Source organism: Methylophaga sp. UBA678, from assembly GCF_002299105.1.
In the GTDB taxonomy this organism is placed as follows: Bacteria; Pseudomonadota; Gammaproteobacteria; order Nitrosococcales; family Methylophagaceae; genus Methylophaga; species Methylophaga marina.
In genome coordinates, this window is record NZ_DBNG01000009.1 from 292,403 (window position 1) to 340,548 (window position 48,146).

At 44.4% G+C, this 48,146-nt stretch carries 45 protein-coding genes and 1 pseudogene; 20 read left to right on the forward strand and 26 right to left on the reverse strand.

Translation table 11 applies throughout. The features are described from left to right. Positions 1–60: 60 nt before the first annotated feature. From B3014_RS06030 to B3014_RS06045, 4 genes are read right to left on the reverse strand one after another with little or no spacing between them, the layout of a single operon-like run. On the reverse strand, positions 61–1,170 hold the full coding sequence (locus B3014_RS06030; RefSeq protein WP_289243567.1) for a hypothetical protein: 1,110 nt from the start codon (positions 1,168–1,170) through the stop codon (positions 61–63). Continuing rightward, on the reverse strand, positions 1,142–2,818 hold the full coding sequence (locus tag B3014_RS06035) for a GMC oxidoreductase (protein ID WP_289243566.1): 1,677 nt from the start codon (positions 2,816–2,818) through the stop codon (positions 1,142–1,144). Before B3014_RS06035 ends, B3014_RS06030 begins: the two co-directional genes overlap by 29 nt. Then, entirely contained in the window at positions 2,811–3,344 is a 534-nt protein-coding gene (locus B3014_RS06040) for a gluconate 2-dehydrogenase subunit 3 family protein (protein WP_289243565.1), read from the reverse strand. The genes B3014_RS06035 and B3014_RS06040 overlap by 8 nt, the downstream gene beginning before the upstream one ends. A gap of 33 nt (positions 3,345–3,377) precedes the next feature. Continuing rightward, positions 3,378–5,039 (reverse strand): autotransporter outer membrane beta-barrel domain-containing protein, encoded by a 1,662-nt coding sequence (locus B3014_RS06045; RefSeq protein ID WP_289243564.1) that lies wholly within the window; start codon positions 5,037–5,039, stop codon positions 3,378–3,380. A 168-nt stretch (positions 5,040–5,207) separates the two neighbouring features. Between B3014_RS06045 and B3014_RS06050 the strand changes: the two genes are divergently transcribed. Beyond that, on the forward strand, positions 5,208–6,278 hold the full coding sequence (locus B3014_RS06050) for an SEL1-like repeat protein (RefSeq protein WP_289243563.1): 1,071 nt from the start codon (positions 5,208–5,210) through the stop codon (positions 6,276–6,278). 11 nt (positions 6,279–6,289) lie between these two features. Here B3014_RS06050 and B3014_RS06055 read toward each other — a convergent pair whose 3' ends face one another. Genes B3014_RS06055 through def form a run of 14 tightly spaced genes read right to left on the reverse strand, consistent with a single transcriptional unit; the run spans position 6,290 to position 19,107 of the window. Beyond that, positions 6,290–7,081: an HAD family hydrolase gene (locus tag B3014_RS06055; protein WP_289243562.1), complete on the reverse strand. Its 792-nt coding sequence runs from the start codon at positions 7,079–7,081 to the stop codon at positions 6,290–6,292. After that, positions 7,029–7,220 (reverse strand): DUF3012 domain-containing protein, encoded by a 192-nt coding sequence (locus B3014_RS06060; protein ID WP_289243561.1) that lies wholly within the window; start codon positions 7,218–7,220, stop codon positions 7,029–7,031. The genes B3014_RS06055 and B3014_RS06060 overlap by 53 nt, the downstream gene beginning before the upstream one ends. A 16-nt stretch (positions 7,221–7,236) precedes the next feature. Further along, the gene (locus B3014_RS06065; RefSeq protein ID WP_289243560.1) at positions 7,237–8,514 is read right to left on the reverse strand and encodes a dihydroorotase; all 1,278 of its coding nucleotides are present in this window, start codon (positions 8,512–8,514) and stop codon (positions 7,237–7,239) included. Continuing rightward, positions 8,511–9,485, reverse strand: coding sequence for an aspartate carbamoyltransferase catalytic subunit (locus B3014_RS06070; RefSeq protein ID WP_289243559.1), 975 nt, complete (start codon positions 9,483–9,485; stop codon positions 8,511–8,513). Before B3014_RS06070 ends, B3014_RS06065 begins: the two co-directional genes overlap by 4 nt. Further along, positions 9,482–10,006, reverse strand: coding sequence for a bifunctional pyr operon transcriptional regulator/uracil phosphoribosyltransferase PyrR (gene pyrR, locus B3014_RS06075; protein WP_289243770.1), 525 nt, complete (start codon positions 10,004–10,006; stop codon positions 9,482–9,484). The genes B3014_RS06070 and pyrR overlap by 4 nt, the downstream gene beginning before the upstream one ends. Beyond that, complete coding sequence (gene ruvX / locus B3014_RS06080) at positions 10,003–10,422, reverse strand: Holliday junction resolvase RuvX (RefSeq protein ID WP_349675869.1); 420 nt, start codon at positions 10,420–10,422, stop codon at positions 10,003–10,005. Before ruvX ends, pyrR begins: the two co-directional genes overlap by 4 nt. After that, a complete protein-coding gene (locus B3014_RS06085; RefSeq protein WP_289243558.1) occupies positions 10,419–10,979 on the reverse strand; it encodes a YqgE/AlgH family protein in 561 nt (186 codons plus the stop codon). The genes ruvX and B3014_RS06085 overlap by 4 nt, the downstream gene beginning before the upstream one ends. Positions 10,980–10,986: 7 nt before the next feature. Continuing rightward, positions 10,987–12,369, reverse strand: a complete 1,383-nt coding sequence (gene trkA, locus B3014_RS06090; protein ID WP_286306000.1) for a Trk system potassium transporter TrkA — start codon at positions 12,367–12,369, stop codon at positions 10,987–10,989. 9 nt (positions 12,370–12,378) lie between these two features. Next, a complete protein-coding gene (locus B3014_RS06095; RefSeq protein WP_289243557.1) occupies positions 12,379–13,653 on the reverse strand; it encodes a sigma-54-dependent transcriptional regulator in 1,275 nt (424 codons plus the stop codon). After that, on the reverse strand, positions 13,650–15,815 hold the full coding sequence (locus B3014_RS06100) for a sensor histidine kinase (RefSeq protein ID WP_286306002.1): 2,166 nt from the start codon (positions 15,813–15,815) through the stop codon (positions 13,650–13,652). The genes B3014_RS06095 and B3014_RS06100 overlap by 4 nt, the downstream gene beginning before the upstream one ends. Continuing rightward, the gene (locus tag B3014_RS06105; RefSeq protein WP_286306003.1) at positions 15,806–16,381 is read right to left on the reverse strand and encodes a DUF4390 domain-containing protein; all 576 of its coding nucleotides are present in this window, start codon (positions 16,379–16,381) and stop codon (positions 15,806–15,808) included. Before B3014_RS06105 ends, B3014_RS06100 begins: the two co-directional genes overlap by 10 nt. Next, the gene (gene rsmB / locus B3014_RS06110; RefSeq protein WP_289243556.1) at positions 16,359–17,672 is read right to left on the reverse strand and encodes a 16S rRNA (cytosine(967)-C(5))-methyltransferase RsmB; all 1,314 of its coding nucleotides are present in this window, start codon (positions 17,670–17,672) and stop codon (positions 16,359–16,361) included. The genes B3014_RS06105 and rsmB overlap by 23 nt, the downstream gene beginning before the upstream one ends. After that, complete coding sequence (gene fmt, locus B3014_RS06115; protein WP_289243555.1) at positions 17,665–18,594, reverse strand: methionyl-tRNA formyltransferase; 930 nt, start codon at positions 18,592–18,594, stop codon at positions 17,665–17,667. The genes rsmB and fmt overlap by 8 nt, the downstream gene beginning before the upstream one ends. A 9-nt stretch (positions 18,595–18,603) precedes the next feature. Further along, positions 18,604–19,107, reverse strand: coding sequence for a peptide deformylase (gene def, locus B3014_RS06120; RefSeq protein ID WP_289243554.1), 504 nt, complete (start codon positions 19,105–19,107; stop codon positions 18,604–18,606). A gap of 395 nt (positions 19,108–19,502) precedes the next feature. On the opposite strand from def, the gene B3014_RS06125 reads away from it, so the two are divergent. The 4 genes from B3014_RS06125 (at position 19,503) to topA (ending at position 24,517) form a co-directional block, all read left to right on the forward strand. Beyond that, positions 19,503–20,534, forward strand: coding sequence for a LysM peptidoglycan-binding domain-containing protein (locus B3014_RS06125; protein ID WP_289243553.1), 1,032 nt, complete (start codon positions 19,503–19,505; stop codon positions 20,532–20,534). A gap of 18 nt (positions 20,535–20,552) precedes the next feature. Next, entirely contained in the window at positions 20,553–21,656 is a 1,104-nt protein-coding gene (gene dprA, locus B3014_RS06130) for a DNA-processing protein DprA (protein WP_289243552.1), read from the forward strand. Between the two features lie 24 nt (positions 21,657–21,680). Next, positions 21,681–22,148: a DUF494 family protein gene (locus tag B3014_RS06135; RefSeq protein WP_286306009.1), complete on the forward strand. Its 468-nt coding sequence runs from the start codon at positions 21,681–21,683 to the stop codon at positions 22,146–22,148. An 86-nt stretch (positions 22,149–22,234) separates the two neighbouring features. After that, positions 22,235–24,517 (forward strand): type I DNA topoisomerase, encoded by a 2,283-nt coding sequence (gene topA / locus B3014_RS06140; RefSeq protein WP_289243551.1) that lies wholly within the window; start codon positions 22,235–22,237, stop codon positions 24,515–24,517. A gap of 24 nt (positions 24,518–24,541) precedes the next feature. Here topA and B3014_RS06145 read toward each other — a convergent pair whose 3' ends face one another. The 4 genes from B3014_RS06145 to purE form a co-directional block, all read right to left on the reverse strand. After that, positions 24,542–25,057: a hypothetical protein gene (locus tag B3014_RS06145; RefSeq protein ID WP_289243550.1), complete on the reverse strand. Its 516-nt coding sequence runs from the start codon at positions 25,055–25,057 to the stop codon at positions 24,542–24,544. Positions 25,058–25,067: 10 nt separating this feature from the next. Then, a complete protein-coding gene (locus tag B3014_RS06150; protein ID WP_289243549.1) occupies positions 25,068–25,379 on the reverse strand; it encodes a SelT/SelW/SelH family protein in 312 nt (103 codons plus the stop codon). A 1-nt stretch (position 25,380) separates the two neighbouring features. Then, complete coding sequence (locus B3014_RS06155) at positions 25,381–26,520, reverse strand: 5-(carboxyamino)imidazole ribonucleotide synthase (RefSeq protein ID WP_289243769.1); 1,140 nt, start codon at positions 26,518–26,520, stop codon at positions 25,381–25,383. A gap of 104 nt (positions 26,521–26,624) precedes the next feature. Further along, positions 26,625–27,116: a 5-(carboxyamino)imidazole ribonucleotide mutase gene (gene purE / locus B3014_RS06160; protein ID WP_286306013.1), complete on the reverse strand. Its 492-nt coding sequence runs from the start codon at positions 27,114–27,116 to the stop codon at positions 26,625–26,627. Positions 27,117–27,344: 228 nt separating this feature from the next. On the opposite strand from purE, the gene gltB reads away from it, so the two are divergent. From gltB to hemE, 3 genes are all read left to right on the forward strand, one after another. Beyond that, the gene (gltB, locus tag B3014_RS06165) at positions 27,345–31,829 is read left to right on the forward strand and encodes a glutamate synthase large subunit (protein WP_289243548.1); all 4,485 of its coding nucleotides are present in this window, start codon (positions 27,345–27,347) and stop codon (positions 31,827–31,829) included. A 23-nt stretch (positions 31,830–31,852) separates the two neighbouring features. After that, complete coding sequence (locus B3014_RS06170; protein ID WP_286306015.1) at positions 31,853–33,256, forward strand: FAD-dependent oxidoreductase; 1,404 nt, start codon at positions 31,853–31,855, stop codon at positions 33,254–33,256. Positions 33,257–33,376: 120 nt separating this feature from the next. Then, the gene (gene hemE / locus B3014_RS06175; protein ID WP_289243768.1) at positions 33,377–34,441 is read left to right on the forward strand and encodes a uroporphyrinogen decarboxylase; all 1,065 of its coding nucleotides are present in this window, start codon (positions 33,377–33,379) and stop codon (positions 34,439–34,441) included. Positions 34,442–34,520: 79 nt separating this feature from the next. Here hemE and B3014_RS06180 read toward each other — a convergent pair whose 3' ends face one another. The 3 genes from B3014_RS06180 to B3014_RS06190 all read right to left on the reverse strand — a co-directional run bounded on the left by B3014_RS06180 (position 34,521) and on the right by B3014_RS06190 (position 36,910). Further along, complete coding sequence (locus B3014_RS06180; protein ID WP_286306016.1) at positions 34,521–35,759, reverse strand: ammonium transporter; 1,239 nt, start codon at positions 35,757–35,759, stop codon at positions 34,521–34,523. 18 nt (positions 35,760–35,777) lie between these two features. Next, positions 35,778–36,116, reverse strand: coding sequence for a P-II family nitrogen regulator (locus B3014_RS06185; protein ID WP_007144177.1), 339 nt, complete (start codon positions 36,114–36,116; stop codon positions 35,778–35,780). Between the two features lie 62 nt (positions 36,117–36,178). Continuing rightward, positions 36,179–36,910, reverse strand: a complete 732-nt coding sequence (locus B3014_RS06190; RefSeq protein ID WP_289243547.1) for a TorF family putative porin — start codon at positions 36,908–36,910, stop codon at positions 36,179–36,181. A 294-nt stretch (positions 36,911–37,204) separates the two neighbouring features. On the opposite strand from B3014_RS06190, the gene lgt reads away from it, so the two are divergent. Then, entirely contained in the window at positions 37,205–37,990 is a 786-nt protein-coding gene (gene lgt, locus B3014_RS06195; protein ID WP_289243546.1) for a prolipoprotein diacylglyceryl transferase, read from the forward strand. Here the strand turns inward: lgt and B3014_RS06200 are convergent. Further along, positions 37,974–38,327: a diacylglycerol kinase gene (locus B3014_RS06200; protein WP_289243545.1), complete on the reverse strand. Its 354-nt coding sequence runs from the start codon at positions 38,325–38,327 to the stop codon at positions 37,974–37,976. The genes lgt and B3014_RS06200 overlap by 17 nt on opposite strands. Positions 38,328–38,429: 102 nt before the next feature. On the opposite strand from B3014_RS06200, the gene mnmG reads away from it, so the two are divergent. The 11 genes and pseudogenes from mnmG to B3014_RS06255 all read left to right on the forward strand — a co-directional run. Next, positions 38,430–40,313: a tRNA uridine-5-carboxymethylaminomethyl(34) synthesis enzyme MnmG gene (gene mnmG / locus B3014_RS06205; RefSeq protein ID WP_289243544.1), complete on the forward strand. Its 1,884-nt coding sequence runs from the start codon at positions 38,430–38,432 to the stop codon at positions 40,311–40,313. Next, complete coding sequence (gene rsmG / locus B3014_RS06210) at positions 40,313–40,942, forward strand: 16S rRNA (guanine(527)-N(7))-methyltransferase RsmG (protein ID WP_286306021.1); 630 nt, start codon at positions 40,313–40,315, stop codon at positions 40,940–40,942. Before mnmG ends, rsmG begins: the two co-directional genes overlap by 1 nt. Positions 40,943–40,950: 8 nt before the next feature. Next, positions 40,951–41,727 carry a ParA family protein gene (locus B3014_RS06215; protein WP_289243543.1) on the forward strand — a complete coding sequence of 259 codons (777 nt, stop codon included), beginning with the start codon at positions 40,951–40,953 and terminating at the stop codon, positions 41,725–41,727. A gap of 16 nt (positions 41,728–41,743) precedes the next feature. Continuing rightward, positions 41,744–42,604 carry a ParB/RepB/Spo0J family partition protein gene (locus B3014_RS06220; protein ID WP_286306022.1) on the forward strand — a complete coding sequence of 287 codons (861 nt, stop codon included), beginning with the start codon at positions 41,744–41,746 and terminating at the stop codon, positions 42,602–42,604. Between the two features lie 309 nt (positions 42,605–42,913). Then, complete coding sequence (locus tag B3014_RS06225) at positions 42,914–44,776, forward strand: methyl-accepting chemotaxis protein (protein WP_289243542.1); 1,863 nt, start codon at positions 42,914–42,916, stop codon at positions 44,774–44,776. Positions 44,777–44,987: 211 nt separating this feature from the next. Further along, a complete protein-coding gene (locus B3014_RS06230; protein ID WP_289243541.1) occupies positions 44,988–45,362 on the forward strand; it encodes an ATP synthase subunit I in 375 nt (124 codons plus the stop codon). Positions 45,363–45,369: 7 nt separating this feature from the next. Continuing rightward, a complete protein-coding gene (atpB, locus tag B3014_RS06235) occupies positions 45,370–46,272 on the forward strand; it encodes a F0F1 ATP synthase subunit A (RefSeq protein ID WP_286306025.1) in 903 nt (300 codons plus the stop codon). 58 nt (positions 46,273–46,330) lie between these two features. Continuing rightward, entirely contained in the window at positions 46,331–46,564 is a 234-nt protein-coding gene (atpE, locus tag B3014_RS06240; RefSeq protein WP_007144166.1) for a F0F1 ATP synthase subunit C, read from the forward strand. A gap of 41 nt (positions 46,565–46,605) precedes the next feature. Beyond that, positions 46,606–47,076: a F0F1 ATP synthase subunit B gene (locus B3014_RS06245; RefSeq protein WP_286306026.1), complete on the forward strand. Its 471-nt coding sequence runs from the start codon at positions 46,606–46,608 to the stop codon at positions 47,074–47,076. A 12-nt stretch (positions 47,077–47,088) separates the two neighbouring features. Further along, complete coding sequence (locus B3014_RS06250; protein WP_289243540.1) at positions 47,089–47,622, forward strand: F0F1 ATP synthase subunit delta; 534 nt, start codon at positions 47,089–47,091, stop codon at positions 47,620–47,622. Between the two features lie 26 nt (positions 47,623–47,648). Then, positions 47,649–48,146 (forward strand): annotated as a pseudogene (locus tag B3014_RS06255) (F0F1 ATP synthase subunit alpha); the annotation flags it as partial.

A 48,146-nucleotide genomic window follows, 5' to 3' on the forward strand; every position in this document is an offset into this window, starting at 1 on the left:
GGTCGCGGGTTCGAGTCCCGTCCGCTCCGCCATTATTCCTTATCTAAATTCCTCTGAAAATTATTTCACAAATTTCGTTTCTAAATGAGCAAAAAGCTCACGACGAACTTCTGCATTGCTAATTCGCCAGATACAGCTGTCAACAAAATAATGATGAATATTTATCAGGCTTGAAACCAGTACAGCAAATGTAAACTGTTGGTTTTCGATAGAAATAAATTCCGGAAAGTAAAAAAAGGCGATCCCTACGCAGATCAGTAACAGGTAATACCTTATGGCCCAGCCTTTTAAGGCGACTTGTTTGATATCCACTAAGTTTGCTTGTCGACGATTTAACTCAACACGAATTGGGAAAGGTAGATACTGTAAGGCGTGTGATACCTGAACCAGTAAATATGCCTCCGGCATAAAAAATAATACGAAGTACCAAAGGTAAATAGATAACCACGAAGCAATAATGCGTTTATCAGGTATCCGCTTTGTTCGTAAATAAATGCCGTACCACACAGCTGAAGAAGCTAGAAAAGAAAGACACGCTGCGATATTTGCCAAGCTAAGCAATGTACCAATATGGGCATGTAAAACACCAGCAAACCACTCTGCAGGCAAATCCTGAGCACCCCAGATAACATGCCATACGAGTAATGTCCGTAACCCTAGACGAAGTGTAAACCGTTCACTTTTTTTCAGCATCAGCTGACTTAATTTGCTGTAAGTGGCAATCATTCCCCATGCCTGTCCCGTGTAATGCCAGGCAAGATAAAAAGCAGCGACCAACCAACAAAAATAAGTTACATCCTGATTAACAGTAAATATCGATAGGGGCCCCTCTATTGACTCGCCGGTGACTAAACCAACGATTAGAACCAGTATAAGCAGGGCTGGAACATAGATAGTGGCGGCTTTGTAACGTTTTATATTGTTTTTAGGGGTATAAACAAGACGATAAGCACCCATAAAATGAGGCCAGTTAATAAATATCTGTAGTACGATGGCAGTGCCTAATATGTTGGTAATGTTAGCTGTAGACTGTGGGATACCTGTAAAAAAGATATAGACCAACAATAAAAGCATAACAAGAATGGAAGCGCCGCCCGTCATCCAAAAATCGATGTTTTCAGACAGGATATAGCCGGGATGATTAGGACGAGGTGTTTTTTTGTGTTTCATGGAGTTTCTTCATGGCTCTTAAGGTGATGGCCTGGATAGTCAAACCTGGGGACTCTCCACCGCCAGAGCTTGGAAACACACTGCCATCAACGATATACATATTCTTCCAGCGGTGACTTTGGCACCATTGATTGACGACCGAGTGCTCTGGATTATTACCCATACGACAGGTACCAAACACATGTGAGCTGCTAAAAATATCGTAAGAGCTAAATTCTTCAAAGATAGTGTTCGCGCCAGCCTGATTTAGGATATCCCGGCACATATTAGCCATAAACCGTATACGTTTGGTGGTCAGCTCATCGACATAGCTGTGAATTCTTGCGGCAGGTTGATTATGTCTCGTTTTGATAACCGGGTCGAGGTCAATAAAGCTTCCCGGATGAGTATGGCTCTCTGCTATCCCACTCAAAGATAACACTTGCCCAAATTGCTTCCGCATTTGTTGCTTGTGTTCTATTCCCCATCCAGGAATAACACGCTGTGCATAACTTATTGGTCCGATAAGATCGGACTCTGCTACAGAAGGTGAGAACCGACAACCACCAAACACACCTGGAATACTGTCAGGTTGATTAAAATTCCAGCAAATACTGTCAACAGCCAAGCCGCGGTGACTGCCTAACGGGGCATCTAATGTGGCGTTGGATGTCCAAAGAATTGTTTCCATGAAGTTTTTTCCCACCTGCCCTGACTCATTGGCAAGTCCTGTAGAGGAGGTAGTGTCAGAAGCGAGTAATAATCGCGGTGTTTCCACGGCTCCAGCGGCAAGGATAAGGTAGGGTGTTGCAATAAAGTGTTCCATTCCCTCACTATCCGTATAGTGAATGCCTTTTATACTGTCTTTTGGACCCGTCTCTATATGAGTAACGTAACAGCCAGTTTTTAGATAGCAGCGTTCTGTTTTTCTGGCCATTCGTAAATAGGTGACATCTATACTGCCTTTATCAGTTAGGGGACAACCTTTAAGACAACAGTTACAGTAGTTGCAATGAGGTCGATCATGATGAGGAGAGCTTAATATCGCCACACTATTTTCTGTCAAAGTGAGGTTTCTTTCAGCAAATGCTTTCTTCAAAAGCTGGCTACTATAACTTGGATGATGGGCTTTTTGTGGGTAAGGATGAGAACGAGGGCGTAAGTTATCCACTGTCGGTCCTGCAACGCCGACTAATTGCTCCGCCTGAATATAAAACGGTTCGAGCTCTTCATACGAAAATGGCCAGTCAGCTGATAATCCATAGTCAGAAAACATTTTCATTGAGCGGGGATTAAGCCGGTGTGCTTCGCCACTAAAATGTAATGAGCTACCGCCAACACCTTGAACATGTTGGTAGCCAAAAGGGATGCGGTGGTCGGTTTTATTTAATCTGCCCTGAATATGATTCCATGAACGCAGATCATCATTCGCTTCAGAGAGTTGTTGCATATCAGCATAGCCATAGTTTCCCTGGCTATGCTTTTTTTGTGGAAATGGTGACTCCCACTGATTAGTTGCGGCTAAATAATCCTTTTCAGGATGAAAGTATGGGCCAGCTTCAATAACAAGCACGTTCCAGCCGTGATGACTTAAATACCAGGCGGCTGTGCCACCCCCAGCACCTGAACCTACGATCACAGCATCATATGACGATTTAGCGTTATTCATAATTTACAGGCTTAAAGTGGTTTTTATAGCCGGTTGGCTGTGGTGGCGAAACATTTAAGCCTGTCCAGCTTGCCGGCTTTGCATAATAAAACCGAAATATATCCTGTCTTATATGAGAAAAAAATTGTGCCTGAATACTCATCGCATCACTGTTGGCCGCTTTGTGGATAATACCGTTCTGTTGATCAATACTTAGCTGAAGAAAATGTTGCTGATGAATAAGACCTGCTTGTTTATCTAACCACTCACATCCAAGCTGGATAAGCTCAGGATAGTTTTTAATATCTTTAGCATAAAGTAACAGTGTTTCATGTAGTTTGAGCTGTGATGCTGATGGCGTTATATCTGCTGGAATTAATGCGTCAATAAATGCGATTAATGTTCGTGTCTGCTGAAAAGACAGTAAATTAGCCAATGCTCTAGGCAGATAGAAGTAGGGTAATAAAATGCCAATACCTATCCCGCTCTTTATGATATCTCTGCGTTTCATAGTCAGATAAATATACGCTATAAATAAAAAAGGCACCTTGAAGGTGCCTTTTTTATAACGATTTTGTGATTAGAAAGTCCAGTCAGCATAGAGTTGACCATTATAAGCCCGGTAGCCGGAAGAGGCTTCAGCACCAAGCTCAACACCCAGTGACAAGGTGTCCGTTTTAGCCCAATTGACTCGACCACTGACACTACCAGTATTACGATCTACTTTTTGGCCAACACTTTCAAACTGACCGCCGCCGCCCAAGAATGATGATGTTGTGGTGATGCCATCTTCTTTAAACTCATGGCGCCAACTTACTTGTAGTGTAGGCGTTAGGATACTACCGTCGGATAACTCAAACTCTTTACTGACTTTTGTACCCACAAGTGAACGGAAGCGGTTAGACTCGTTACTATTGATATGCATGGAGAGGTAGTCCGCACCAGTCTCTGTATATCCACGTTGTCTTGTGTGGTAACCCTCTACGCCGATAAAAGGTGTAATAGTGATTTGCTCAAGATAGAGTGGCATGCCTGTTACCAGTCTTGCTGCAAACATATCACCATCAAAGTCACCTTTGGCTACACCGATGACATGTGTATTTCGTTTGGTCTCATAATTCTGATATGCATAGGTCAACATACCTTCCACGTAAAAACGCTCAAAAGACTGATTGAAGTAGGCGGTTAATTGATAGGTATCAATATCGGCACCATCGCCATCACGATAATCATTCATATTAACGTCGGTTCTGGCGTAAGCAAAGGCTGCCCCTAATGTGAGGTCTGAGCTGGTGGTAAAGTCCATACCACCCATGACTCCGTGATAACGCGAGTCCGCACCAGCAAAGCCATCTTCACTATCCTGCTTAGATTTACCGCCCAGTGCTTTTACCCAAGCATGGCGCTCAAGTATGACATCAAGAACGCCACCAGACGATAACCCTGATGCATGATTTACATTTTGCACATCTGCAGCACCTATCCTGAGCGAGTCAAGGCGTACTTGGACAGTATCAAAACTCCCGGAAACCGTATTATTAACAGATTGGCCTAATGCCTGACTTTGTTCAGGGGAGATACTTTTTAATACTTCTTGTTGCTTTTCTGGAGTTTGGCCAGCCAGCAGCGTAATGAAGTCATCAAGTTTTCCCCCAACATTACCGCCAATTTGATCTAAGTGTTGCCCAACCCCGGTTTTCTGGTTTGATCCGGCATTCGATTGAAAAGTGGAAGAGGAAACCACTTGTGATTGGTCTATCGGGCCAGAACCAGACCCGTTATAGGTAGATCCATTGACGTATATTCTATAGCCTTCAAAAGTAAATTGTCCTGAAGTTGATTCTATCGTAAATTTTGTTGTGCCTGTTGGAGTTATATTTGCTGCAGCGAGTGTTGGATCTGTCGCTGATAATTTGTTAGAGGTTTGTGATGAACCAGTAAAATCAGTAGTTAGGGTATCATATTTGAATGTTTGGACCCATGAGCCAATCGTGACCTTGATGCTGTCACCAGCTGACCATAGTAGGCTATTATCTGAACCACCACTTTGATAAAAATCGATAGTAACCAGACCATTAGTGCCGGCGCCCTCGTAAGATAATTGAGTAACTTCGATACCTTGACCTGACTTCAAGTTAATTGGTGTATTACTCGAACCTTGTGTAAACAAATGTCCAGCATTGGCAGAAAACGAAACTAGAAAAAAACAAAGAAATGCAAAACGCAAAAGAAGATTGACCATGAACGTGCCTCATTAACAAATCTCGCCCAATAAAGCTTGGTGAGATTTGCATATTATATTTCTGTTTTTGTAAAAATACACATGATTAATGTGTGTTATTTTACATTTTTTTTAACGTTGCTTAATTCAGCTTGTTAGAGTCTAGTTATCGACTCAAAGGAATAAAAATTGAAACAAATATTTTTGTTTTTTTTAAAAGCTTGTCTTGTTGTTTCCACTGTTTTTGTTACGGCTCATGCTGATAAGTTTTCCGATGGGATGCAGGCCGCACAACAGGGGAATTATCAAGCTGCTCAGCAAAGCTGGTTAGCAGCTGCTAAGCAGGGAAATGTTGAAGCTCAATATAATCTTGGTGCATTAATGCTTTCAGGAAAGCTGGGGCATCCAGACTACGATTCGGCAATGAGCTGGTTAGATATAGCTGCACAAAAAGGCCATGATGAGGCCGCCTATGCTCTGGGTATGCTTTACTACACTGGCAATGAACCTGATGTTGAAAGAGATCAGAAAAAAGCTTTTGAACTTTTTAGAAAATCAGCAGAAAGAGGGAGTGCTGCGGCTCAATTTAACGTCGGTGCCATGTTGATGAATGGTCAGGGAGTGAGCAAAGATCTCATTAGTGCGGCAGATTGGTTTGAAAAGGCAGCCGAGCAAGGAAATAGTCAGGCGCAATTCAATTTAGGTCTGCTTTATTTAAGCGGCTCAGGGGTAAAGCAGGATCCTAAACAGGCTTACTTATGGTTTAAACGTTCTGCTGAGCTGGGATATCCAAACGCACAATATCGTGTAGCGAAAATGCTATTTGATGGCGATGGTGTGGCTTTAGATCATGAGCAGGCAAAGAGCTGGTTTCTAAAAGCTCAAGAAAACAAGAGTGTAGAAGCCGCATTTATGTTGGGTTTTATGAGTTATCTTGGATTGGGGGGGAGCCAAGATTATGTAATGGCTAGACATTGGTTTGATGTTTCTGCGAAAGGCTGGGATCGAAATGCACAATTCTATTTAGGTTTGATGAGTTTTAACGGTGATGGCGAAGAAAAGAATCTTATCGAAGCCTATAAATGGTTTGATTTAGCGGCCTCAAGTGGACATGAAGATGCCCACTACTACCGCTCAGCAGTGGCGGCAATGTTAACTGAAGAGCAAAAGAAACAAGCGAGTCAATTAGCTCAGAAGTGGTTTGACGAAAACCACGATACGCCACATAAGCATTACAACAAAGTTCCTCACCAACATTAAGAAACGGTTTATCACAGTTTGGGTATGTCTGATAACTGAATAACAGAGATTCTGTCTATATTGCTGGCGCTGTCTTTGTCTGTTGTGGTGTTGTAACCCCAGCCGGCCAGATAAAGCTGAATATCGTCCAGACGATCATCGGTAATCACATTAATCAGCGTGGGTAACCTATCTTCAATAAACAGGATCTTCAGGCTGGGGTTTTCCCCATGAAGATCATTTAGAATCTGTTGTTTGCTCATATTTCTATCCAGACCATAAACCTGTTCAATGGGCAGAGCAATCTGATTAGCCTTGAGTATATGATCAACAAAACGTTCTTGTTTGGTGGTGATAATCACCAAACTATCCGTTGGGATGCGACGAAGCTTTTCTGCAATGCCATCGAATAATGGATTCATGGCGATCCAGCTATCAAAGTCATCTCGAATCCACTCATCTCGGGTAGAACCAAAAATCTCTTTAAGTTCATCTACGAACATATCATCACGAATCATCAGCGCTTCCATTTGATGATGAAAAGCTGACATGAGCGTGTCAGGAGACATGCCTTCGTAAAGCAGCCGCATGATAAGCACAGCCTCATACCCTGTTTCCATCACAGGACGAACCTGACGAAACTTTTCTATCAAATCCTCAGGTATAGCCTTGGGCATATCTGTCCACAGCTTTAAGGCGACTTTCCAGCCAGCCATACCTGTTTCAATCGCGCTGTCGCAGATGACACCATCAAAATCGAGTGCGTAGAGTTTATTTGTCATTGCTTGGGAATATGCAGAAACGAGTAAAATCGGCTGCTTCATTCGCAGTCCAGTCGCCTTTAGCTTTGTCTTTCATCATTTGGCACCAGTCTTCACTACCCACTTCAGGGCTACAAGCCGTGATGAGTAAAAATGAACCCAGCAGCGCTGCAGAACATAATAGGGTTTTTATTAATTGCATGTCGTTTCCTTAAAACTTAATCTCGTTCATGAACTAAGCGGCCATGGAATAATGTATGGCTGACCTGATGGTTAAACAACCAGCCTTCAAAGGGACTGTTTTTGCCAGCACTGACGAAGTTCAGTGGTCGGCACTCATATTCCGAATCAGGATCTATCAGACAAATATCAGCCACTGCGCCCACTTTGATCTGGCCTGAGTCGATGCCCAGAATATCTGCCGGGTTACAGGTTAAAGCGGCCAGCGCGGTGTGCAAATTGACCTCGTCATCTTCTACCAGTTTCATTGTTAATGGTAATAAGGTTTCAAGACCAGAAATACCGGGTTTGGTTTCAGCAAAAGGACCGAGTTTATCGTCGATATCAAGTGGCTGATGATGTGATGAGATTGCTGAAATAACGCCATCGCGAACACCTTGTTGTAACTGCTCGCGATCACGGATACTACGAAAAGGCGGTAAGACATGGCTTAACGCATCATAGTTACCTAAATCATGCTCAGATAAATGTAGGTGATGGGCACTGACATCCGCGGTCACCGGTAAGCCACGATTTTGTGCTTCCCGAATCAATTTGACCGCTTTACCCGTCGATAAATTATGGAAGTGAGCGCGTACTCCGGTTTGTTCAATCAGGATGAGATCACGACTTAGGGCAACCGTTTCAGCACTTTCGGCAATGCCGCCTAATCCAAGCCTGGAACTGACTGCGCCTTCATGTACACATCCCTGACTTTGCAGCCAAGGATCTGAAGCCGTAATAAAGACGGTCATATCTAAGGTGGCGGCATAAGCCATGGCTCTTTGTAAGATGACGCTATTTTTTATCGGTGAGAGGCCATTACTGATGCCAACACAACCAGCCGCTTTTAGTCTGGCCATTTCGGCAAGTAATTCATTCCCCAGGTTTTGCGTCATTGCACCCATTGTCAGAACCATGCTGCGGCCAGACTTTTTCGCCCGATCCTCAATGAGTTCGACTACGGTCGGGTTATCAATAACAGGTGCGGTATCAGGTGGTACACAGATAGTCGTCACGCCACCAGCGGCGGCGGCCTTGGTCTCTGTCAGGATTGTCGCTGTATGTTCCTGACCTGGCTCACGCACTCGGACACTCAGATCAACCAGGCCGGGGCTAACGATTAAACCTTTTGCATCAATTGTTTTATCAGCTTCAAAACCTTCTGGTTGTTCACCAATAGCAACAATCTTTCCGTGACTTATGTAGAGATCTTGTCGCGCATCAAACTGACTGGCTGGATCAATGACACGCCCATTTTTTATACGAATTTTCATGCTGGCAGCTCATTTTGTTCTGATTGTGCACCCATCGCCATAGACATAACGGCCATCCTGACAGCAATACCGTGAGTCACTTGTTCTAGTATGACCGATTGCGGCCCATCAGCTACGGAGGAAGCAATTTCAACACCGCGATTGATAGGCCCAGGGTGCATCACAATGGCATCAGGTTTAGCAAGTTTGAGCTTATCGTCAGTTAGCCCAAAACAATGGAAATACTCTCTGGCACTGGGAATGAGTGCCCCTTGCATGCGCTCAAGCTGTAGACGCAACATGATGATAACGTCAACGCCTTCTAAACCGGCCTCCATGTCATGATAGACATGGACACCCAAGGTCTGGCAATCAGCAGGCAGTAAGGTTTTGGGTCCAATTACCCGAATCTCGCCAACACCTAATGTCGCTAACGCTTGAATTTGTGAGCGAGCCACCCTTGAATGCAATATGTCCCCAACGATAGCTACCCGCAGATCTGGGAAGCTTTTTTTGTGGCGACGAATGGTAAACATATCAAGCATGGCTTGTGTGGGATGGGCATGACAACCATCACCTGCATTGATGACGCTGACATGCGGTGACACATGCTGTGCAATAAATTCAGCCGCGCCACTTTGGTTGTGTCTGACCACAAACATATCAGTGTGCATCGACTCAAGGTTATGCAGCGTATCCAGCAAACTCTCACCTTTCGACGTTGCAGAGGTGCTGATATTGAAGTTCATGACATCCGCTGACAGGCGTTTGGCGGCGAGCTCAAAGGTTGAGCGAGTACGAGTACTGTTTTCAAAGAACAGGTTAACAATGGTTTTACCACGCAGAATAGGGACTTTCTTTACCTGACGATTGGTAATGCCTGAAAACTGCTCTGCACGATCCATAATTTCCGTCAGTAATGGCTTTTTCAGCCCTTCAATCGTGAGAAAATGGCGAAGTTGACCGCTTTCCGTCAATTGGTTGTTATTCATTCGGCCTTGCCTTTATTTCGATACTCCAACTGTAATCCTGCGGTGTTGGTCAGCTTAATATGTTGACCTTTGGCGACTTCTACCGTTTTGCCGATAATATCGGCTTGTATGGGGAGTTCACGTCCATTTCGATCAACTAATACCACCAACGTGACACTGGCTGGACGCCCATAGTCAAAAATTTCATTCAGCGCTGCGCGAGTTGTTCGTCCACTATGCAGTACATCATCCACCAAAATCAGATGACGCCCATCGACACTGAAAGGTAAATCAGACGGGGTCACTTGAGGATGCATACCTATGCGGGTGAAATCATCCCGGTAATAAGCAATATTAAGTGTGCCTAGTGGGGCATCAAAAAAATCATCACCCAAAATATCCTGTAAGGCTTTGGCTACCCAAACCCCTCCAGTATGGATACCGACGAGTAAGGGTTGCTTATCAGCGAGTTTCTCGCGAATATCTGCAGCCATATCATTGAGCAGATTCTGAACTTGAGTGTGAGTCAGTGCGATGGTCATTGTTGGTTCAGCCATGATTGAAGTATGAGTTGTGCAGATAACTGATCGACGTCACTGCGTTGACGAGAGTCCATTTTACTGCGGATTCCCATTTGGTCTAGTGCTTCGTATGTTGTCAGTCGTTCATCTTGCCATTCCACAGGGATATTAAAGCGACCATTGAGACGATTTCCAAACCGTTTGGCTGCTGCAGTCATTTCCTGTTCAGTGCCGTCCATATTCAGTGGAAGGCCGACGATAAGCAAATCGGGTTGCCATTCTTTTAGCAGTTTTTCAATGTGTGACCAGTCTGGAATACCATCACGAGCTTTAATCGCGGTCAATGGATTCGCAGTGGCGGTTAATTCCTGTCCCACAGCAATGCCGATGTTCTTCATGCCAAAATCAAAGCCCAGCAGGGTTCTGGCCACACTCATGAGTGACCTGCGATGTTAGACATCAGATTCATATCAACACCAATCGATTTGGCTGCCGCATGCCAGCGTTGATCTGCGGGCGTATCAAATAATAAGGTATGGCTGGCAGGAACGGTGAGCCAGCTGTTTTCCATTATTTCTTCTTCTAACTGACCCTCTGACCAGCCGGAATAGCCTAAGGTCACCAACGCATTGCTAGGTCCCTCATCGGTGCCAAGGGCTTCAAGAATATCAGTAGAGGTCGTTAAGATAATATCGTTAGTCAGCTGCAAACTTGATTTCCAGGGAGATTGGGCTTGATCGTGAATGACCATGCCTTGACCTTTTTGTACAGGTCCACCAAATAACACGGGCGTATTTTTAATGCTTTCAGAAGGATTTTCAATATGTAGATGAGAGAGGAGCTCTTCTAACATGACACGAGTAGGTCGGTTGATAATCAGACCCATCGCGCCATTTTTATCATGTTCGCAAATGTAAATGACCGAACGGTAAAAAAACGAGTCGGCCAAGTTAGGCATGGCGATCAGAAAATGATTTTGTAATGAAGACTCCATAGCACTCCTAAAAGAAGGTAAAGCCAACCTGGAATAAACGTTCGACCTCTTTTATGTAGCGTTTATTCACTAAAAATAAAATAACGTGGTCTTCGGATTCAATCAGGGTGTCGTCTTTAGCAATAATCACTTCTTCACCCCGAACAATCGCTCCGATGGTGGTACCCGGTGGTAAGTCGATTTCATCAATGCGTCGACCAACCACAACAGAAGAACTGCTATCACCATGCGCAATGGCTTCCAGTGCTTCGGCAGCACCGCGACGCAATGAGTGAACAGCGACAATATCACCACGCCGAATGTGGGCCAGAAGACTGCCGATAGTGGCCTGCTGTGGGGATAAAGCAATGTCTATGCTGCCGCTTTCTACCAAATCAACATAAGCCGCGCGATTAATCAGCGATAAAACCTTACTGGCGCCGAGTCGTTTTGCCAGCATAGCGGAAAGAATATTTGCCTCATCGTCATTGGTTAACGCACAGAATAAGTCGACTTTATCGATTTCTTCTTCCAGCAATAGTTCTTCGTTAGCAACATCACCTAACAGCACAATACTGTTACTCAGCTCTTCAGAGAGAAACTCTGCACGATCCGGGTTGGCCTCGATCAATTTGATTTGATAATCATTTTCTAAGGCCTTAGCCAGACGAGCGCCGATGTTACCGCCACCCGCCAGCATAATTCGTTTATAAGGTTTTTCCAGACGACGCAATTCACCCATGACTGCACGAATATCTTTAGTTGCAGCAATAAAAAAGACTTCATCGTCTGCCTGAATCGTTGTATCGCCTGTCGGTGTGATGGGGTGACCATCACGGAAGATAGCAGCAACCCGGGTTTCAGTTTTGGGAATATGTTTGCGTAAGTCTCGTAGAGGGTGTCCAACTAAAAGGCCACCGTGAAATGCTTTTACGGCCACAAGCTGTACTTTGCCTTCAGCAAAATCCAAGACCTGCAACGCATTCGGGTGGCTGATAAGCCGCTGAATATATTCCGTCACAATTTGTTCCGGGCTGATCAGCATGTCTATGGCAATGGCTTGTGGGTTTTCTTTATCAAATAACTGCGGCGTGGAGAGGTAACCGGTGGAGCGAATCCTAGCAATCTTTGTTGGCGTATTGTAGAGCGTGTGACAAATCTGACAGGCCACCATATTGGTCTCATCACTATTAGTCACCGCCAGAATCAAGTCTGCATCTTCAGCGCCAGCACGAGCCAGAACATCGGGGTGTGAGGCTTGCCCTTGTATGGTACGGATATCGTAATGGTCCTGCAGCTTGAGCAAGTTGGTGCTGTCTGTGTCGACAAGCGTCACATCATCATCTTCTCGCGCTAGCGTTGCCGCAACAGAGGCGCCGACTTGTCCGGCTCCGAGGATCAGAATCTTCATGGTCGGTTCCTAAATCTGTTTGGTATCAATACCGAGGGAGCGAAGCTTTCGATAAAGATGGGTTCTTTCCATACCCGCCAATTTGGCGGCTTTACCAACATTACCATCGGTTTCCTGTAATTTTTGCAGCAAGTAAATACGTTCAAACTGTTCTCTGGCCTCGCGAAGTGGCAAGTCAAAATTGATAGTTTCATCGCCGTTTTCAATGGCTTCTGCTTCCGAGGCAAGTGCCGTGTCGACATCGGCGACATCAATATCTTCACCATTGCCGAGAACGAGTAAGCGTTGAATCACATTTTTGAGTTCAAGAACGTTCCCTGACCAGTCGTGATTTCTGAGGCGGTTTTGCGCTGCCACGGTAAAACGTCGATATGGCAGGCCAGAGCGTGTTGTCTGTGTATCCACAAAATGGTGTACCAACTCAGGGATATCTTCAATATGATCACGTAAAGGTGGAACTACCAATGTGATGCTGTTGAGCTGATACAGGAGACTTTCCAGAAAATCACCATTATCAACCGCTTTCTGCAAGGAATATTGTGTTGCACAGATGAGTTGACAGTGTTCAAGTTTATTACTTTCAAGAAGGTGTAATAACAGTGCCTGTGCTTCATCACTCAGTAACGCTAAATCATTGATAAACAGACAGTTGTTTTTGGCCAGCGTGACAGCCTTGAGACTATCTAAAGGAAAACTTTCAGGGCTGACTTCAATAAACTTACCCCCTGCGTATTGTCCCAGGCTGTGTAGGTAATGAGAGAAACAATGTTTACCTGTGCCTGGTTCGCCCACCAGAAGAATAGGCATTTCATGTTTCGCAACCCGTTCAACCTGTTCTCGTAATAGTTTGATTTGATGGCTTTTGCCAACCGGTGCTTGTGCTAATTCCCGTTGAATAATCGCTTGTTTTTCTCGATTTTCCAGTGCCTGTTCGACGCCTCGAAGTAACTTAGCGGTAGATAGCGGTTTCTCGATAAAATCACTTGCGCCTAAACGGGTTGCCTCCACAGCTGTTTCGATGGTGCCATGACCTGACATCATCACAATCGTGACACTTTTATTTTGTTGTTTGAACTCTTTCAGCAAACTGATGCCATCAATATCTGGCATCCAGATATCCAGCAGGATTAGGTCTGGTTGTTCTTCACTAAAGACTTGCTGTGCTTCTTGCCCATCAGCGGCTATTCTGACGTGATAGTTTTCGTCTTCCAGAATGTCTTTGATGAGCTCGCGGATATCCGGTTCATCATCTACAACAAGAATCAGTGGTTTATCGTTACTCACGACGGTGACTCCTCCAATGGCAATCTTATAATTATACTCGTTCCCTCTGGGTCCAGATTTTCTGCCCAGACATCACCACCATGTTCTTCAATCATTTTTTTAACGATGGCTAAACCCAGGCCCGTACCTTTATGTTTAGTTGTGGCGTAAGGTTCAAATAATTTATCAATGATAGAAACAGGAATGCCTGGACCGTAATCCCGAACAGAAATTTCAAGCCAACGGCGTTGTTGGTGAGTAAGTGGATGGTAACTGATAACGATATCAACGGGAAGTTGAGCATCTTCACAAGCCTCAATCGCATTCTTCAGTAGATTATGCATGACCTGTCGGAAACGGTTGACATCAATTTCAACAGCGACATTTTCAGGGCTGTTCAAGAGGGTAAATTGGTGATTTGGATTGCTCTGATACATGGTCAGCACTTCCCGAATCAGCTGACCAATGTCATATGACTGGAGTTGAAGCGCAGGTGTTCGGGCATACTCTGAAAATTCATTCACCATCTCTTTCATTGCTTCGACTTGCTGAATAATGGTGTTGGTCAGTTTATCCACAGTTTCGAGCTGATTTTCCGGCACAATGGCATTGTATTTACGTTGTAGGCGTTCTGCAGAGAGCTGAATCGGTGTTAATGGATTCTTGATTTCATGAGCCAGCCGGCGTGCGACTTCGCCCCAAGCCGCATTACGCTGGGCTTGTAGCAGAGTAGTGATGTCTTCAAAGACAATCACCCAGCCACTGTTATTGGGTAACTCGGTACCATGACAAATCAATGTTTGGTTACCGTTTTGTTTTTGCAGTTCTACTTGTTGCTCCCAGGCGATGCCTTTGACAGCACAACGTTCAATCATTTCACAGAAGGTTTTCATGTTTTTATTAATTTCTGCGAGCTTGGATAACGGGCTTTCCAGACGTTGCTGTAACTTCACCCCTAGAATTTTACTACTGGCGTTATTGGCGGTGTGCAGGTAGAGGCGTTTATCCACAGTCACCACACCGCTGGATAAGCTACCTAGAACGGTGGTGAGATAACTGGTTTGTTGTTCGAGTAATCGGTGACTTCGTTGTGAGGCGTTACGGGCATGGGTTAGGCGTTGAGTCATCTGGTTAAATGAGCGCACCAGAAATCCTATTTCGTCATGACCGGAAGCGGTCAGTTGCATATTATAGTTACCAGATGCCACTGCTTGCGTGCCTTCAGCCAATTCTTGCAAAGGCTCGACAATACGGCGGGATATCCAGATAGCAAACCAGATTGATACCAGAATGGTTAAAAATACGATTAAGCTTAACGTGAGGGTGAAGACACTGATTAATGGCTTTCTCAGGTAGCTCAATTCTTTGTAATCCGCATAAGCATCTTGCACGGTTTTTCCCAAATCACTGAGATGATCATTGATGGGAAACAGCACATTGAGAATCCGCTCTTCAGCCAAGACCGATTTTTGTGGAATCCTAACAGCAGCGCGTAATTGAAGTTTATCGTTCTCGGATGGGTCCATGCCAATATAGTCTTCACCCTGAAGCAGCTGATGCATGATGGTATCGTTTGGTCTGTTTGGCACCATAATGGTTGGGCTTTCAATACTGGAGGCAATCGGTTGACCATCTCTGGCCCAGATGCTGAGCTCCAGTGCGCCACTTAACTGCGTTAAATCTCGTAGGCTATGTGATAGTTCATTATCGGGCAGTTCGCTTAATACCCCGGCCATCATCCGAGTTTGGCGTAACAGGGTGCGCATCCTTATACCAAAAGCCGTTCGACTTAATTCAAGCGAGTCATTGAGCGCTTGCTCTACCTTGACATCAAACCAGCTGTTAATGCCGCGATGCAGGAAGTGAATCGAGAAGCTATAAACAATCGATGTCGCGACTAAAATTAGCAGAACAAATAAGCTGACCAGCCTCACTGTCAGGCGTGAGCCTGCTTCATGCTTTTTAAAGTCACGATATAAACGATAGAGGCTACGTGCCAAAATGCCCACAAGCAGTAATAAGCAAGCGACACCAATACCAAAGATAACGAGAAATAGCTCATTTAGCCGTGAGCTGTCCTGAGTGGCTGCACTTAGCAGATAGGCAAGAACAAGCAATAAAAAAGCGAGTGAAAAATAGGGAGCCGTACCTGAGCTTAATCGCTTAATGAGGCTTATAGCCATACTGCTTGAACCCATGGACTAGTTAATTGCCATTTGTCTGAGATCAATGCGCCTGGACGCATGGGGGTGGGTAAGGCATTGAGATCTAAACCGCTACGTATTTCGAGCACAAGATTATCTGGCTCTTGTGTAAATTCTGGTGGTAGCGATAAGGCATTAATATCACCTAGCGCTTTTAAGGCACCACTCAAGCTAGGGAAGTTTTGCTGCTCATGGGTGTCGAGTGACTCCACAATATATTGTTCAGACAGGGCATGATAGCGCAGCTCATAAGTCATCGTACTCTCCCACAGAGTGGTTTCCCACTGCCAGAAACTCCCTAGCAAAGGGAACGCATCTATTAGCCGGAATTCCTGTAAGAAAGTAATGGGTACACCGTTTTGCAGTGCTTCAATCACTCGTGGTGTCAGTGGGTAACTGATTTGAGCGGTGAGTACATAGGCATTACCAATGGGATGAACTACAGGGTTATTAACGCTAAAAACAGAGGCTGTGGCGGATGTTTGAATAAACAACCATAAGAAGAGTGATAGGAAAAGGCGTTTACTTACGACGTAGGCAGGCATAATAAAAACCGTCCATAACATCGTCACCAGGGAGTCTTTGGTAGCCAAAGGGTCTCGGTGTGGCTGGTGTTGGTGAGAGTCTAAGCTCTTCAGCTTCCGGATGTCGTTGTAGAAACGCTTCAATTTGCTGCTCATTTTCTTTTTTAAAGGCAGAGCAGGTAGTGTAAACCATTAAGCCATCAGGTTTTAGTAATGGCCATAAATTATCTAGCAAAATTTGCTGTTGACTGGCTAAGCTATCGATATCTTTGGGGTGGCGCAGCAGCTTAATGTCTGGATGTCGACGAATCACACCGCTACCGGTACATGGCGCATCAATAAGAATACGATCAAAAGCCTGTCCGTCCCACCACGCTGATGTGTCGGCTGCATCAGCTGCGATTAGGGTGGCATGTAATCCAAGTCTATCTGTATTTTGTTGGATCTGAAGTAAGCGATCAGCTGAGATATCAATGGCTGTGATGTCATTGTTAGGAGAGGATTCGAGAATATGGCATGTTTTACCACCAGGTGCAGCGCAAGCGTCTAGCGCACGTTGTCCTGGCTTGATATCCAATATCATTGTGGCTAGTTGAGCAGAACCATCTTGTACCGAAACCCAACCTTCCTCAAAGCCTGGGAGCTTATAAACATCACAAGGTTGGTCTAGTAATATCCCATTATCAGTGGCCTCTATGATTGAGGCTGTAATTTGCTGGGACGTTAACTGTTTTAAATATGCTTCACGTGAAACCTTCTGCTGGTTAACACGAAGCATCATCGGCGGCTGTTTATTGTTAGCCTCAATAATGTTTTGCCAGTTTTCTGGCCAGTCACTTTGATATAAATGGAGTAGCCAGTTTGGGTGAGCCTGACTTGCGGCTTCGTTTGCCAACAATTTTTGATCTATATGTTCTTGTTGCCTTAAGTAGTTTCTCAGGCAAGCGTTTAATAAACCACCCGCCCAGACTTTTTTGAGTTTTTTACTGGCATCCACAGTCTCTGAAATAGCGGCATGGTCCGGTGTATTTAAAAACCGTAACTGCAAAATTCCGAGTATTAAAAGCTGCTCAATATCCTTATCTTTCGCTTTGAACGGTTTTTTTATGAGTTGATGGGCGATAAATTGCAGAGTGGGGTAATGCCGTAAACTGCTATAACAGAGTTGCTGGCAGAAGCTACGATCTTTTTCATCGACATGAGGCAGGTAGTGAGCTAAAGCTGTATTGAGTGAGCGCTGCTGCACAACCACTTCATTCAGTATAAGTGCAGCATTCGTTCGTGCACCTTTTAAGTGGTTGGGCTTAGCCAAAATGATCGCCTACTTCGATTGAATGTGCATTGAGAAAGTCTTGAACAGACATGGCGCGTTTCCCGGGCAGTTGTAGCTCAGTGATGCGTAGTGTTCCATCGCTGGTGGCAACATCAATACCGGCTTTTGAGACATGGATGATTTGACCCGCTGCTTGTGCCGAGTGCTCTTTTATCCATTCTGCTCGCCATATACGAAAAACAGCATCATGCCAGAGTGTTTGAGCCACGGGCCAAGGATTAAAAGCGTTAATTTTGTGAAGAATATCTTGAGCGGTGGTGTGCCAATCTATATCCGCTTCTTTTTTATCCAGTTTAGCGGCATAGGTGCTTAAAGTATCATCTTGTGGTTGCGCATGTTTTTGTTGAACTTCGATATTGTTGAGAGACTCAACCAAGGTTTTTGCTCCCAAGACAGCGAGGCGATCATGTAGGATTTGCGCTGTGTCTTGTTCAGTAATCGGGCAACGTGTTTCAGCAAGGACAGGGCCGGTATCAAGACCGGCTTCCATTTGCATAATGCATACTCCTGATTCTTTATCACCAGCTAATATGGCTCTTTGAATAGGTGCAGCACCTCGCCAGCGGGGTAAGAGTGAAGCATGAACATTAATACAACCCAGTCTTGGGGTGTCCAACACGATTTGTGGCAATAAAAGTCCATAAGCGACAACAACCATTAAATCAGCTTGATAAGCAGCCAATATGTTTACGGCATCATCAGTTTTAAAGTTAAGAGGCTGTTCAACAGGAATATCGTGTTCCTGTGCAACTTGTTTTACTGGACTGGCCGTCAGTTTACGACCCCGCCCCGCAGGACGATCGGGCTGAGTGTAAACAGCGCATATTTCATGCTCGGTATGAATCAGTGCTTTCAGTGTTTCTGCGGCGAAAGCCGGAGTACCGGCAAAAATAATGCGCATTCAGAATCCTTATAGTTTTTGTTTTTGATGTTTTTCTAGGCGTTTTTTTATACGTTGACGCTTTAGATTGCTCAGGTAGTCAACAAATAATTTTCCATCCAAATGATCGATTTCATGCTGAACACAGGTTGCCAGCAATCCCTCTGCGGCAAGCTCAAATTCCTCACCATGTCGATTTAATGCCCTGACTTTTATTGTGTCAGCACGAACAACAGTTTCATAAGCTTCAGGGACTGATAAGCAACCTTCCTCGTACTCCCGCTCGCCTTCTTTATCAAGGATTTCCGGGTTTATTAGAATCAGAGGGTCAGATTTATCTTCTGAAATATCGATCACAATCAGGCGCTTTTGCACATCCACTTGATTCGCTGCGAGTCCGATTCCTGGCGCATCATACATCGTTTCGAGCATATCGTCGGCAAGTTGGCGAATGTCGTCAGTCACTTCCTGGATGGGCTCGGCTTTTTTGCGCAACCTTGGATCAGGGAAATGAAGAATATTTAAAATGGCCATGAGTAATACCTATCAGGATGAGTTGCTGCATATACAAACCTTATATTGTAGTCTGCCAGCGACGTATTGAAAATATGACGCGATTACAATACACATAACTTATGGCTCTGATTGTCCAGCATTCGTCTACACCCGAATACTGGTAAAGTCATAAGCGGCATTGATTAACGTTTTTTCAATACTTTTTTCTGTATTGTGTGCCTGATGCGACAGATAAAGTGGAAGACTAGTTTCTCGAGCAAGCCTGAGAATTGATGGTCAGAGTTTACTTGTCGCATAAAAATGATTAAGTTTGACGCTGGTAGCGATACTTGATTAGTCATAAGGCTTATAACACACTACTCAAATTGCCCATAACAGGATTGTGGCGAGATTAAGTCCATGAGGATGGTTCGATGATAAAGCACATTGCGATGAGTTTGATTTTTCTTCTGCTGAGCACGCCTTTGCTGGCTAAGGAAGTGGAGCTTAATCCAGATCATCCCCAGCAATACACAGTTAAGAAAGGTGATACCTTGTGGGATATCTCAGGGATGTTTCTCAAGTACCCCTGGCATTGGCCTGAAATATGGCATGTTAACCCTCAAATCGAAAATCCACACCTGATTTACCCAGGGGATGAATTGTCTCTCAGTTATCGTAATGGCAAACCTGTTATTGAAGTCAATCGTGGTAAACGCAGTGTCAAGTTATCACCTGAAGTTCGTGAAACGATTCTGGATAAACCGATTATGACAATACCGTTGTCAGCGATTGGTCCTTTTTTATCTAAACCAAGAGTGGTTGGGGAAGAGGCCTTAGATAACGCCCCTTATGTTGTAGCAAGTGCTGATGAACGTCTGATTTCAGGGGCCGGTGACTACGTTTACGTAAAAGGCATCGCTGATAGAGAAAGTGATACATACAGTCTTTTCCGTGGTGGTAAAGCCTACAAGGATCCTGATAATGGAGAAGTGTTGGGCTATGAAGCGATTTACTCAGGTGATGCTGAGCGCTTAACCAAGGAAGATCCTGCAAAAGTACGACTCACCTACACTAATAGAGAAATTCAGGTAGGCGATCGTTTGCTAGAAATTGAAGATCAGGATTTTGATCTGAATTTTATCCCACGTTCACCTGAAAAGCCTCTCAATGGTCGTATTATTTCTGTGTTTGATGGTGTTTCTCAGATAGGGCAGTACCAGATAGTGGTTTTGACGTTAGGTAAACGAGATGGTCTGGAAACGGGGCATGTGTTATCCGTTTATCAAGCAGGAGAAACGATCAAAGACTCCGTTTCTGCAGACAACAAAGATACCGTGACGTTACCCGATGAGCATGCTGGTGAAGCGATGGTATTCAAACTATATGACAAAGTCAGTTATGCCATCATTATGAAAGCAACAACGGCCATTCATTTATACGATCGAGTGAAAAGCGCGCCTTAAAAGGACTTATTCAGCGGAATGACAGCTAACAAGCAAAGTGAATTGGCTTGTTGGATTGCTTTACAACGAGTGCCAGGGATTGGCCCAGTAACATACCACAAGCTGTTGCAGCAGTATGGCAGTCCACAATACATATTAAATAACCCTAATCAGTTAAGCGGTTTCAATGAAAAACTGGTAGAGAACCTCCGTCATCCCAACTGGCAACAGGTTGAGCAAGACTTACTCTGGTTGGAGCAAGACGATCGCTATATCCTCACCATCGACGATGAACGTTATCCCGTTTTGCTTAAAGAAATTTCAGACCCGCCGCCATTACTCTACGTACAGGGGGAGGTTTCATTATTAAACGATTGGCAGTTGGCTATAGTCGGTAGCCGTAATCCTTCTGCTTCAGGCATAAATACCGCCTATGACTTTGCTCATTATCTTGCTGATGGTGGTTTAGTCGTCACCAGTGGACTTGCGATGGGCATTGATGCCGCTGCACATAAAGGTGCGTTGAGTTGTGGGAAAACCATTGCCGTTGTTGCTACAGGGCTTGATCGTGTTTATCCAGCGAAACACAGACAGTTAGCTCATGATATTGTTAAAAATGGGGTTATCGTTTCAGAGTTTCCCTTGGGTACATCACCCAAACCAGAATTATTCCCCAGACGAAATCGAATTATAAGTGGCTTATCGCTGGGTACCTTAGTTGTGGAAGCTGCCTTAAAGAGTGGTTCTCTAATCACTGCCAGAATGGCGATGGAGCAATCACGTGAAGTCTTTGCCATTCCCGGCTCGATTCATAATCCTTTATCGAGAGGCTGCCATCAGTTAATTCGGGATGGTGCCAAACTAGTGGAAACAGCTCAGGATATTATAGAAGAGTTGGGTGCGCTGGCCGGTCTTAAGCCACAAGCAATACAAACTGAAGAAGAAATAGAATCTACACATGAAAAGGATGGCGATTATCAAGTTCTGCTTAACCATCTTGGATATGACCCCATCGCTATTGACAGGTTGATAGAAAATACTGGATTGACGGCTGATGCGGTTTCATCCATGCTGTTATTACTAGAGCTAGAGGGTGAGGTCGAGTCATTACCCGGCGGCCGTTATGTTCGGACGGGTTCCTGAACCAGGCTTATTAAAGAGAGTCAAATGAAAGAAAATGTCATTGATGTGTTGTTATATCTATTTGAAACCTACATCGATACGGAAGAGCGAAACAAACCTGACAATGAGATATTAGAGCTTGAGTTAGAGCAGGTTGGTTTTCAGGAATTAGAAATCCACAAAGCGCTAGAATGGCTAGATAACATGACCGTTGCATCGGATCAGCCGCTCAAACGACATGCCACAATGCGTGTATTTTGTGATGTTGAACTAGAGCGCTTGGATGTGCACTGTCGTGGTTATTTACTGTTTCTGGAACAAGTCGGTGTTTTAGACGTCGAAACCCGTGAAATAGTGTTAGAGCGAGTCATGGCTCTGGATGCTGAAGAAATTGACCTTGATCAGCTTAAGTGGGTCGTGCTGATGGTGTTGTTTTATCAACCAGGAAGAGAAGTCGCTTTTGCCTGGATGGAAGACTTGGTCTTTGAAGACATAGAAGCCGTCGTTCACTAGACTAAAAATATTAGAATAAAAACTCCAACATCGCCCGTCACAAAGGGCTTTGCTTGTATGTGCGTAGGTTTTTGGTATCGGAGAAAATGGGAAAGAAACTAGTCATCGTTGAGTCGCCAGCCAAGGCGAAAACAATCAAAAAATACCTCGGTAAGGATGTAGAAGTATTAGCATCTTATGGGCATGTACGTGATTTATTGCCAAAAGAGGGGGCTGTCGACACCGCTAAAGATTTTGCGATGAAATATCAAGTCATTGATCGCAACAGTAAGCATGTCGATGCGATTGTAAAAGCGATGAAAAAAGCCGATGCCCTCTATCTCGCGACTGACCCTGATAGAGAAGGGGAAGCGATATCCTGGCACTTGTTCGAGTTGCTGAAAAAGCGTGGCGCGCTTAAAGACAAAGATACTCACCGCGTTGTTTTCCATGAAATTACTAAACAAGCTGTTAATGATGCGGTAGCTCATCCGCGTGAGTTATCCATGTCACTTGTTAATGCTCAGCAAGCAAGACGAGCACTTGACTACCTTGTCGGCTTTACTCTCTCTCCCTTGTTGTGGAAAAAGGTGCGACGAGGTCTATCTGCAGGACGTGTGCAAAGTCCGGCACTGAGAATGATCGTCGAGCGAGAGCTGGAGATTGAAGCTTTCGTTGCCAAGGAATACTGGAGTATTGAAGCGGATGCTATCGCTGAAAAGAAAGATTTCCAGGCCAAGCTAACTTACTTTGAAGGTGAGAAACTCAGTCAGTTTAGTGTTACTGACGAAAAACAATCATCGAGCGTTGTAAAAAAATTAGAGAAAGCGGCAGAAGGCAAACTGCTGGTTTCGAATGTGGAGAAAAAACAACGTAAACGTAATCCGGCAGCCCCGTTTACAACATCTACTCTTCAGCAGGAAGCGTCACGAAAAATTGGCTTTGGTGCCCAACGCACCATGAGTGTTGCCCAGCAACTGTATGAGGGTGTTGATACGGGTGAAGGAGCGGTTGGTTTAATCACCTATATGCGTACTGACTCCGTCACATTGGCTCAAGAAGCCTTAGACGAAATACGTGGATTCATTGCAGAAAAATATGGCCAGAAAATGGTGCCTGCAAAACCACAGGAATACAAAACCAAATCAAAAAATGCACAAGAGGCCCATGAGGCGATACGTCCGACTTCTGTGCTAAGAACGCCAGAAGAAATGAAAGCGTATCTTTCAGCTGATCAGTTAAAGCTCTACACACTGATCTGGCAGCGCACCATGGCAAGTCAAATGATTCATGCTACCTTGAATACGGTTGCCGTTGACCTTGCCTGTGGCAAAGGTAATACATTTCGAGCCAATGGTTCGACAGTGGTTAATCCCGGCTTTATGAGTGTCTATCTGGAAGATAAGGATGACGCTGCCAGTAGTGATAAAGATGAAAAATTATTGCCGGCAATGGAAGTGGGCCAGGTGGTTGAGTTAAAAGCCATCAGACCGGAGCAGCATTTTACAGAACCACCACCTCGCTACAGTGAAGCCAGCCTGGTCAGAAGTCTTGAAGAGCATGATATTGGTCGACCATCAACTTACGCCAGCATTATTTCTACCCTCGTGCAGCGTGAATATGTGGAAATTATTAATAAACGTTTTCATCCCACAGATGTTGGTCGTGTGGTAGGGAAATTCCTTGTTGATCATTTCACGAAATACGTTGATTACAATTTTACCGCTGAATTGGAAGATGAGCTTGATGCGGTAGCCAGAGGCGAGGAAGAGTGGATACCATTGCTGAGGAAGTTCTGGGGTCCATTCAAAGAACAAGTCGAAACGAAAGATAAAGAAGTTCAGCGTAGTGATGTAACACAAGAGCTTCTGGATGAAGACTGTCCAAAATGCGGTAAAAAGTTATCCAGCCGTCTTGGTCGCAGTGGCCGCTTTATTGGTTGTACTGGCTATCCTGAGTGTGATTACACACGAAATATCGATGGTGAAGAGACAAGTAATAATGAACCTGAGGTTGTTGAAGGCAGAAAATGTCCGAAGTGTGACTCTGATTTATGGATACGAACTGGTCGTTATGGAAAATTCATCGGTTGCTCCAGTTATCCTAAATGCAAACATATTGAGTCATTAGAGCGCCCAGTTAATACCGGTGTTGAATGTCCGCAATGTCACAAAGGCGAGATTCTGACGCGTAAGTCACGTCGAGGCAAAGTGTTCTATTCGTGTTCTGAGTACCCAGATTGCGATTATGCTTTGTGGAATGAGCCATTAAAAGAACCATGTCCGAAGTGTAATTGGCCAATCTTAACGCTCAAGACAACCAAAAGCCGCGGCACAGAGAAAGTCTGCCCACAAAAAGACTGTGATTACTCAGAGAAAGTGGAAAGCTAGAGCCTGTTTTACTTAGGGCAGGCTTTATTTAAGTTGTTGTTGGATACTTAACGCCAGCTCTCTATCTTTTTTTGCTGCTTCTAAGGCGGATTGTTGGCGAGCCTCATCGTCTTCAAGCAGCCCATTTTTCAAGTCAAGACCAATGTATATCAAGTTTTCATAAATGGTGAATAAAGGGGCGCTTGGCTGACCATTTAAAAATGGCTCATTATGTTTAAAGTCTCGGCTGTATTTGTTTTTTAGAGAAATATATTCAGGTGTCCATGTGTGGTTGCGATACTGAATAAACTCAAAAGTATTCTTGTTCTGTTTCGCCTGTTGATAATGCTGGATTAGTTGATCCTGAATCTTGATGTAATTGCTGACCATTTCATTGGTATAGGGATTTATATTTTTGTGACTTAACTCGGTCAACTGGTGTTGTTTCGGCGTTTGAGGTGAAGGTGCATTAGTGTCATCACAGCTCATCAGCAACAGTGTAAACAGCATCAATAAACTCATTTTTAAGATACGTTGCGGGCTTGTGAGATGAATACGCATTATGAATACCTTACCTTTCAGATTGAGCAGTTTTGTCGGATTTCTTCTCACTATGCCCCAGAGACCTGTCTGGGGCAATGACATCACGTACGAGTTGTTTCAACTCAGTAATGTCAGGGAACCGTCCTTCTTGCTTTCGAGACCAAAGCAGTTGTTCATTTGCGTGTACCTCAAAAAGGCCACCGGAAGCAGGAATTAAGCTTAATGATGTAATTTCATCATCAAAAGTCGTTAATAGCTCTTGAGCCATCCAGGTGGCTCTTAATAACCAGCGACATTGTGTGCAGTAGCTGATCGCAATATGATTATTCTGAGTGGCCAAGTTAATCTGCTTTTAAATTTTTAAAACATATTTCAGCTTGTTGCATCGCTTGTTCAACTGTTTCAGCCAACACATTGAAGTGACCCATTTTACGGCCAGGACGTGCTTCTTGTTTCCCATACAGATGGAGTTTTATATTTGTCTCTGAGAGCAATGTTTCCCAGTGAGGCTGGCTGTGACCCCAGACATCACCCAATAAGTTCACCATGACAACAGGGCTGATTAAGTCACAATCCCCAGCTGGTAAGCCACACAACATACGAACTTGCTGTTCGAATTGTGACGTAGAGCAAGCATCAAGCGTGTAATGACCAGAGTTATGTGGACGAGGCGCAATTTCATTCGCGATGATTTCACCACCCTGACTCACAAAAAACTCTACTGCCATGGTGCCAACATACCCTAGACCTTTGGCGATATCATTAGCGATCTGAATCGCTTTTTGGGACTGCTCGGCACTAACGGATGTGGGAACGGTTGTCGTATGTAAGATGCCATTCACGTGGGCATTTTCAGCGACTGGAAAGTTAATAATTGTACCTGTCTGACTTCTTGCTAAAACAACAGAAATTTCTTTGTCTAAATCAATGCGTTGCTCTAAAACACATTCTTTCTCTGCTAATGTTTCAAAGCCTGCGTACACATCTTCAATAGTCTGACATGGGACTTGACCTTTACCGTCATAACCAAAGTTGGCGACTTTGAGAATCGCAGGAAACCCAATGACTTTCACTGCTTCAGCAATATCTTGTTTGTTACGAATTGTGAAAAAAGGGGCCGTTTGTATCCCTAGTGAGGCGATAAAATTTTTCTCAACATTACGGTTTTGTGTTGAGGCAAGCGCCTTCGAAGAAGGGTGGACTGTGGTTCTTTGTTCAAGAAAAGCTAATGTTTGCGCAGGAATATTTTCAAACTCTGTTGTGATGGCATCACAGAGTTTTGCCATATTTGCTAATGCCTCTTCATCATCATAAGCAGCGCAAATATGCTGATCTGCAATAATGCCAGCTGGGCTCTGAGGATCGGGATCGAGGACAATTACTTTATAGCCCATCACTTGTGCTGCTGAGGTAAACATGCGTCCGAGTTGTCCACCACCCAGCATACCTAAAGTTGAACCGGGTAATATCTGTGTATTCATCATGGACCTCATTAAATTTATGCTAATCGTAAAGTAAGTGAAGCTATCTTTAATATAAATGTGTGATTGATTAAAATTTAATCAACGTTTCATCAGTTTGTGTACTATTGAGGTGGTAAAGTCATCTCAACAACGGTTTGATGTTGTTTTTTACGGAAAGCGTCGAGCTTTGCCGAGAGCTGTTCGTCGTTGATTGCTAACTGGGCTATAGCGAATAAAGCCGCATTGGCTGCGCCAGCTTCACCGATGGCAAAGGTTGCAACCGGCACGCCTTTTGGCATTTGTACGATAGATAGCAGTGAGTCTTGACCTTTCAGGTATTTGGATGGCACTGGCACACCTAAAACCGGGACGATCGTACTGGCGGCTAACATGCCTGGTAAGTGCGCTGCTCCGCCGGCGCCTGCTATAATACAAGCCAGTCCTCGCTGTTGAGCTGATTCCGCATACGCTGTTAAAAGGTCAGGGGTACGGTGAGCTGAGACCACTTTGGCTTCATAGCTGATGCCAAATGCGTCAAGTTGCTCAACGGCTTTTTGCATAACGGGCCAGTCACTGTTGCTGCCCATGACGACACCGATTAAGGGTTTGTCCATGATCGTTCCGTAGTTTTCGTCAAAAACAGTGCATTTTAGCTATTTTATTGAAAATAGGAAAATTTAACGCTCATATTTTGCCAAGGAAGGTATCGTAATAATTGAATGGCAAGGTATCCATCGTTATAATAGATGATCCTTTCTGCCGTATTTGGTCAACGCTCCTCGAAGACGATTCCGAATACCGCCGGACTATCCGACGGGTGAGCAGTGACGGCGCTAACTAATATGAAGGTACGTGACGTGAGTCAGCCAACAGAAATGAATCAAGGTCTTTACAGACCGCAATTTGAACGTGATAACTGTGGTTTTGGCCTAATCGCCCAGATGGACGATAAAGCCAGTCATTGGTTAATCGAGACTGCAATTGAAGCCTTGGGTAATCTTACCCACCGTGGTGCTATTGGCGCTGATGGGAAGACCGGGGACGGTTGCGGCTTATTGCTGAAGAAACCAGATAGCTTTTTTAAAGCCATAGCGGAAGAGCATGGTTATAGCTTATCTCCACTCTATGCCGTGGGGATGGTTTTCTTATCGCAGGACGATGCCAAAGCAGATTTTGCGCAAAACGCGGTTGCTCAGAGTCTGACCAAGCAAGGCTTAGAGGTTTTAGGCTGGCGTGATGTTCCCGTTGATCCAGCTTCGGCTTGTGGTCAGCAAGCATTAACATCACTGCCTGTGATGCGCCAAGTCTTTGTCAACGCCGCGAAAGATATGTCTGAAGCTGATTTTGAACGTCAGCTGTATATTGCGCGCCGTCAAGCTGAGAAAGCTGTGACTGATGACGCGGATTTCTACATTCCTAGTTTGTCTTCACACGTGGTGTCTTATAAAGGTTTGGTTATGCCGTCTTACTTGCCGGTATTCTATAAAGACCTGAATGACGAACGCATGGAAACATCGATTGCTGTTTTCCATCAACGCTTTTCAACCAACACCTGGCCGCAATGGCGTTTGGCTCAACCATTCCGTTATTTAGCGCACAATGGTGAAATTAACACTGTTCAAGGTAACCGCAATTGGGCATTAGCGCGTGGTGCCAAGTTTGCGACATCTCTCATTGAGAACATGGATGATATTCGCCCATTAGTCGGCACTTCTGGTTCCGACTCATCCAGCATGGATAATATGCTGGAAGCTTTATTAGCCGGTGGCGTCAGCCTCTTCCGTGCGATGCGTTTGATTATTCCACCTGCATGGCAGAATGATCCAACCATGGATGCTGATTTAAAAGCATTTTACGATTACAACTCCATGCATATGGAGCCATGGGATGGTCCTGCAGGTGTAGTGACAACGGATGGTCGTTATGCTGCATGTACATTAGATAGAAATGGTCTGCGCCCTGCCCGTTATATCATCACCAAAGATCGCCATATCACATTGGCTTCTGAAGTGGGTGTGTATAAATACGAACCGGAAGATGTCATTGCGAAAGGTCGTTTGAAGCCAGGACAAATGCTTGCAGTTGATACACAAACCGGTGAGTTATTGATGCCGGAAGACATCGATAACATGCTGAAAAAAGCACAACCTTATCGTCAATGGTTAGAAAATAATCTACAAAGATTGTCTGATGCGGCTGATGATGAAACTGGCCCTACACTTGAAGGTGAGGAATACCAGGTTTATGAGAAACTATTCAACATCAGCTTTGAAGAGCGCGATCAGGTCATCCGTGTTTTAGGTGAGGCTGGACAGGAAGCGATTGGTTCAATGGGTGACGATACGCCGTTTCCTGTTTTATCTAAACATGTCCGTTCTGTTTACGATTATTTCCGTCAACAATTTGCCCAGGTCACCAACCCGCCAATTGACCCGCTTCGCGAAAATATAGTGATGTCTTTGGAAACATGTTTCGGTGAAGAGCGGAACATGTTCGAAGAAGGTGAAGATCATGCTCAACGCGTTGTCGTTGATTCCCCTGTACTGTCAGAAAGTCAGTTCCGCCAATTATTGGCAATGGGTAAAGACAATGCTGAATATGAGTCAGTGACTATATCACTGAACTACGATCCAGCAGTCGGTCTTGAAGCTGCCATTGATGCGCTTTGTGATAAAGCTATCAAAGCAGTCGCTGATGGTACCGTTGTGGTTGTGTTGAGTGACCGTGATATAGCCAAAGATAAACTGCCTATTCATGCCTTATTGGCAACAGGTGCAGTGCATCAACGTCTGATTCAGGCTGGCCTGCGTTGTGATGCGAACGTTATCGTAGAAACTGCCACAGCGCGTGATCCACATCACTTTGGCACGTTACTAGGCTATGGCGCTACAGCTATTTATCCGTATTTAGCTTATGCCTGTTTGAACGATATGATTCATACCAATGAAATTAAAGGATTGGATCGTGCAGAGTTATGCCGTCGCTATCGTAAAGGTATCAACAAAGGGTTGTTCAAAATTACTTCAAAAATGGGTATTTCCACGATTGCGAGTTATCGCGGTGCCCAGCTATTTGAAGTTGTCGGCCTAAACGACAGCATCGTTGATAAATGCTTTACGGCAACCACAAGCCGTGTCAGTGGTTCAACATTTGAAGATCTTCAGTCTGATGATGAGACATTAGCAAAACTGGCTTGGAATCAACGTAAAAAACGTGCACAAGGTGGTTTGTTGAAGTTTATCCATGGTGGTGAGTATCACGCCTATAACCCTGACATTATCGCTACCTTGCAAAAAGCAGTTCAAGGTGGCAGCTACGATGATTACAAAGCCTATGCTGAGCTGGTGAATGAACGTTCACCTATGGTGTTACGTGACCTGATGAAGGTCAAATTATCGGATCAACCTCTTGAACTGAACCAAGTTGAAGATGTGAGCAACATCCTTAAACGGTTTGACAGTGCAGGTATGTCATTAGGCGCTTTATCGCCTGAGGCACATGAAGCACTCGCGGTGGCTATGAACAGATTAGGCGGCCGTTCTAACTCAGGTGAAGGTGGCGAAGATCCTGATCGCTTTGGTAATGAACGTGTTTCAAAAATCAAGCAGATCGCCTCTGGCCGTTTTGGTGTCACACCACATTATCTTGTTAATGCAGAAGTGTTGCAGATCAAAGTTGCTCAAGGTGCGAAACCAGGTGAAGGTGGTCAGTTGCCAGGTGGTAAAGTCAATCAGATGATTGCGACTTTGCGCCACTCTGTGCCTGGTGTGACATTGATTTCGCCACCGCCACATCATGATATTTATTCAATCGAAGATCTTGCCCAGCTGATTTTTGACTTGAAACAGGTGAATCCTGATGCGCTGGTATCTGTGAAGCTAGTATCACAAGCTGGCGTGGGCACGGTCGCTTCTGGTGTGGCGAAAGCATACGCCGACCTGATTACCATTTCTGGTTATGACGGTGGTACCGGTGCAAGTCCGCTTACCTCTGTGAAATACGCAGGTGGTCCATGGGAGCTAGGTCTGAGTGAGGCTCATCAAACGCTTCGTGCGAATGATTTACGGGATAAAGTACGTCTACAAACAGATGGTGGTTTAAAAACCGGTCTGGATGTTATTAAGGCAGCGATTCTTGGTGCAGAAAGTTTCGGCTTTGGTACAGGACCAATGGTCGCTCTGGGTTGTAAATACTTACGTATTTGTCACCTGAATAACTGTGCAACCGGTGTTGCAACTCAAAATGAGAAGCTGCGTACGCAACATTTCATTGGTTTGCCACAGATGGTGATGAACTACTTCCAGTTTGTTGCTCGTGAAACACAAGAGTGGTTAGCTAAGTTAGGTGTGGTCAGTCTGCAGGATTTGATAGGTCGCACTGACTTATTGGAGTTATTACCGGGTGAAACGACAAAACAACAAAGCTTGAATTTGGCGCCGTTATTGTCTTCCGCTGGTGTGTCTGCTGATAAACCACAATTCTGTTTAGAGCCAAAAAATGAACCTTATGATAAAGGTGAATTGGCTGAGCAAATGGTGGTTGATATCAAAGAAACCATTGTTAATAAAACTGGCGGTGAGTTCAGCTACGAAGTACGGAATATCAACCGGTCTATTGGTGCACGATTATCCGGTGAAATTGCCAAGTTATATGGTAACTATGGCATGTCTGATAAACCGATTCGTCTCAAATTGAAAGGTTCTGCTGGTCAAAGCTTTGGCGTGTTCAATGCTGGTGGTCTTGAAATGTACCTTGAAGGCGATGCCAACGACTACGTTGGTAAAGGTATGGCTGACGGTAAGCTTGTTATCTATCCTTCACCTGAGAGTGAGTTTGAAACGCAAGAAGCCAGTATCATGGGTAATACGTGCCTATATGGTGCAACAGGCGGATCGCTTTATGCGTCAGGTCGTGCTGGTGAACGCTTTGCTGTTCGTAACTCTGGTGCTACAGCCATCGTAGAAGGCGTAGGTGACCATGGTTGTGAATATATGACGGGCGGGGTTGTCGCTGTACTTGGTGAAACAGGGTTGAACTTCGGTGCTGGTATGACTGGTGGTCTGGCATTTGTATTAGATAGTGATAATACGTTTGCTGAGCGTTATAACAAAGAACTCGTCGAACTCGTCAGAATTGATAGCCCTGAAATGTCAGAATTATCACTCTATCTCAAAGGTATGATTGAAGATCATGTTCGTGAAACCGGTAGTGTGTGGGGACATCAGTTGCTCGATGCGTTTGAACAACGCATTAAAGAGTTCTGGTTAGTAAAACCAAAAGCAGCAGCAATTGATGGCTTGTTAAAACTTGCTACTAAAGCGGCATAAGTCCAGAGACTAAGATAATAATTATGGCAAAAAATACATTTCAGTTTTTAGATGTGGGGCGTTTCGACCCAAAGAAGCTTGATGCTGACGTTCGGATCAAACAGTTTGGTGAAATTTATGGTGATTTTGATGCCGATTCTTCAGCAGAGCAAGCAGACCGCTGTTTAGAGTGTGGTAACCCATACTGTGAATGGAAATGTCCCGTTCACAACTATATTCCGAATTGGCTGAAACTAGTTAGTGAGGGCAATTTAGAAGAAGCTGCCGAGCTATCTCATGCCACTAATACTCTGCCAGAAATTTGTGGCAGGGTGTGTCCGCAAGACCGATTGTGTGAAGGTGCGTGTACGCTAAATGATGGTTTTGGTGCAGTGACTATCGGTTCTGTTGAGAAATACATCACAGACACAGCGCTTGAGCAAGGCTGGCGCCCAGATTTATCTAATGTCGTCGAGACTGGCAAACGTGTCGCTATCATTGGGGCGGGTCCAGCAGGTTTAGGTGCTGCCGATGTCCTTGTGCGTAATGGTGTAAAGCCTGTTGTATTTGACCGTTATCCAGAAATAGGTGGTTTGCTGACATTCGGCATACCTGAATTCAAACTGGAAAAACAGGTTGTTAAGCGTCGTCGTGAAGTACTTGAAGGCATGGGTGTTGAATTCCGCTTGAACACCGAAGTGGGTAAAGACGTTGATTTTCAGACATTAATTGATGACTATGATGCCGTATTCCTTGGTATGGGTACATATACCTATATGAAGGGTGGTTTCCCTGGTGAAGACTTACCCGGTGTATATGAAGCCTTACCTTTCTTAGTAGCCAATAATAAACACTTACTCGATATTCCTACCGATGACTATGTCTCAATGGAAGGCAAACGCGTTGTGGTCTTGGGTGGTGGTGATACCGCAATGGATTGTAACCGTACTTCTATCCGTCAAAACGCAGAGAGTGTCACTTGTGCATATCGTCGAGACGAAGAGAACATGCCTGGTTCACGACGTGAAGTAAATAATGCGCGTGAAGAGGGTGTTCAGTTTTTATGGAACCGTCAGCCAGTAGAAATTGTGGGTAATGGTAAAGTCGAAGGCGTTAAAGTGGTGACTACCGCTTTAGGTGAAGCGGATGAACGTGGCCGTCGCCGTCCAGAGCCGGTGCCAGGAAGTGAAGAAATCATTCCTGCTGATGCGGTTGTCATTGCGTTTGGTTTCCGTCCAAGTCCAGCGCCATGGTTTGAGAAATTCAATATCTCAATCGATGATGGTGGTCGCGTATTAGCTCCTTCAGAAGCAGCGATTAAGTACCAAACAACTAACCCTAAGATTTTTGCCGGTGGTGATATGGTTCGTGGCTCTGACCTGGTTGTGACTGCAGTATGGGAAGGACGTCAGGCGGCAGAAGGTATTCTGGATTTCTTAGACGTTTAATTACTGATCTACATCATTAAACAATAAGGCTTTTTCATACAGAGATATCGCATCCTGTATGATGAAGCCTTTTTTATATCTATTACTTTCAAAGTAGGTCCAGTTATTCAGGAGTCAATGGTGAGTAGTCTACAAAATGATCGTTATCTCAGAGCATTACTAAAACAGCCCGTCGATAAAACGCCGGTATGGGTAATGCGGCAGGCAGGTCGATATTTACCTGAATATCGTAAAGTCAGAGAAAAAGCCGGTAATTTTATGACGCTTTGCTCAACCCCTGAATTGGCTTGTGAAGTGACACTGCAACCGCTTAGACGCTATGATCTTGATGCCGCGATCATCTTTTCAGATATTTTGACAATTCCTGATGCAATGGGGCTTGGACTACATTTTGTGACAGGTGAAGGGCCTAAGTTTTCTAAAACAATTCAGACTGCTCAGGATATAGCTAATCTTTCAGTTCCTGATATGGAAGATTCCCTGGGGTATGTGATGGATGCAATTCGTCTCACCAGAAAAGAAATCGATGGCAAAGTACCACTCATCGGTTTTAGTGGCAGCCCGTGGACATTGGCTTGTTATATGGTAGAAGGTGGTAGTAGTAAAGATTTCGCCAAGATTAAGGGAATGATGTTTGATTCACCTAATCAAATGCATACTCTGTTAAACGTGTTAGCGGATTCTGTGATTGCCTATCTTAATGCCCAAATTAATGCCGGTGCACAGGCGATTATGTTGTTTGATACCTGGGGTGGGGCTCTCAGTCCTGAAAATTATAAAACCTTCTCTCTCGCCTATATGGAAAAAATTGTGAATGGTTTAACTAAAGAGTCTGAAGGCCGAGAAGTGCCGGTTACACTATTTACCAAAGGTGGCGGACAGTGGCTCGAGTGGATGGCTGAAACTGGTGTCAATGGCCTTGGTTTAGATTGGACAACAGATATTCGTTCAGCAAGACAAAGCGTTGGTGAGAAAGTCACACTGCAAGGCAATATGGATCCATGCGTGTTATATGCATCACCTGACCGAGTTGAACAAGAAGTCAGTACGATACTTGATGCTTATGGGAAAGGGACGGGCCATGTTTTTAACCTCGGCCATGGTATTCATCCATCAGTTGACCCAGAGAATATGGCAAGACTTGTTGAGTCAGTTCACCGGTTAAGCGAAAAATATCATCAGTAAACTTTGCTGATTGTTAAGCATAAAAAAGGGCAAGTAATCAATACTTGCCCTTTTTTTATGAGATTATCTAACGACTGATTTATTTACCAGTGTTAGTAAACTCTGGGTATGCTTCCATACCACATTCAACGTAGTCAACACCTTCGTACTCTTCTTCTTCAGAGACACGAATACCCATGACTGCTTTGAGGATACCCCAGACAATTAAGCTGACAACGAATACCCAAACAAAGATAGTTGCTGCACCGATTAACTGACCAGAGAAAGAAGCATCGCTGTTTGTTAAAGGCACTGCTAACAGACCCCACAGACCAGCTGTACCGTGAACAGAGATTGCACCAACTGGGTCATCGATTTTCACTTTGTCTAAGAAGATGATTGAGAAGACAACGATGATACCGCCGATTGCACCGATGATAGTAGCCATCAGTGGTGATGGTGTATCAGGGCCAGCTGTAATAGCAACCAAACCTGCTAATGCACCGTTCAAAATCATTGTCAGGTCAGCTTTGCCAAACATCAGTTTAGCTACAATAAGTGCTGCGATAACACCACCTGCAGCAGCAGCATTAGTGTTGAGGTAAACATTTGCAACGGCGTTTGCACTTTCAACTGAAGCAGTTGCTAGAACAGAACCACCATTGAAACCAAACCAACCCATCCACAGGATGAATGTACCCAGAGTAGCTAATGGTAAGTTAGCACCAGGAATTGGGTTAATTTGACCATTTGGACCGTACTTACCTTTACGAGCACCAAGTAACAGAACACCTGCTAAAGCAGCGGCAGCACCAGCCATGTGTACGATACCTGAACCAGCGAAGTCTAAGAAACCAAGATCGCCAAGGTTGTACATGCCGAATACATCATTACCGCCCCAAGTCCAGCTACCTTCCATTGGGTAAATGAAAGCAGTCATGACTACAGCGAAAGCAGCAAAAGTCCATAACTTCATACGCTCCGCTACTGCACCAGACACGATTGACATAGTGGCTGCAACGAAGACTGCTTGGAAGAAGAAGTCAGATGATGGTGAGTATGTTGCTGGATCCTCTGCGCCAGTGACACCGTCAGCAGCAAGACCATCCAAGAAAATACCGCCGCCATACATGAGATCATAACCAACAATCAGATACATGGTGCATGCGATAGCATAAGTTAAAATATTTTTAGTCAGTATTTCTGTGGTGTTTTTCGACCGAACCAGACCTGATTCAAGCATGGCAAAGCCGGCCGCCATCCACATAACCAAGGCGCCACTTACTAAAAAGTAAAAGGTATCCAGGGCATACTGGAGTTCGAAGATACTATTTTCCATATTCTCTACTCCTCAAGCTTATAATGCATCTGGGCCGGTTTCGCCTGTGCGAATGCGGACCACTTGCTCTAATGGATAAACAAATATTTTACCGTCACCAATTTTGCCAGTATTGGCACCTTTGATAATGGCTTCAATCACTTGTTCGACGATATCGTCATCAACGGCGATTTCCAGTTTCAATTTAGGTAAGAAATCAACGACATATTCAGCACCACGATATAACTCTGTGTGGCCTTTTTGACGTCCAAATCCTTTTACCTCTGAAACCGTCAATCCTTGTACGCCGATTTCTGAGAGAGATTCTCTGACATCATCAAGCTTGAAGGGCTTAATAATTGCTACAACTTGTTTCATAAGCGTATTTCCTTCTGTAGAAAATCTACCCCCTCAACATCGAGGGGGTAGCTGTGAGAAGTTTAGAATGATTTACTGACGCTGACTAAGAAGCGATCATCTGCTGCACTGTCTGAACCTGCGAAGTCATCGCCATCACTATCTGTGCCAACATATGCAATTGACCAATCAAAGCCGACAAAAGGTTTTGACAGACCAATTGTGTAGTCAACATAGCTGTCAGAAAGTGAGCTATCACCATCGTTACGATCTGAGTCTGTGTAACCTACAGCTGCATTGAGAGCAATGCCATATGGAAGCTCATAGTCAAAAGACAGGTTGTAATAGATTTCATCGATATCGTCATCACCACCCCATTCAGGTGTATAACCAACCATCGCTGTGAAGTAGCTGTATGATAAAGATGCGAAGTATTCGTTGTAATCAGTGTCAGAATCACTGGTGCCAGGGTAAAAATAACGAACTACAGATACATCGTAACCAACACCTGAGTCGCCGAATACATTTCCATAACCAACGTAACCATCAATTTCAATGCTGCTGTCGTCAGATGTTGATAAGTTGGAAGCCCATACTCCAGCATATAAGCCAGATGCGTGCGCATAATCGAAGCTGCCTTGGATTGCTGGGTCTTCATCAGTGAATGAGATACCACGGAACAGGTAATCACTGAAAAGCCCGACTGTTGCACTTGTTGAGTGCTGACCGTCTTCACTTTCCCAAGCCATTGCTGATGAAGCAGCAAACATGGTTGATGCTGCTAATGTAAGAGCCGAAATTGTACGTAATTTCATTATGGTGTTACTCCTCGGTTTAAAATGTTTTTAGTCTTTTTTGAATACCTGCGTTGGTCTTTTGCAACACTTTGTATTCAGACTACAACAACAAGAGCAGAATGTGTGCCAACTTTACAAATACTATAAAAAACAGAGGGATGAGGAGGTGATGGAAACAGTTTAGGCTTAACATGCGATCAATTTGGTGCGACAAATTTAACGCTTTGTCCAAAATGGTGCAGTTATGTTTTATTCATCGCCATGCTTGCACTGAGTTGGTATGATTGCCATACCTTTTATAAAGTGACGTATATGACTTATCCACAAATTGATCCCATTGCCCTTAGCATCGGCCCACTTCACATACATTGGTACGGGCTGATGTATTTATTAGGTTTTTTGTTTGTCTGGTTGCTGGGACTTTATCGCGTCAATAAAACGGACTGGACTCGGCAACAATTGGAAGATTTATTGTTTTACGGCGCGGTAGGCGTGATTATTGGTGGGCGTGTAGGGTATGCCATTTTTTATGATTTTCAGGCGAATCTGGAGAACCCATTAAACATATTCAAAATATGGCAAGGTGGAATGTCTTTCCACGGTGGTTTGTTGGGTGTACTAGCTGCCTTTGCGTGGTTTGGTAAGAAAACAGGTAAATCCTTTTTTGATATCAGTGATTTTATTGCGCCGATGGTACCTATCGGCTTGATGTTTGGTCGGATCGGTAACTTCATTAATGGTGAGCTATGGGGGAAAGTCACAGATGTGCCTTGGGCCATGGTGTTTCCTGGTGCGGGCCCACTACCAAGACATCCATCGCAACTTTATGAAGCTGCCTTAGAAGGTGTTTTGCTATTTATCATCTTATGGTGGTTCTCATCCAAACCAAGACCGAAAGCGGCTGTTTCTGGCTTATTCTTATTGGGATACGGCTTTTTCCGTTTCTTGGTAGAATTCGTGCGTATTCCTGATGCTCAATATGGATATTTAGCTTTTGATTGGTTAACCATGGGACAAATTCTATGCTTACCTATGATCTTTTTTGGCATCATTCTGATGATTGTATCTTATAAGGTTGAAGCTAGAGTAAAACCGTAAGCCAAGTTGCAGTGGCGATGAGAATAGTCATTAACACAGCAAACGAACCATAATCTTTAGCGCGCCCAGATAACTTATGTTTGTCTGTACTTACCCGGTCAACAACGGTTTCAATCGCTGAGTTGAGTACTTCCACAATCATGACTAACACGATGCTGGAAATCATCAAAAGTCGTTCTACCGCTGTGACATCCAAGTAAAAACTGAACGCTGTTAATATAACAAAGGCAAAAAATTCCTGACGGAAAGCTTCTTCATGTTTTAAAGCTGATCGAAGACCCTGCCATGAGTAGACCAGAGCGAAGAGTAAACGCTTAATGCCACGATTTTTTTCCATAAAGTTCTCAGCAGTTATTAATATAAATGTTTGAATTATAGGCAAACATTATTAACAGCATGTTAAAATTACCTCCTTTAATTTCTAGATTGTTGGTGTGATATGAGTTTCCAGGATCATTATGAGGTCATCGTTGTCGGTGGTGGCCATGCCGGAACCGAAGCGGCGTTAGCTTCTGCTCGTCAGGGTGTGAAAACACTATTACTGACGCAAAATATCGAGACACTAGGACAGATGAGCTGTAATCCAGCAATCGGTGGCATCGGAAAGGGGCACCTGGTAAAAGAAATTGATGCTCTAGGTGGCATTATGGCGAAAGCCGCTGATAGAGCCGGTATTCAGTTTCGCACATTAAACTCTAGTAAAGGGCCTGCGGTCAGAGCAACACGAGCTCAGGCAGATCGTATTCGATACAAAGCGACGGTCCGTGCTTACCTGGAAAACCAACCCAACCTCTATATATTCCAACAGCCAGTCGATGATCTGGTGGTAGAAAATGATCGCGTTGTGGGTGTTGTGACTCAGGCAGGACTGCGTTTCTCAGCTAAAGCGGTTGTGTTAACGGTGGGTACCTTCCTTGGCGGGTTGATACATATTGGTTTACAAAACCATCAGGGCGGTCGTGCTGGCGACCCAGCTTCCATCGCTCTATCCCAACGTTTGCGTGCCTTACCTTTTAGAGTTGACCGTCTTAAAACAGGCACACCACCACGCATAGATATCAATAGTATTAATTTCTCAGAGCTGACCGAGCAGCCTGGTGATACCCCCACGCCAGTATTTTCATTCTTGGGTAAAGCTGAGCATCATCCTCGTCAAATCTCGTGTTACATCACTCACACTAATGAACGAACACATGATGTCATTAGAAATAATCTGGATCGTTCACCGATGTACAGCGGTGAAATCGAAGGTATTGGTCCACGTTACTGTCCCTCTATCGAAGATAAAGTGGTTCGTTTTGCCGATCGTCAATCACACCAGATTTTTCTAGAGCCAGAGGGATTGGAGTGCGGTGAAGTTTATCCAAATGGCATCTCGACAAGTCTTCCATTTGATGTGCAGTATGAAATAGTGCGCTCGATGAAAGGTTTGGAGAATGCTCATATCACAAGACCGGGCTATGCGATTGAGTATGACTTCTTTGATCCTCGTGATTTGCACCCCTGGCTGGAAACAAAATACATGGCAGGTCTGTTCTTTGCCGGTCAGATTAATGGCACTACTGGTTATGAAGAAGCGGGTGCCCAAGGATTAATTGCTGGTCTGAATGCTGGGTTGCAGGCCCGAGGTGAAGAGCAGTGGTATCCTCGTCGTGATGAAGCCTATATGGGCGTATTGATTGACGACTTGATTACATCAGGCACACGTGAACCTTACCGAATGTTTACTAGTCGTGCTGAATATCGTCTCATGCTGCGTGAGGATAATGCGGATATCCGCCTGACACCAATTGGTCGTCAATTAGGTCTGGTTGATGATGAACGCTGGGCCGTATTTAATGAAAAACAGGATGCTGTGGCAAGGGAAAATGCGCGTCTTGATAGCTATAAGTTTGTACCGGAAAAAGTGGACCAAGAAAAAGCTGAGCAGGTGTTGGGAGAAAAACTCAATAAAGTGGCGTCGGCCAAAGAATTACTTAGACGTCCGAAAGTGGATTATGCAGGCCTGTTAGATTTAATGGGAGAGTCAATGGATATTGCTGATGATGTCGCCGAGCAAGTGGTGATTCAGGCGAAATATTCGGGTTATATTGATCGTCAACAAAATGAGATTGATCGATTACAGCGTCATGAGAATACAGAATTACCTTTAGACATGGACTATAAAAATGTGCGTGGTCTATCCAACGAAGTGAGAGAGAAGTTAGAACACGCCAGACCTGGTAATTTGGGTCAGGCTGCACGAATCTCAGGTGTGACACCTGCAGCCGTTTCTTTATTGTTGGTTCATTTAAAACGAAGTGGTTTGAGTGAAGCCAGTTAATGCTTGAAGCGAGCTTGTTACATCAATTAAAGCGTGGTTGTAAATTACTTAATCTGACTTTGTTAGATGAGCAATATGACAGGCTAGTGGCATATGTCATGCTGCTACATAAGTGGAATAAGGTCTACAACCTCACTTCTGTGCGCGACCCTGAACAAATGATGGCGAGACATATTATCGATAGTCTTTCTGTCTTACCCTATATTTCATCAACGTCATTACTTGATGTCGGAACCGGTGGGGGCTTGCCTGGGGTGCCTGTTGCTATATGCCAGCCGCAAACGCGAGTGACATTGCTCGACAGTAATTCAAAGAAAACGCGTTTCTTACAGCAAGTCAAAGCAGAACTGGCGTTAGATAATGTGACGGTTGTGCATGGACGCGTTGAACAGGTATCTTTACCTAAATTTGCTATCATCACGGCACGGGCATTTGCCAGTATTGATGACATCATTCAGTTAGCAGGTCAACATTGTGAGGACAAGGGCTACTTGGTGCTCATGAAAGGGACTTATCCTGAAGATGAATTAGCATTTGAATCGACAGACTTTCATTTGCACGATGTGCTCTCGTTGACGGTTCCAGAGTGTGATGGTGAAAGACATTTAGTAAGACTTATCAAGGATTAAGACTGAGTATGGGCGATATCTTTGCAGTGACCAATCAGAAAGGTGGCGTTGGAAAAACGACCACCACCGTCAATCTGGCCGCGTCACTGGCAGATTATGGAAAAAAAGTCCTACTCATCGATCTCGATCCGCAAGGTAATGCCACCACTGGTTGTGGGCTCGATAAAAATGAGATAGAAAACAGCAGCTATGAAGTCATCATGGCTGAAGCTCGGGCAGCAGACGCTATAATACGCCCTGAAGAAATTGGTTTTGATGTCATGCCAACCAATGCTGATTTGACGGCTGCTGAAGTAGAGTTGCTTGAGAGTAAGTTACGTGAACATCGTTTACGTATTGCTCTTGAGTCGACACGCGAGAAGTACGATTACATTCTCATTGACTGTCCACCTTCGCTGAGTATGCTAACCGTTAATGCACTGGTGGCATCGCAAGGGGTGTTGATCCCCATTCAGTGTGAATATTATGCACTGGAAGGTCTGTCGTCGTTATTACGAACAATTGAGAGAGTTAAGCAAAGGGCTAACCCAACTCTGGATGTGACGGGATTATTAAGAACGATGTTTGACGCCCGAAACAATCTGGCAAACGAAGTATCTCGACAATTGATTAGCCATTTTGAAGGCAAGGTTTTCCATTCAATTATTCCGAGAAATGTACGTTTGGCTGAAGCTCCGAGTCACGGGTTACCCGTACTGAATTATGATCGTGCTTCAAGAGGTTCGATAGCTTATATGGCGTTGGCAAGTGAGTTTATGCGACGACAGAAGCAAAGTGCTAAATGATAAAGGTTAATCAACAATGAGTAAAAAAAGAGGTTTAGGCCGCGGACTAGATGCCTTACTTGCAGATGTGCATCAGGAAGACACTACAAATCTAGATGACAGTTTGCAGCACTTTCCTCTTGATATGATTCAGCCTGGCAAATATCAACCGCGTGTGGATATGTCACAAGAGTCTCTGGAAGAGCTGGCTGATTCTATTCGGGCACAAGGCTTGGTTCAGCCTATTATTGTTCGGCCTGTAGCTGAAGGTAAGTATGAAATCGTGGCAGGTGAACGCCGTTGGCGTGCTTCCAGGATGGCTGGTCTGGTAGAAGTCCCTGTACTGGTTCGTGATGTATCTGATCGTAGTGCCATTGCTATGGCATTGATAGAGAATATTCAGCGTGAAAATCTTAATCCGATGGAAGAAGCAAATGCATTATTCCGTCTACGTGAAGAATTTGAAATGACGCATCAGCAAACTGCAGAGGCTGTCGGTAAATCACGTGCCACCGTGACGAACTTATTACGTTTACGAAACCTTAATGAGGATGTAAAACGCATGCTCGAGAATGGTGACATTGAAATGGGTCATGCAAGAGCCTTATTAGGGTTAGAAGGTGATGTTCAATCTGATGCGGCCAGACAAATTGTAGAAAAAGTACTTTCTGTCAGAGAAACTGAGCAACTCATAAGACGGATACTCAAACCCAGTAACGACAAGAAAGCTGAGCCGGCAGTCAACCCAGCAGATATTCAGGAAATAGAACAACGCATCAGCAGCAAACTAGGTAAAGGTATCAGCATTAAGCATCGCGCCAATGGCAAGGGCAAGTTGGTATACGATTATGCCAATATTGATGAGCTTAAAAACCTGATCGAACAACTGGGCGCTTAAATCCTTCTTTAGCTGTTTTTGTTGCACAGAAAAAGTGAAAATGCGGACACTAATGGTGCGAAATTTCTGAATATCCCTGGTTAATGATCATCACCATTCATCGCTTGAAAAACACGTATACAATCAAAGAGGCACATCGGTAAATTGATAGGTATAGCCCACTTTGATTATGGGTGTAAGTATGTACTCACTATAATTTTGTCAGGCTTAATGAAAATTGTCTCGATAGTATCTTGTTGATCCAGCCTTATTTGTTGGACTGCCTATTGCATATCATCCAGTTCTTGATAAGAATTTGGAATCCATGCGATGCGTATATTGAAGAAAATGTTTGCAAGCTCTTCTCCAGTGCAGCCGTTGCCAGACGAGACTGACGCGATAGAGGAAGAAATTGATGCAGCAAGTTTTTCTGATGAAGAAAAACGCTTTTATCGTGCTCTTCAATTAGTCAGCTCTCAAACTTCTCAGTTATCACGCCAAATTTTCCGTGCACTTGAAGTGCAGGAGAATTTTCTCTCTGAGATCAACCAACGCACAACTAAGCTGGATGCTGAGTTGAATATGGCCAATGACTATTTGAACAGTTCAAACTCAACAGTCGGAGCCTTGCAATCTCAAATCAATATAGAAGTTGACCAAGTGAATACTTCCGTTAGTGAAGCTATGGAGCAAATCACTCAAACGCTGTCAGAAAAATCGATGAGCGTGACGGAAGTATTGGATGGCATATTGGAAATAGGAAAGGGCGTGAATTTACTCGCTCTGAATGCAGCCATCGAAGCTGCACGAGCTGGTGAACATGGAAGAGGATTTGCTGTTGTCGCTGATGAAGTCAGGCGACTAGCCTCTGTGACGATGGAGCAAGCCCAGCAGGCGGCTGAACAACTTGATTTCAGCCAGGTCAATAATGAACTTCAAAACATCAATCAAACGAATAAACAACGTTTAGATAATTTTGTGGATGTTATTCAGGCGGCAACAGGCCAGCTTACACAACTATTTCAATCCATTAGTGAACAACTGACGTTGGTAATGAATAACACGGCAGTGATATTCGAAACCTTGGACTTAAGCTCCGGTTCAATGAAGCGTATCCAGAGTAAAAATCGTATTATCAATGACGTTGCCGAAGAAATGACAACGGGGCTGGATCATATAGATATTCAGCATGCAACGATTGATAAAGCGGTGACGGCTTTTGATAACACGCTAAAAAAACTATATATGGTGCCTGACCCAGCTCATGATCAGTTAGATGATATATTGCGTCGAGGTAAGTTACGAGTTGCCGTTGAGCCAAATTTCGTAGGTCTTTCTTTCCGTGAAAGGTTAGGTGAACCACTTAAAGGTCTGGATGTGGATTATGCACACGCATTCGCCAAATTTCTGGGAGTGGAGTGTGAGTTTATTGAAGCACCTTGGGATATGTGTACGGAGCTACTGACCTCAGGCAGGAACTTCGGTGAACCACCTGCTGATATTGTTATCAGTGCGTTGCCGCCCTCTGCAGAATATGACAATGTCGCTTATTCGGAAGCCTATACCTACTTACACTGGGTCTTAGCGAGACGTAAAGACGATAAACGTATCAATAGTCTCAGTGACCTTGATGGAAAGGTCATGGGGATTATAAATGACCCCGCAGCAGTAGAGTTACTGGAAGAGAACGGCGTACGATGGAGCAGTAATGAAAACAAGCCTGGAGGGAGTTGTGTTCTTGAGAATTTGATTGCCTATTCAGATCAATCTCGTATTCATCACTGTCTGGCTGATGGTGTGGTAGACGCTTTTGGTGTTGATTTGCCAATTTATCATTGGGCTAGCAAAAATCCATCAAGCCCATGGTATAACAAGATCGAGATTCTTCCTGGCAATATCGCGAAGCAACCTTACTACTACACGATGGCAGTGAATGCATGGGCATCAAGTTATCGTTTACTTGCTAAAGCGAATGAGTTCATTAGCTGGTTCAAACAACAAAATGAACGTATGACGATTGAAAAAAAGTGGCAGGGTGAGCCCGTACAGGGACAAGTCAGTTATCGTGACGAACCGGGTGAGCTGATGGGGGAACCTGAGTTGAAACAGCTCTACATGGCACATTGTGAGAAATTTAAATTAACCCCAAAAAGTTTGAACTTGCAGGCCAATACGCGGCAAGAAGTTGCCTGATGCGATAGCACCAGAACAAATATAAGCTTAGCTATAGCGCGTTTACAGTCAGATGTGAGAGTATGAGCAAGTAAGTTAAAGGGGATTGCGTCGATTATTTGCGTGATACTAGGAGAACGATTAAGTGGATATTTGTCGTTGACCCAACTAAGTATACGTCTATATAATGCCCTGATTTGCTTAACGCAAAGACCAAATCCAAGTGGAAAAAATGGAGCAATTAACTAGATTGCAGCCACTCAAACGCGTTGTGTGGTGGCAAGTTGCAATGTGGGGGTTGATTGTAATTTTCACCTCTTGGTCAAGTGGTTTTGAGAGCGCAATTGCGGCCGGTTTTGGCAGCGTCATTGCAATCATCAATACTCTCTTGATGATATGGCATATTCTGCGAGCAGTGGAGACTGCAAAAGCAGATGCCAATAGAAATTTAAGTAGAGCATACAGATGTGTAGCTGAACGCTGGCTGAATACGATTGTAATGTTTGCCACTGGCATCGTTTTGCTGGAGATGAATATTGTCGCGTTGATGCTTGGTTTTACAGCCACACAGATGATGTTGTTTATGGGACAGACTAACCGGGCTTGAAACCGACATGGCTAGTGAAACAATTACTACATCAGAATATATCAAGCATCACCTTCAGAATCTGACTTTTGGTCAGAAACAAATACAAACTGAGCCTGGGGTTTGGGCTCCAAGCGGCGACTGGGGCTTTGCAACCTCAGCTGAAGAAGCCGCCAAAATGGGATTTTGGGCTATCAACGTCGATACGATGTTTATGTCTCTCCTACTTGGCGCTCTAATGATGTGGTTTTTCCGCAGCGCAGCTAAAAAAGCGTCAGCTGGTATTCCTACCGGCATGCAAAACTTTGCTGAAATGATCATCGACTTCATCGATGACACTGTGAGAGGTTCTTTCTCCGGTGGTAAAAATAATCTTGTTGCACCTCTTGCTCTGACCATCTTTGTCTGGATTTTCCTGATGAACTTAATGGACTTGATACCGGTTGATATCATTCCAATGGCGGTAGCGCAAAGCGCAGCAGCAATGTTTGGTGCAGATCCGCATCATGTGTTCTTCAAAATCGTACCTTCAACTGATCCAAATGCCACACTTGGTATGGCGTTATTAGTCTTTGCCTTAATGCTTTTCTATAGCTTTAAGATTAAGGGTACAGGTGGTTTCCTCGGTGAATTAGCATTCCAACCTTTCGGTAAATGGGCATTGCCAATTAACTTGATTCTGGAAACTGTCACATTACTGTCGAAACCATTCTCATTGGGCTTACGACTCTTCGGCAATATGTACGCCGGTGAGATGGTATTCATCCTGATCGCGACTATGTATAGCGCTGGTCTTGTGATGGGATCTTTTGCTGGTCTGTTACAGATTGGCTGGGCGATTTTCCATATTCTGATTATCACGTTACAGGCATTTATCTTTATGGTGCTGACAACGGTATATCTGGATATGGCACATCAAGAACATCATTGATGTTTATTGGGTTTTTAACTTTTTGTTTTTAGTCTTTACTTTTTTGTAGGAGAAAAAAATGGATATGGGTTTAGTTTATATTGCTGGTGCTTTGATGATCGGCTTGGGCGCACTGGGTGCGGCGATTGGTGTTGGTTTATTAGGTGGTCGTTTCTTAGAAGCTGCTGCTCGTCAACCTGAATTAGTTCCTATGTTACGTACACAGTTCTTCTTGGTTGCTGGTCTGGTTGACGCGGTACCAATGATTGCAGTTGGTTTGGCTATGTACGTTCTGTTCGCAGTGGCTGGTTAAGATTTATAAATCCCCATTAGCGATTAATTAGAGGTACAGGCATGAATATCAATGCAACCATCATAGGCCAGATGATCGCCTTTGCGATCTTCATCGCCTTCTGCATGAAGTATGTATGGCCACCTATCATGCAAGCGCTTGAAGAGCGTAAAAAGAAAATTGCTGACGGTCTGGCAGCTGCAGAGCGTGGTAGACATGAGCAGGAATTGGCTGAGAAACGTGCACAACAAGTGATCCACGAAGCAAAAGAGCAAGCGAATGAAATCGTTGCTCAAGCAACAAAACGTGGTAATCAAATTGTGGACGAATCAAAAGACAATGCCCGTGTTGAAGGTGAGCGAATCCTGTCAGCTGCGAAAGCAGAAATTGAGCAGGAAGCAAACCGTGCTCGTGACGAGTTGAAGTCACAAGTTGGCAGTATTGCGCTGGCTGGTGCCGGTAAAATTGTCGGCCGTGAAATTGATGAAAAGGCACACACCGATTTGCTTGACGAATTGGTTAGCCAAATCTAGAGGAATGTTAGGATGGCAGAAGCAATAACCATCGCTCGTCCTTATGCCAACGCGGTATTTTCTATCGCGCAGGAAAAAGGCGAGTTGAAGGCGTGGTCTGACCTGCTTGCGGTTTTAGCACAGTGTGTTTTAGAACCAGAAATGCAATCCATTATCACTAGCCCTGCAGTAAGTGACGAGCAGGCTGTTGATTTGTTGGCAGAGATTGCTGGCGATGCAATGACAGCTGATGCACGCAACTTTCTGTTGTTGTTGGCAGAAAATAACCGTCTGTTACTTTTGACAGACATTACCGTTCTCTTTGAAGCATTACGCGAAGAAGCTGAAAAATTAATGACCGCTGATGTAATCTCAGCACGTCCACTAACGGAAGAGCAATCAGCTAAAATTTCTGCTGCTCTGAAAGCCCGTTTAGGCCGTGACATTACATTAAACACGACCATTGATGAGAGCTTACTTGGCGGTGCAATTATTCGAGCAGGCGATATGGTAATTGACGGTTCTGCCGTGGGTAAACTGAACAGACTGGCCAACGCTATTACATAAGCGGCCCGTTTATAGAGGAAACAGAGATGCAACTGAATTCAGCAGAAATCAGTGACCTGATCAAAAAGCGTATCGAAAGCTTTGAAGGGGCCACTGAAGCGCGTACAGAAGGTACCGTAGTCGGTGTTACCGACGGTATCGTTCGTATTCATGGCTTAGCAGATGTGATGTCAGGGGAAATGCTTGAATTCCCAGGAAACACGTTTGGTATGGCCCTTAACCTTGAGCGTGACTCAGTAGGTGCCGTTATTTTGGGTGCTTACCAACACATTTCAGAAGGCGACAAAGTTAAATGTACTGGTCGTATTCTTGAAGTCCCAACAGGCGAAGCCCTATTAGGTCGTGTTGTTGATTCACTCGGTAAACCAATTGATGGTAAAGGCGACATCAACGCAGAAAGCTCTTCTCCAATTGAGAAAGTAGCGCCTGGTGTTATCGCTCGTCAATCGGTTGATCAACCTATCCAAACTGGTTTGAAATCAGTTGACTCTATGATCCCAGTCGGTCGTGGCCAGCGTGAGCTG

Coding starts and splice junctions, on each gene's coding strand:
- B3014_RS06030 (WP_289243567.1), bottom strand. CDS start 1,170: ATGAAACACAAAAAAACACCTCGTCCTAATCATCCCGGCTATATCCTG.
- B3014_RS06035 (WP_289243566.1), bottom strand. CDS start 2,818: ATGAATAACGCTAAATCGTCATATGATGCTGTGATCGTAGGTTCAGGT.
- B3014_RS06045 (WP_289243564.1), bottom strand. CDS start 5,039: ATGGTCAATCTTCTTTTGCGTTTTGCATTTCTTTGTTTTTTTCTAGTT.
- B3014_RS06055 (WP_289243562.1), bottom strand. CDS start 7,081: ATGAAGCAGCCGATTTTACTCGTTTCTGCATATTCCCAAGCAATGACA.
- B3014_RS06060 (WP_289243561.1), bottom strand. CDS start 7,220: ATGCAATTAATAAAAACCCTATTATGTTCTGCAGCGCTGCTGGGTTCA.
- B3014_RS06065 (WP_289243560.1), bottom strand. CDS start 8,514: ATGAAAATTCGTATAAAAAATGGGCGTGTCATTGATCCAGCCAGTCAG.
- B3014_RS06070 (WP_289243559.1), bottom strand. CDS start 9,485: ATGAATAACAACCAATTGACGGAAAGCGGTCAACTTCGCCATTTTCTC.
- pyrR (WP_289243770.1), bottom strand. CDS start 10,006: ATGACCATCGCACTGACTCACACTCAAGTTCAGAATCTGCTCAATGAT.
- ruvX (WP_349675869.1), bottom strand. CDS start 10,422: ATGAGTGTGGCCAGAACCCTGCTGGGCTTTGATTTTGGCATGAAGAAC.
- B3014_RS06085 (WP_289243558.1), bottom strand. CDS start 10,979: ATGGAGTCTTCATTACAAAATCATTTTCTGATCGCCATGCCTAACTTG.
- trkA (WP_286306000.1), bottom strand. CDS start 12,369: ATGAAGATTCTGATCCTCGGAGCCGGACAAGTCGGCGCCTCTGTTGCG.
- B3014_RS06100 (WP_286306002.1), bottom strand. CDS start 15,815: ATGGCTATAAGCCTCATTAAGCGATTAAGCTCAGGTACGGCTCCCTAT.
- B3014_RS06105 (WP_286306003.1), bottom strand. CDS start 16,381: ATGCCTGCCTACGTCGTAAGTAAACGCCTTTTCCTATCACTCTTCTTA.
- fmt (WP_289243555.1), bottom strand. CDS start 18,594: ATGCGCATTATTTTTGCCGGTACTCCGGCTTTCGCCGCAGAAACACTG.
- def (WP_289243554.1), bottom strand. CDS start 19,107: ATGGCCATTTTAAATATTCTTCATTTCCCTGATCCAAGGTTGCGCAAA.
- B3014_RS06125 (WP_289243553.1), top strand. CDS start 19,503: ATGATAAAGCACATTGCGATGAGTTTGATTTTTCTTCTGCTGAGCACG.
- dprA (WP_289243552.1), top strand. CDS start 20,553: ATGACAGCTAACAAGCAAAGTGAATTGGCTTGTTGGATTGCTTTACAA.
- B3014_RS06135 (WP_286306009.1), top strand. CDS start 21,681: ATGAAAGAAAATGTCATTGATGTGTTGTTATATCTATTTGAAACCTAC.
- topA (WP_289243551.1), top strand. CDS start 22,235: ATGGGAAAGAAACTAGTCATCGTTGAGTCGCCAGCCAAGGCGAAAACA.
- B3014_RS06145 (WP_289243550.1), bottom strand. CDS start 25,057: ATGCGTATTCATCTCACAAGCCCGCAACGTATCTTAAAAATGAGTTTA.
- B3014_RS06155 (WP_289243769.1), bottom strand. CDS start 26,520: ATGAATACACAGATATTACCCGGTTCAACTTTAGGTATGCTGGGTGGT.
- purE (WP_286306013.1), bottom strand. CDS start 27,116: ATGGACAAACCCTTAATCGGTGTCGTCATGGGCAGCAACAGTGACTGG.
- gltB (WP_289243548.1), top strand. CDS start 27,345: ATGAAGGTACGTGACGTGAGTCAGCCAACAGAAATGAATCAAGGTCTT.
- B3014_RS06170 (WP_286306015.1), top strand. CDS start 31,853: ATGGCAAAAAATACATTTCAGTTTTTAGATGTGGGGCGTTTCGACCCA.
- B3014_RS06180 (WP_286306016.1), bottom strand. CDS start 35,759: ATGGAAAATAGTATCTTCGAACTCCAGTATGCCCTGGATACCTTTTAC.
- B3014_RS06185 (WP_007144177.1), bottom strand. CDS start 36,116: ATGAAACAAGTTGTAGCAATTATTAAGCCCTTCAAGCTTGATGATGTC.
- B3014_RS06190 (WP_289243547.1), bottom strand. CDS start 36,910: ATGAAATTACGTACAATTTCGGCTCTTACATTAGCAGCATCAACCATG.
- lgt (WP_289243546.1), top strand. CDS start 37,205: ATGACTTATCCACAAATTGATCCCATTGCCCTTAGCATCGGCCCACTT.
- B3014_RS06200 (WP_289243545.1), bottom strand. CDS start 38,327: ATGGAAAAAAATCGTGGCATTAAGCGTTTACTCTTCGCTCTGGTCTAC.
- mnmG (WP_289243544.1), top strand. CDS start 38,430: ATGAGTTTCCAGGATCATTATGAGGTCATCGTTGTCGGTGGTGGCCAT.
- rsmG (WP_286306021.1), top strand. CDS start 40,313: ATGCTTGAAGCGAGCTTGTTACATCAATTAAAGCGTGGTTGTAAATTA.
- B3014_RS06215 (WP_289243543.1), top strand. CDS start 40,951: ATGGGCGATATCTTTGCAGTGACCAATCAGAAAGGTGGCGTTGGAAAA.
- B3014_RS06220 (WP_286306022.1), top strand. CDS start 41,744: ATGAGTAAAAAAAGAGGTTTAGGCCGCGGACTAGATGCCTTACTTGCA.
- B3014_RS06225 (WP_289243542.1), top strand. CDS start 42,914: ATGCGTATATTGAAGAAAATGTTTGCAAGCTCTTCTCCAGTGCAGCCG.
- B3014_RS06230 (WP_289243541.1), top strand. CDS start 44,988: ATGGAGCAATTAACTAGATTGCAGCCACTCAAACGCGTTGTGTGGTGG.
- atpB (WP_286306025.1), top strand. CDS start 45,370: ATGGCTAGTGAAACAATTACTACATCAGAATATATCAAGCATCACCTT.
- atpE (WP_007144166.1), top strand. CDS start 46,331: ATGGATATGGGTTTAGTTTATATTGCTGGTGCTTTGATGATCGGCTTG.
- B3014_RS06245 (WP_286306026.1), top strand. CDS start 46,606: ATGAATATCAATGCAACCATCATAGGCCAGATGATCGCCTTTGCGATC.
- B3014_RS06250 (WP_289243540.1), top strand. CDS start 47,089: ATGGCAGAAGCAATAACCATCGCTCGTCCTTATGCCAACGCGGTATTT.